The organism is Caulobacter sp. SRI_014 (assembly GCF_057586315.1).
The window spans coordinates 164175-217665 of the sequence record NZ_JBYCZQ010000004.1; the positions used below are offsets into that span (position 1 = coordinate 164175).

Here is a 53491-nt window from a genome sequence, read left to right on the forward strand (position 1 = left end):
GGCCGAGGTCCGTTCGGACCTCTGATGGCCACCGGCAGACCCCTTCGGGTCCGCCTTCGCAAGCTCGCGGCCGGGACCTTCGTCCCTGCGCGCTTCGCTTTTTTGATGGTGCGGCTAGAGGGACTCGAACCCCCACGGTCACCCGTCTGGACCTAAACCAGGTGCGTCTACCAATTCCGCCATAGCCGCTTACACATGAATCATAGCGGGCCGGAGTCCCTGCGCCAAGGGACATGGCTAGCCGGCAGTCTGCGCCTGGGTTTTGGAAGATTCGTTGGCGGGCTTGGCTTTGGTTGTGCCGCCTGATCGGGGTTTGGCCGGTCGTTTGAGCGCCTTCGGCCGCTCGACATTGATCGCGGCGGCGTCCAAGCGGTCCTTGATATGGGCCGCATAAAACTGCTCGATCATCTCGACGCTGGTTCTGCAGTTGTTGGCGACTTGATAGATATTCGCGCCTTCCATGAGGCGCATCGAGATGTAGGTGTGCCGCAGGCTGTAGGCCGTGCGGCGCTGGCCGTCGCGGTCGAACTTCAAGCCTTCTTCCGCAAGGATGGTGTTGAATAGGTCGCGGTCGAACCTGCGGAACACGGTCGCGGTGGGCTGAAGCTCAACCCTCGACTCGGTCGCCTCTGACTCGCGGCGTGCTTTCAGGCGCTGGAAGGGCAGGACGGCTCCCGGCATGCTCTTGCAAAAGCCCACGCCGGTTTTGCCGCGCACATCGATCACGAGGATGGTCGTGCGAGTGGCGGCATCGTCTTCAACGCTCACATCGCGAAGCTGGAGGCGCAGCGCTTCGTCGGGCCGGAGGCCCGTGTTCGCCATGAACAGCACGAAGTCGTGCATGTCTTCATAGTGCGACTTCCAGCCAGGGCGTGCGCCCTTATCGATACGGCGACGGGTCGCTTCATAAAGCTGCTTGTACTCGGCCGGGGAGAACCAAGCCCTGCGACCGCGCTTGCCTTGAGTCATGTAGGCGGTCGACAGGCTCGGAACGTGGCTGATCAAGCCCATGCCCTCGGCGTGCTTGAGCACCTGCCGGATGATGACGATCTCTTGCAGCATGGTGCTGCGAGCCGGCGGCTTGCCGGGCACGGCCGGCGACGTATCGGTGGCTGGCCTCTCGGTGCGCTTGATCGTCTCTTCGGCTCGCTGGACCCGATAGGATTGAACCAGGCCCCGGTTCACGGCCGTCAGCTGCTTGTCGCCGAAGTAGGGGAGGACGTGCCTGTTCAGGCGCAGTTCCATGAACTCGATGTATTTGGGGCTGCGCGTCGTGGCCGCCAGGACACGAGCCTCCTTCAAATAGGAGGCGGCAGCCTCGGCGAAGGTCGGGCCGGCCTTGACGATCTCGCCGCGGCGAAGTTTACCGCGCAGTTCGAGATACCAATCCTCGGCAATATCCTTCGCCCGTTCGACACTTTCCTCCTTTGTGGAGGAACGGTGGCGTTCACCACCAACCCGCGCGGCACACTGCCAATAACGGCTGTTGTCGCGCTTATAGACCTGCAAGCGGCCATCAAACATCGAGTGCGTCTGCATCCAACCCCTCCCGGTCGAAAGTGTGTCCAGGGTGTGTCCAGCCTACTGTAGATTGTCGAAAAAACTAACTTGTTGTTTTAACTCAGACTATTGTATGTTGAACAGCGAGAAGAGAGGATATCACTGGATTCAGGTTCCAGCGCCGCAAGGCGTGGAGGTTCGAGTCCTCTCATCCGCACCAACGATTGCGCCCTGACGGGCGGGGGATGCTTTAGTCATGTCGCTTATCGGTCTGGCCGCCGCCGCCGCGCTCGCTTTTCAACAGGCCCCCGCGCCGGCCGAGAAGCCGGCTGAAGACGCCACGGTCTCGGGCATCCAGATCACCGCCCCGCCGCTGGACGAAAAGAAGGCCATCGAGTCATTCGTCGAGAACGTCGCCGCCGACAGCGGCAACGGCCGTATCGCCCGCTGGGACCGCAAGGTCTGTCCGGGCGTGGCCGGGGTGAAGCCGGAATACGCCCAGGTGGTCGCCGACCACATCGCGGCGGTGGCGCTGAAGGTCGGGCTGGAGCCCGGCGCGCCGGGCTGCAACGTCAATGTGCTGGTGGTGTTCACCGCCGACGCCGATGGCTTCGTGAAGCGCTCGCTGAAGAACCACCCCTACGCCTATTCGCGCTATGACCTGGAGATGACTTCGGGCCGCAAGGCGCTGCGCATGTTCCAGGGCTCGGATGCGCCGGTGCGCTGGTGGCATGTCACCCATCGGGTGACCGAGGACGGCACCAAGTACAATTCTGGCGACCAGGTTCAGGTCTATTCGACCGGCCGCATTTCCAGCCGTACGCGCGATGACTTCGACCGCGCCATCGTGGTGGTCGACGTGACCAAGGTGGGGCAGGTGCGGTTCGCCGCCCTGGCCGACTACCTGGCCTTCGTCTCGCTGGCGCAGATCGATCCGCAGGCCGAGCCGAAGACCGGCAGCTCGATCCTCAACCTGTTTGCCGACAAGGCGGCGGGCATCGAGCCGCAGGAGGCGCTGACCAGCTGGGACGTCGCCTATCTGACCGGCGTCTATGAGGCGCGCCGCGACACCCGTAACTCCGACGGCCAGAAGCGGGACATCACCCGCTCGATGGGCAAGGACCTGAAAGAGGGCGAAGAGGGCGGGGATAAGCCCAAGGAATAGGCGCGCGCGCCTGCCTTTGGGGTTGGCCCATGGCCCCCTGCGTGACATAAGGCCCGCTTCGCGCCGGGCCGGGCCTTCGAAAGGCCAAACTCAGCGCGCCCGATCCACCCCGACGCGGGACGATCCGCTCACTCTCGAGCGGCGAACCGCCAGATGAAGACGAACCATGCAGATTGTTGAAAAGTCCGGTGAAGGCCTGAGCAAGGTCTACGGTGTGACCGTCCCGGCCGGTGAACTGGCCGAGCGCCTCGAAAAGCGGATCGAAGAGATCCGGCCCCAGATGAACATCAAGGGCTTCCGCCCCGGCAAGGTGCCGGCCGCGCACGTCAAGCGCGTCTACGGCAAGGGTCTGATGGGCGAGGTGGTCGACGCCGCGCTGAACGAGACCACCCAGAAGATCATCGACGACAACAAGCTGCGTCCCGCCGCCCAGCCGGACCTGAAGCCGACCGTCGACATGAACGACGTCATGGATGGCAAGGCCGACCTGGCTTACGACCTGTCCGTCGAGCTGATGCCCGACTTCGAGCCGATCGACGTCTCCAAGCTGAAGCTGACCAAGCCGGTCTATGAGCCGACCGACAAGGAAGTCGACGAGGCCCTCAAGGACCTGGCCAAGCAGGCCCGTTCCTACGAGCCGCGCACCGGCAAGACCGTCAAGGCCAAGAAGGACGACCAGCTGCTGATCGACTTCGTGGGTTCGATCGACGGCGTCGAGTTCGACGGCGGCAAGGCCGAGGGCGCCGAGCTGGTCATCGGTTCGGGCCAGTTCATCCCGGGTTTCGAAGATCAACTGACCGGCGCCAAGCCGGGCGACGACGTCACCGTCAACGTGACCTTCCCCGAGAACTACCAAGCCGCCAATCTGGCCGGCAAGGACGCGGTCTTCGCGGTGAAGGTGCATGAAGTGCGCGCCCCGAAGGACTCGGAAGTCAACGACGAGCTGGCCACGCGCCTCGGCCTGTCGGACCTGGCCGCCCTGCGCGACATTCTCTCGAAGAACCTGGCCGACCAGTACGGCCGCGCCAGCCGCTTCAAGCTGAAGCGCGCCCTGCTCGACGAGCTGGACAAGGGCCACGACTTCCCGCTGCCCCCCGGCATGGTCCAGGCCGAGTTCGACGGCATTTGGCAACAGGTCGAGGCCGACAAGACGGCGAACAACCTGCCCGAGGAAGACGCCGGCAAGTCCGACGACGACCTGAAGGTCGAGTACCGCAAGATCGCCGAGCGCCGCGTGCGCCTGGGTCTGGTGCTGGCCGAGATCGGCCGCATCAACAACGTGACGATCAGCGACCAGGAACTGAGCACGGCCATCCAGCGCGAAGCCATGGCCATGGCCCAGCAGTACGGCCTGCAGCCGCAACAGGCCTTCGACCTGCTGCGCCAGAACCCGCAGGCCCAGGCCCAGATCCGCGCCCCCCTCTATGAGGATAAGGTCGTCGAACTGATCTTCGACAAGGCGACCATCAAGGACAAGAAGGTCTCCAAGGCCGAACTGGAAGCCGAAGACGACATGCCGGAAGGCTACTGATCCCTCCAGGGATCGGAACTGAACGAGGGCCCCGGAGCGATCCGGGGCCCTTTTTCTTGCGGGCAGCAGTCGGCCTGGCGAAATGGCTTCGGTGATCGTGATAGGATTCCAAGATGCGACCGATCACCGAATGGGATGTCTCTGACCTACAGGCGCTGATTGACAACGGCGTGCCTGAAAGCTTGAGCTTGGACTACAAGCAGTCAAAGGCGCTCAAGAACGATAGCGCATGCCGTACTGAACTCAGCAAAGATGTTTCGGCGTTCGCCAATTCCGATGGGGGATTGATCGTCTTTGGAATTGAGGAAGAGGGTCATCTTCCGCGTCGCTTGGATGATGGAACTGATCCCGCGAAGATTTCTCGAGAGTGGATTGAGCAGGTCATCAACTCCACCATCAAGCCTCGAGTGCAGGGGATCAAGATCAAGCAGATAGAGCTTCCCGGCGGAAATTCGGCCTATGTTCTTGAGGTCCCTCGTGCGGCCGCGATGGCTCCCCACCAGGCCAACGATCACCGGTACTATAAGCGCTTCAATTTCGTGTCCTGCCCTATGGAGGACTATGAAGTTAGAGACGTCCAACGCCGGGCTTCCAAGCCCAGCCTCTACCTTGATTTTGAACCCGACGAGCACAAGCTGGCCAACACGCAAGCTCGCCCGGCATTTCGCATCCGGATCGGGAATCACGCACCAGAGCCCGCCCTGTACAGCACTGTTCACGTGTTCATCGAGGTCGGCCTAAACGCCAAGCTGGACGGTGATTTTAAGAATTCGAGCGGTGCTACGTTTTCCGGGGTTGAGATCCAAGCGTTCTATAAAAACTTGATGGTCCCGCATCACCAGCCGGTCTATCGCGAGACAACTTTCGTGCTGGGAAAACTCGCGTTTGACGATCTCGAAGAGGGTAGGAAGTGCTTCATCGGCTACCGAATTACTTCGCCGGGGTTCTTCCTGGAACGGCAGGGGGTGCTTTCCAAAGATGGTGGCGGCCTGACCATCGCTTGGTCTGATCCAATTCTATAGTCCACCTGACCATGGGCCCGTGCGGCCAATTTGATTAAGTGATTGGAGGTATGGTCCTGCGCCTGTGGAGACATCCATGCCGCCCTGGATCATGGCCCTGATATTCGGATCGCTGGCCCTCGTCGCCGGCTGGGCCCTCGTGCGCGATGTGCGGAGCGGGCAGTCGGGCGACGACATCTGGCGCTTCAACGCCGACAGCAACCCCGCCGGCTATGCCTCGCTGCTGGCCGGCAAGGTGTTCGTCCTGGCCTATGGGGTCGCCACCGTCACCTGGGCTCTGGGGCTCAACGACAACCCGTTTGTGATGCTGAAAGCCGCGCTGGGGCCGCTTGCGCCTTAGCGCCGCCCTTGCATCCTGTTAACCCCGGACCGATATCCGGGAAGCGGGCGTAGGCGCGGTTCGATTCGCGACATGCCTTCCGGATTTCAAGGAGCACCCATGTACTACGACGACTACGAACGCACCGCCGCCAACCTCGTGCCGATGGTGGTCGAGCAAACCAGCCGCGGCGAGCGGGCCTTCGACATCTTCTCGCGCCTGCTGAAAGAGCGGATCATCTTCCTGACCGGTCCGGTCGAGGACGGCATGAGCAGCCTGATCTGCAGCCAGCTTCTCTTCCTGGAGTCCGAGAACCCCAAGAAGGAGATCCAGATGTACATCAACTCGCCGGGCGGCGTGGTGACGTCCGGCCTCGCGATCTACGACACCATGCAATACATCAAGAGCCCGGTGACGACGCTGTGCATGGGCATGGCCGCCTCGATGGGCAGCCTGCTGCTCTGCGCCGGCGCCGCTGGTCAGCGGATCGCCCTGCCCAACGCCCGGATCATGGTCCACCAGCCGTCGGGCGGTTTCCGCGGCCAGGCCTCGGACATCATGCGCCACGCCGAGGACATCCTGAAGACCAAGCAGCGGCTGAACGAGATCTACGTCAAGCACTGCGGCCGGACCTATGAAGAGGTCGAGACCACCCTTGATCGCGACCACTTCATGAGCGCCGACGAAGCCAAGGCCTGGGGCCTGGTCGATCACGTGCAAAGCTCGCGCGAAGAGACCGAAGCCGGCGCCGGCTAAGCTCGCGTTGATCGAAAAGCAGGCGGCCCGCAGCGATGCGGGCCGTTTTGCGTATCAGGGCCTGCCCTTGAAGACGCGATAGCCGGGCTCGTCGGCGATGGCGAGCATCTCCTTGTCGCCCGAGGTGTCGCCGTAGGCGGCGGTCAGGCGCACATCCTCGCCGTAGAGCTCCTTGATCCGCCGCACCTTCTCCGGGCCACGGCAGTTCTGGCCGGCGAAGACGCCCAGGCACCGGCCCTCCGCGTCGAAGGCCAGCTCCGTGCCGATCAGGCCATCGGCCCCCAGGCCTCGGGCGAACGGGGCGACCACGAAGTCGGGCGAGGCGGTGACGATGATGGTCTTGGCGCCCTTGGTGCGCCAGCGCCGCCAGGTGTCGACGGCGTCGGGCCGCATCAGCCGGCCGGAATTCTTTTCGGCGAAGCGGCGGGCTTCTTCCTGCAGCTGCTCCTGGCGCGCACCCTTGAGGAACTCCCGCACGGCGGCCGCCTTGAGTTTTCCGCGGTTGCGGTCGAACAGGTAGACGAAAATCTGCGGCGTCAGCTTCAGGCAGCCCATGGCATAGCGCACCCCGCCGGCCCGCCACTTCAGGAAGGCGGTGAAGCTATCCTTGGTCGTCATGGTGCCGTCGAAATCGAACGCCACCACGCCAAGCTCGTGCAGGGGATCGGTCATGATCCCTCCGCTGACGTTCAGCCGTCCGAGCATCGTCGCCTTGCGCGCCATGGTCCCCATATAGCCCGAACGTCGGGCCTTTCCCCAATCCAGACGCCGCTTGCATCACGATTCGTCACATTCGAGCGATGCGTCAGCGTCACGGCCGTTGTGCGGCTACAACAGGCACACCATCTAGTTTGTTAACGATGGGGCGGCCATTCGGGTCGCCTCGGAGGCAATGTTCCGGTCCCTGTGGCATCGCGGCGCTTGCCGCGAAGCGGCGGATCGGGGAATGTCAAGGTTTAGACAACCCGCACAGTGTAGTCTGCGAATCCAACTCGCAGGATCGTTCCGCGGGGAGGGGGCGTTAGAGCCGCAAGGTTCGAGGCGTCCCGGAGTGTGAGAAGCGAAATGACCAAGGCCGCCAGTGGCGACTCGAAAAGCACCCTGTACTGCTCCTTCTGCGGAAAGAGCCAACATGAGGTGCGCAAGCTGATCGCCGGCCCGACGGTGTTCATCTGTGATGAATGCGTCGAGCTCTGCATGGATATCATCCGCGAGGAGCACAAGATTGCTTTCGTGAAGTCGAAGGACGGCGTCCCGACTCCGAAGGAAATCCGCGAGGTCCTCGACGACTACGTGATCGGCCAGGAGCACGCCAAGAAGGTGCTCTCGGTGGCGGTGCACAACCACTACAAGCGCCTCAACCACGCGACCAAGAACTCCGACGTCGAGCTGGCCAAGTCGAACATCCTGCTGGTCGGTCCGACCGGCACCGGCAAGACCCTGCTGGCCCAGACCCTGGCCCGCATCATCGACGTGCCCTTCACGATGGCCGACGCCACCACCCTGACCGAAGCCGGTTACGTGGGTGAAGACGTCGAGAACATCATCCTCAAGCTGCTCCAGGCCGCCGACTACAACGTCGAGCGGGCCCAGCGCGGCATCGTCTACATCGACGAAATCGACAAGATTAGCCGCAAGTCGGACAACCCCTCGATCACCCGCGACGTGTCGGGCGAGGGCGTCCAGCAGGCGCTGCTGAAGATCATGGAAGGCACCGTCGCTTCAGTGCCTCCGCAGGGCGGCCGCAAGCATCCCCAGCAGGAGTTCCTGCAGGTCGACACGGCCAACATCCTGTTCATCTGCGGCGGCGCCTTCGCCGGCCTCGAGAAGATCATCTCCAGCCGCGGCGTCGGCACCTCGATCGGCTTCGGGGCCAAGGTCACCGATCCGGACGAGCGCCGCACCGGCCAGATCCTGCGCGGCGTCGAGCCCGACGACCTGCAGCGCTTCGGCCTGATCCCCGAATTCATCGGCCGTCTGCCGGTCATCGCCACCCTCGAGGACCTCGACGAGGCGGCGCTGATGACCATCCTGACCGAGCCGAAGAACGCGCTGATCAAGCAGTACGGTCGCCTGTTCGAGATGGAGAACGTCGGCCTGAAGTTCACCGACGACGCCCTGATGGCCGTGGCCCGCAAGGCCATCCTGCGCCGCACCGGCGCGCGCGGCCTGCGCTCGATCATGGAAGGCATTTTGCTGGACACGATGTTCGACCTGCCGTCGTACGAAGGTGTCGAAGAGGTGGTGGTCAACGCCGAGGTCGTCGAAGGCCGCGCTCAGCCGCTGGTCATCTACGCCGAGAAGAAGGGCGGGGCGGGCGCGGCTTAACGCTGCTTCCACCGCTGGAATTGCGAAGGCCCGCTGAGTGATCAGCGGGCCTTTTGCTTTGTCAGAACGCCGCTTCGAGCGGAACGCCGGCCATCGTCACGCGGTGCATCAGGCGGTAGTGGCCGTGGTAGTCGTTCTTGGCGAAGTGCCAGGTGGCGCGGTTGTCCCAGATGGCGACCGAGCCCGGTTCCCACTGGAAGGCGTAGGTGCGCGACTTGTCGATGGCGTGGGGAAGCAGCTGGTAGAGCAGTTCCTGGCCCTCTTCCTTTGACAGACCAACAAAGCCGGTCGTGAAGGCCGGGTTGACGTAGAGGACCGGCTTGCCGCTGCCGGGGTGCTTGATCACAACCGGATGAATGGTTTCGGGCAGGTCGCGGCTGCCGGACAAGGCGTCCTGGTCCGACTGCGCATAGGCGCCGCCTTCGCCAAAGACATGGGCGGTCGAGTGGATGGCCTGCATGTGGCGTACCCGATCCTGCATTTCGGCCGGCAGGCTGTCCCAGGCGGCGTACATGTCGGCGAACAGGGTGTCGCCGCCGCTGGGGGGCAGGTCGCGGGCGACCAGAATGGAGCCAAGGGCCGGTTCGGCGTCGTAGGAATGGTCGGTGTGCCAGCCGCCGCCGATGTTGCTGGTCTGCTCCCTGGTCTTCTCGACCTTGGCGATCTCGGGCCAGTCGGCGTCAGCCGGGAAGAAGCGGTTGACGTCGATCGGAGCGAAGGCGCGCGCCAGATCGAGGTGCTGTTGCCGCGAGAGGGTCTGGCCGCGGAAGAAGAGGACGCCATGCTCGAACAGGGCCTCGCGCAGGATGTCGGCAATATTGGCGTCGATGCGGGAGAGATCGACGTCGTGGACCATGGCGCCGCAGCCGGGCAGCTTTTCGATGGTCAGGGCTTCCTGGATCATGGCGTCCTCCGATGCTTGAGGCATCAAGCCACGGGTGAAGACAAGAGATTGTCACCAAGGTAACAGTTTTGCATGGACCCGCAGATCGCCGCTCATCGCGAACTATTCGACCGTTCCGGCTGGCTGGCCGAGCACCCGCCGGGCTTGCGCGAGGCGCTGCTGGCGGCGGCGCGGACGCGATGGCTGGCCGAAGGGGAGTGGGCGCATGGCGAAGGGGACGAGGCGGCCGGGGTGCTGATGGTGCTGGAGGGGCGGATGCGGCTGTTCGCCAAGGCGCCGGGCGACCGCGAGGCGCTGATAGGAATGATGGGACCTGGCGCGGCGATCGGGCAGAGCCCGGTGTTCGGCGGCGGGCCGCGGCTGGTGACTGCGGTCAGCGTGGGCAAGAGCCTGGTGCTGGTGCTGACCGACGCGGCGCTGCGGCGGGTAGCGGCGGACTGGCCGGGCGTGTGGCAGGTGATTTCGCAGCTCATCTATCGCCAGCTGCAGTTCAACGTGCAGGTGGCGGCGGAGCGGGTGGCGCTGCCGCCCCGGGCCCAGCTGGCTTCGCGGCTGATGATGCTGGCGCTGGGTGGGGATGTCGTTGCGGCCAACCAGACGGACATGGCCGAGATGCTCGGGTTCAGCCGCAAGGCGGTGAACGGCTGGCTGGGCGAGCTGGCCGCGGCGGGGGCGGTCAAGCTGGGATACGGGCGTATCGAGATCCTCAGCCGGCGGCTGCTGGAGCGGGCGATGGCGGAGGGGGCCTGACTCATGCCATCAGTCCGGCCATGAATCTGCTCTACGACACGCTCACCGGCGTTGGCGCGGCCGATGCGCCGTTCCTGGAAAGGTCGGATGGCTCTGTCATCACCTATGGCGCGCTGGATGCCCTGACAGCCCGATGGGCCAATGCCCTGGTGAAGAAGGGGGTGCGGCCGGGGGACAGGGTGGCTGTGCAGGTCGAGAAAAGTCCGGAGAACCTGATCCTCTATCTGGCCACGGTGCGCGCGGGGGCGGTCTTCCTGCCGCTGAACACGGCCTACACCCTGTCGGAGCTGTTCTATTTCGTCACGGACGCCGAGCCGGCTCTGATCGTCTGTGACCCCACGGTTGCGCCTCGCGTCGTCGAGTTCGGCATGACCGCGACCCTGGATGCGAACGGACGGGGGAGCCTGGCCGACCTGGCGGCGGCGAGCCCGGACGTGTTCGAGACCGTCGAGCGCGGCCCCGAGGACCTGGCGGCCATCTGCTACACTTCGGGCACAACGGGGCGGTCGAAGGGGGCGATGCTGACGCATGGCAACCTCACGGCCAATGCGCTGACCCTGGTGAAGCTGTGGTCGTTTACGCCCGCCGATGTGCTGATCCACGCCCTGCCGATCTACCACGTGCACGGGCTGTTCGTGGCGACCAACGTCATCATGGCGGCCGGGGCGTCGATGATCTTCCGGGCGAAGTTCGATGCGGCCGAAGTGCTCGGGCTTATGCGCCGGGCCAGCAGCCTGATGGGCGTGCCGACCTTCTACACCCGGCTGCTAGCCCAGCCCGGGTTGACGCCTCAGGCGACGGCAGGGATGCGGCTGTTCATTTCGGGCTCCGCGCCCCTGCTGGCCGAGACGCACCGGGAATTCGAGGCGCGGACGGGGCATCTGGTCCTTGAACGGTACGGCATGACCGAGACGGGGATGAACACCTCCAATCCCTATGACGGCCAGCGGGTGGCCGGGACGGTCGGGCCGCCGCTGCCGGACGTCAGCTTGCGGATCAGCGATCCGGAGACGGGCGCGCCGATGCCGGCCGGCGAGATCGGCATGATCGAGGTGCGTGGGCCCAACGTGTTCGCCGGCTACTGGCGGATGCCGGAGAAGACGGCGGCGGAGTTCAAGCCGGGCGGCTGGTTCATCACCGGCGATCTGGGGAAGATCGACGAGGCCGGCTACGTCCACATCGTCGGGCGGGGCAAGGACCTGATCATCACGGGCGGGCTGAACGTCTATCCCAAGGAGGTCGAGGCCGAGATCGATGCGCTGCCGGGCGTGGTCGAGAGCGCGGTGATCGGGCTGGCCCATGCTGATTTCGGCGAGGCGGTGACGGCGGTGATCGCCACGGGCGGCAAGCCGGGCCTGACCGAAGAGACAGTGCTGGCGGCGCTTTCGGAGCGGCTGGCGAAGTTCAAGCAGCCCAAGCGGGTGCTGTTCGTCGACGACCTGCCGCGCAACGCCATGGGCAAGGTGCAGAAGGCCCTGTTGCGCGAAACCCATGCCGGGCTCTACAGGGGCTGAATGAGCGACATCATCATCATCGGCGGCGGTCACAACGGTCTGACCTGCGCCTTCTATCTCGCCAGCGCCGGCCTGAAGGTCACCGTGCTGGAGAAGCGCACCGTGGTTGGCGGGGCGGCGGTCACCGAGGAATTCCACCCGGGCTTCCGCAACAGCGTGGCGGCCTACACCGTCAGCCTGCTCAATCCCAAGGTCATCCGCGATCTCGACCTGCCGCGGCACGGGCTGAAGGTGGTGGAGCGCAAGGCGGCCAACTTCCTCCCCGTGAGCGACAGCGACAGCCTGGTCACCGGCGAGGGGCGGACCCATGCCGAGGTGGCGCGGTTCTCGCAGAAGGACGCCGACAATCTCGACGCCTACAACGACCGCCTGGACCGGATTGCAGACGTGCTGCGCGACATCGTCCTGCAGACCCCGCCGGACATGGTCGAGGGCGGCTGGCTGCAGGCGTTGCCGGAGCTGATCAAGAGCGCCTCGCTGGGCAAGCTTGTCTCTAGCTTGGACACAACGGCCAAGCGCGACCTGCTGGCTCTGTTCTCGCAGTCGGCGGGCGACTGGCTGGACGGCTGGTTCGAAAGCGATCCGATCAAGGCGGTGCTGGGTTTCGACGGCGTCGTCGGCAACTACGCCAGCCCCTACACGCCCGGCTCTGCCTATGTGCTGCTGCACCATGTGTTCGGCGAGGTGAACGGCAAGAAGGGCGCCTGGGGCCACGCCGTTGGGGGCATGGGGGCGATCAGCCAGGCGATTGCGTCGGCGGCGCGGGAGAAAGGCGTCGAGATCCGCACCGGCGTCGGGGTGGCCGAGGTGCTGGTCGAGAACGGCCGGGCCGTTGGCGTCGTCACCGACAGCGGTGAGACCCTGCGGGCGCGGGCGGTGGTGTCGAACATCCACCCCAAGCTGCTGTACCAGCGGCTGCTTGATCCGGCGCTTCTGCCGGGCGACTTCAACGAGCGGATCGAGCGGTATCGGTCGGGGTCGGGCACGTTCAGGATGAACGTCGCGCTGAGCGAACTGCCCAGGTTTACCTGTCGGCCGGACAACGGCGACCACATGACCGCCGGCATCATCATGGCCCCGAGCATGGCCTACATGGAGCAGGCCTATATCGAGGCGCGCCAGACCGGCTGGTCGAAGAACCCCATCGTCGAGATGCTGATCCCCTCGACGCTGGACGACAGCCTGGCCCCCGCCGGCCAGCATGTCGCCAGCCTGTTCTGCCAGCATGTGCAGCCGGAGCTGTCGGGCGGCCGGTCGTGGGACGACCACCGCGAGGAAGTCGCCGACGTGATGATCGCCACGGTCGACAAGTGGGCGCCGGGCTTCAAGGCCTCGGTGCTTGGCCGGCAGATCAAGAGCCCGCTCGATCTGGAGCGCGACTTCGGCCTGGTCGGCGGCGACATCTTCCATGGGACGCTGGGCCTGGACCAGCTGTTCTCGGCGCGGCCGGTGCTGGGGCACGGGGCGCATCGGGGGCCGCTCAAGGGACTCTACATGTGCGGCGCGGGCACCCACCCGGGCGGCGGTGTCACCGGCGCGCCGGGGCACAATGCCGCGCGCGAAATCCTCAAGGATGCGGGCAAGCGGGCGTTCTAGGGGTTTGCAAGGCCGGGCGATCACGCTAGCGTTCGGACCATGAAGACCGGCGCCCACCGCTACGTATGAAGCTCCTGCACTGACAGGCTCGACGCCGCGCGTGCGGCAGATGGGCGGCAGAGGCCGCCAGACTTCATCCGGACTGCCTTCCCATGACCTCAACCACTCCTGCCAACACGCCTGATTGGGCCAAGCGTTTCAGCGACCGCATGGCCCGCGTGCGCGCCAGCGAAATCCGCGAGCTGCTCAAGCTGCTCGACCAGCCGGACATCATCTCCTTCGCCGGCGGCATTCCCGACCCGGCCCTGTTTCCGCTCGAGCGGATCGAGGCCGGCTATCAGGCGGTGCTGGCCGATCCGGTGCTGGCGAGGCAGGCGCTGCAGTATTCGGTCAGCGAGGGCTATCTGCCCCTGCGCCAGTGGATTGCCGAGCGGATGACGCGGGACGGCATGCCGTGCGGGCCGGACAACATCATGCTGACCGCCGGGTCGCAGCAGGGGCTGGACCTGCTGGGCAAACTGCTGCTCAGCGGCGGCGACACGGTGATGACCGCGCGGCCGACCTATCTGGGCGCGCTGCAGGCGTTCAACGGCTACCAGCCGACCTACATGGACCTGCCCGAGGGCGCACTGGCCGGCCACGCCAACGAGATTCTGGAAGCGCGATGCCCCGGGTCGGTCGGTTACTTCGTGCCCGACTTCGCCAACCCGACCGGGCGCAGCCTGACCCTGGACGAGCGGGAGGCGCTGCTGGACCTGGCCGGGCGGCTCGACATGACGCTGATCGAGGACGCCGCCTATCGCGAACTGCGCTTCGCGGGTGAGCCGGCGCCGACCCTGCTGGCGCTCGACATCGCTCGCAGCGGGTCCATCGAGGCGGCGCGGACCCTCTATTGCGGCACCTTCTCCAAGACCCTGTCACCGGCCCTGCGCATCGGCTGGATCGCCGGCCCGGCCGTGGTCATCGAAAAGCTGGTCCTGCTCAAGCAGGGCGCCGACCTGCATGTCTCGACGATCAATCAGATGGTCGCCGAGCGGGTGATCTCCGAGGGCTATGACCAGCATCTGGGCCGGCTACGCGCCGCCTATGCCGGCAAGCGTCAGGCTCTGCTGGCGGCGCTGGACCGGCACATGCCGCCGGGGGTGAGCTGGACGCGGCCGGAGGGCGGCATGTTCGTCTGGCTGACCCTGCCCGAAGGCATGGACGGCAAGTCGCTGCTGGAACAGGCGCTGGCCGAGGAGCGGGTCGCCTTCGTGCCCGGGGCGCCGTTCTTCGCCGAGGTGGCTTCGGACAACTGCCTCCGGCTGAGCTACTCCCTTCCGAACGATGCGGACCTCGAAGAGGGTGTGCGGCGGTTGGGGCGGCTGGTCGGGCGGCGCCAAGAATCCGCCCAGCCTTCCGCCACGACAGTCTTTTCCTGACGGCGCCTTCCAGTATCGTCGCCCGCAAGCCGCCAAGACGGCCGTGAGGGAGAGATCGATATGCGCGCCGTCGTTCGCCGTTCGGGACAGCTTGTCTGCGACGAGATCAGCCAGCCGACGCCGGGACCGGGTCAGACCCTGGTCAAGACGCTGCTGTGCGGCATCTGCGGGTCGGACCTGCATGCGCTGCACTATCTCGACCACATGGTCGAGCTGACCCGCAAGGCGGGCGGGCGCGACAGCATGGATCCCAAGGCCGACATGGTCTTCGGCCATGAGTTCTGCGCCGAGGTGATCGAACATGGCGCCGGTGGCGGGCGGTTCAAGCCGGGCACGCGGGTGGTGTCGATCCCGATGACCTTCGGGCCGGCCGGGTTCGAGGCTGTGGGCTATTCCAACAACTTCCCGGGTGGGTTCGCCGAGTACATGGCCCTGACCGAGGCCATGCTGCTGGAGGTGCCCAACGGGCTGGCCACCGACCTGGCGGCGCTGACCGAGCCGATGGCCGTTGGGGCGCATGCCGTCGAACAGGCCGACCTGCAGCCGGGGAGCGCCAGCCTGGTGCTGGGTTGCGGGCCCGTGGGCCTGGCGGTGATCGCGGCGCTGAAGCTGCGCGGCCATGGGCCGATCATCGCCGCTGACTTCTCGCCCGCCCGGCGGCGGCTGGCCGAAAAGCTGGGGGCCGATGTCGTCGTCGATCCGGCCGAGGGCAGTCCGCACCTGAAGTGGAAGGATTTCGGGGTGCCGTCTTCGCTGATGGAGCATGCCATGGCGCGGATGTCGGGGCAGCTCAAAGGGCGCTCGGTGGTGTTCGAATGCGTCGGCTCGCCCGGCGTGCTGCAGAGCGTGATCGAGGGCTGCCCGCCGGGGTCGCAGATTCTGGTGGCCGGGGTCTGCATGGAGGCCGACAAGATCGAGCCGTCGCTGTGCATCAACAAGCAGCTCGATCTGAAGTTCGTGCTTGGCTACACGCCCGAGGAGTTCGCCGCGACCCTGCATGACATTGCCGAGGGTCGGCTGGATGTGGCGCCGCTGATCACCGGCACGGTGGGGCTGTCGGGCGTGGCCCAGGCCTTCAGCGACCTCAAGGATCCCGAGGCTCATGTGAAGATCCTGGTGAATCCGTCGCTCGTCTGATGACCTATACGACCGGTTGAACCGGGGGCTGTTCACGGGCAGGCTGAAGATCGCGAACCCGGAACGGACGGTCGTGGAGATCGGCGTCTGGCGGGTCGACTGAGGAGGGGCGCATGCTCCCGTTGCTGGTCGCCATGGCCTTGCTGGCCGCGCCCGAGCCTGCGGCCGAGGAGCCGCTCCTGACCTTTCATGGAGCGTTTGAACCGGTCGGAAGCACGCCGCCTGCGGGCCACGACCGGCTACCCAGTCTGGGGCCTGGGCCTCGCTTGCTGGACGTCCGCCGGGAGACGATCACAACGGCCTTGCCGATCTGCTTCACCATCACCCCGGCAAGCGAGACGGTGTTCGGCAAGGAGACCTTCGAACTCACCCTGCAGATCGGAAACGGCGAGTCCGACCCTCTGCTGGCCTGGACCAAGACCCACGTCGGCACGCGACTGGCATTGGTCCTCGATGGCGTGGTCGTATCCGGACCGGTACTTCAATCGCCAATCGGCGGGCGGACAGGAGTCATAGTCGGCGATGCGGACCTCGGCGTCATGGTCCGCAAGCGGATGCCGACGCTTGGTGAATGCTAGGCGGGCGCTGAGGCCGCTACGGCCTCGGCCACCCGGGCGCGGTAGAGAGCGGCGATCAGGTCGGTCTGGGTGACCATGCCGACGACCCTGCGGTCCTGGCCCAGGATCATCACTTCGCGCCATTCGCCGTGGGAGAGGACGGGGAGGAGCTCGTCGATGGCCGTGGTTTCGGCGGCGGTGGGCGGGTTCTTTTCCATGGCCTCGACGACCGGGCCTTCACCGCCGGCCAGCAGGATGGCGCGGGTGATCAGGCCGAGCAGGCGGCCTTCGGTGTCGAGAACCGGGGCGGAGCGGAAGTCGTGGCCGGCCAGCAGGGCGCGGGCGTCGGCCTGGCTCGCATCAGACCCCAGGCTGACGACGTGGCGGGACATGATGTCGGCGCAGGCGATGGCGCCGTGCAGGCGGCGGTGGGCCTGGACCTCGACCTGGCGGAACAGGGCGTCGAGATCCTCGCGCGAGACGTCGAGCAGTTCGCCGTAGTGGCGCAGGGCGGCGTCGATGTCGGCCAGGGTGAAGCCGACGCGCTCGTCGGGCAACGGGTCGGCCGTGCCGTGCGGCGCCGGCGGAAGGGCGTGGGCGACGTGCGGGTAGGAACGGCCAGACAGGTTGTTGAAGATCAGGGCGACGGCCAGCAGCAGCACCGAGTTGAGGGCCACGGGAACCAGCACGAAGCTGTAGCCGGCGGCCAGCACAACGGGGCCGCCGACGGCGGTGGTCAGGGCGACAGCGCCTCCGGGGGGATGCAGGCAGCGGCAGATGCTCATGAGAAAGATCGCGCTGGCCACGGCGGCGGCGGCGGCAAGGGTGGGGTCGGGGATGAACTGGACGCAGGTGACGCCAGCCAGGCCGGAGATGACGTTGCCGCCGATGATCGACCAGGGCTGGGCCAGGGGGCTGGCCGGGACCGCGAACAGCAGGACGGCGCTGGCGCCCATCGGCGCGATCAGCAGCGGCAGGGCGCCGGCGTCGGCGACCGTCAGGTGGGTGACCAGACTTGTAACGGCGATGCCGATCAGGGCGCCCGCGAAGGCCTTGAGGCGTTCGCTGAGCGGCTGGGTCGGGGCCTGCGGCAGGAATCGGCGAAGGTACGCAAACATGGTGCGGGCTTTTTGGGCAGAAATTGCCCGAGTTCCAAGCAGGCATCGGGCCGGCTGCTATCGAAGCGACGGGTCTAATATACCGCGTTTTGAGGAGGGAAGGGCTAGCGGAGGAAAATTTTGTGAAAAATATCAGTGTGTTGGGACCAGCCTGTCGCCCTCCTTGAAGCGGCGGGTTGGTCGGATTCGACCAACGACAACGGCTCAACGCACCACCCGGCAACCACCCCAAGTCCAGCCGGCCTGGTTCGCCTCAGGGTGTGGCGGCTCGCGGCGACCGGAATTGGTGATGAATATGTCTAGACTTATTCATGTTGGGCGCCGAACAGCGCCTCGTGACGGGCTTCGATGGCCGGCCAGAGGCTGGCGGCCTCGGGGAGGTCGAGGTTGAAGTCGGCCTTGAGGGTGGCGACGTAGTCGTCGGCGTCGGTGATCAGCCGGTCGCTGGCCCCCCCGGCCGTGAGGGTGCGCAGGGTGCGCCCCCGCATCATCAGCAGGCGGTCGGGCCGGTGGCGCTGGACCACGGCGTTCTGGACGAAGCCGGAGGCCGGGTCGGATTGCAGCCAGACGCAGCGGTCGGCCATGGCCTGCTCGTCGGCGGGGGCGATCTGGAAATCGAAGCTGGGCGCGCCGCCGGCCGGGTGGTTGTGGAGCCGCCACCAGCCGTCGGCCATTTCCTCCAGGCGATAGGCGAAGAGGCCGCCCTGGATGGGGCCGGCGGCGATGGGCCAGGGATCGACCGGGCCGTCGCCGAAGCCGACGTCGGCCATCCACGGGCCCTCGTCCAGATCGACGCGCAGGATCAGATGGTTGCTGATGGCGATGTCGCCGTCCTGCTCGCGGCGGACGCCGGCCATCATGCGGGTGACCTTGAAGCCGATTTCGGAGAGGGCCCAGCCGAGCACGCCGTTCATCTCGTAGCACCAGCCGCCGCGCCGGCGGGTGACGATCTTGTCGTAGGCGAGGGCCGGGTCGGTGACGACCGGCCGCTTCAGCTGAACGTCGAGGTTCTCGTAGGGAATGGCGAAATGGTGGGCGCGATGGACGGCCCGCAGGGTGGCGAGATCAGGGGCGACCGGGCCGGTGTGGCCGATGCGGTCGAGATAGGCGGCGAGGTTCATCGTCTACCTATAGCGCCATTCTCCCACCAATCCGCTCTTCCCGGCATGCGCCGGGAAGAGCGGAATGGTTGAGCCCTCTAGTCCTTCTTGGCCATGCCCATGGCTTCGAGGATTTCCGGGCGGATGTTGTCCGTGCCCTTTTCCTGGATGTGCTGGGCCACGCGCATGCCGACGGCGGCCATGGCCTCGCCGATGAAGCGCGGGCGGTTCTCCGCGGCCCATTTGAGGGAGGCCTCGCGGTTGTCGTTGAGGCCCTGGAACTTCGGGGCGACGTAGCGGGCGAAGAGTTCGTAGGACTTCTTCTTGTTGTCCCATTCGGCCCAGTTGTGATCCATCATCAGGAAGGCGCCGAAGCCGCCCGACTGTTTGTCCAGCCGCTCGATCTGGGCGATGGCGTCGTCGGGGGTGCCGATCACGGCCATGCCCGAGTTGATCAGGGCGTCGACCGGGTCCGACCCGTCCTGCGGGGCCAGCGGCAGGGCGGCGACCTCGCGGAAGTAGTAGAGCCAGTCTTCCAGGCCGAAGCGGACCTGTTCGCGGGCCTCCTCGCGGGTGGCGGCGATGTGCATGGGGCCGACCAGTCGCCAGCCGTTGCGGTCGACGGTCGTGCCGGCGTCCTTCGCGGCTTCCTCGGCGATGGCCCAGTTGCTGGCCAGGGCGTTGAAGCCGCCCGACTGGGTGGCGCCGATGCTGAGCATGCCGATGCCGTGGCGGCCGCAGGCCTTGGCGCCGGTGGGGGAAACCTGGCTGGCGGCGCAGATCTCGACCGACGGGCGGGAGAAGGGAGTCATCTGCAGGCGGGCTTCGTTGAGCTCGAACCACTCGGTCTTCTTCGTCACCTGCTCGCCGCGCAGCAGGGGGACGAGGACGTCGAGAGCCTCGTCCATGCGGTCGCGCTGGGCCGACACCGGGATGCCCATCATGAAGGCGTCGCTGGGCAGGGCGCCCGGGCCGCAGCCCAGCATCACCCGGCCGCGGGTAATGTGGTCCAGCTGGTTGATGCGGTCGGCCAGCATCAGCGGGTGGTGGTAGGGCAGGGAGGAGACGCCGGTGCCCAGGCGGATGTGTCTGGTGCGCTCGGCGACGGTGGCGATGAACAGCTCGGGGCTGGCGATCAGTTCGTAGCCGGCCGAGTGGTGCTCGCCGATCCAGGCTTCCTCATAGCCGAGGCGGTCCATGTGCTGGACCAGCTCGATGTCGCGCTCGAGGGCGAGGGTCGGGTTTTCCTTCAGCGGATGGAAGGGGGCGATGAACGCGCCAAAGCGCATCTTCGTGCCGGCCATGATGATGTTTCTCCCCGTGTGTTATTGGCGATTACCTTACGCGGGGCGGCGGCGTTGGGAAGGGTGACTTGGCGTCAGGTTTGCTCGGATTCCAGCAGACGGATCACCGCGGTCTCGAAGGCGCGGTCTGATTTGCCGGGCTTGAACGTCAAGGTGCGCGCCTCGAAGGCGCGGGTGACGCCCGGGTGGATGTAGGCCTTGCGGCAAACGGCCGGGGTGTTGCCCAGACGTTTTGCGACGTCCTTCACGCAGGCGGTGATGGTGGCCCTGGTCGCCGTCGTATCGCCCTGGGTGCAGAGGATGCGGGCGGCCTCGACCGTGCCGGCCCAGGTGCGGAAGGTCTTTGCGGTGAAGTCCTCGCCGGTCGCATGGCGCAGATAGTCGTTCACGTCGCCCGAGGTGACCGCGCAGATGGCGCCGTCGTCAGCGCGGTACTGGAACAGGCGCTGGCCCCGCAGGTCCTGGCAGGCCTTGACGATGCGGGCCAGGCGCCGGTCGCTGAAGCGTGTGCAGTGGGTCTTGCCGCTCTTGCCCTTGAACTCGAAGGTCCCGCCGACGCTGCTCAGCTTGGCGTGACGGTCGCGCAGGGTGGTCAGGCCGAAGCTCTTGTTGGTTCTGGCGTACTCGTCGTTGCCGACGCGGATCAGGGTCTGTTCCAGCAGGCTGATGACAGCCGCCACAACCTTGGCCCTGGGCAGGCCCTTTTTGCGCAGGTCCTTCTCGATCTGCTTGCGCAGGCGGGGCAGGGCGCGGCCGAAGGCAGCGATACGGCCGAACTTGGCCTCGTCGCGATGGGCGCTCCAGTCGGCGTGGTAACGGTATTGCTTGCGGCCGCGCTCGTCGCGGCCGGTCGCCTGGATGTGGCAGCCGGGGCGGGGCGCGATCCAGACGTCGGTCCAGGCCGGCGGGATGACCAGTTTCTCGATCCGGTCGAGAGTGGCGGCGGCGTCGATCCTGCGGCCGATCTGGTCGTAGTAGGCAAAACGCTTGCCGAGCTGGCGGCGCGTAAAGCCGGGGCCGTCGTCACCGCAGTAGACGAGGCCTTCGGGCAGTTCGTGGAGGATTTCGCCGTCGCGGGGCATCAGGCGGCTGCCTGAATATGTTTGACCTGAGCGGTGTTTCTGAAAAGACCGGACATCGACCTGGACTCGCCTTTCCACCCGCAACGTGGCCGGGCGGAAGCTTGTTCCGCAGCAAGGGGCCGCCGCCTTGAACTACCGCCACGCCTTCCACGCCGGGAACTTCGCCGATCTGGTGAAGCATGCCGGGCTGACCCTGTTGCTGGACGCGCTGATGGCGGAGCCGTCCGGTCTGGTGATCGTCGACACGCATGCGGGCGCCGGCGGCTATGATCTGGAGGGCGAGTTGTCGCGGCGGACCGGCGAGGCGGCGCAGGGGATCTTCCGGTTGATGGAAGCCGATGCGCCGGCCGCGTTCGACCGGTTGAAGGGCGCGGTGAAGGGGATGAATCCGGCGGGCGGCGTGCGCTTCTATCCTGGCTCGCCGAGCCTGATCGGGGCGTCGCTGCGGCCGCAGGACCGCTACACGGCCTGCGAGGTGCGGGATGACGACAAGGCGCTGCTGGCCCAGACCCTGGCGCCCTATCCCGGTGCGCGGGCGGTGCAGGCCGATGGCTATGAGACGGCGCCCGCCACCGTCCCTGCAAAACCCTCGCGGGCCCTGGTGCTGATCGACCCGCCGTTCGAGCGGCCGGATGATTACCAGCGGATCGCGGCCGCCATGGCGGCGGTCCGGGCGAAGAACCCGAAGGCGGTGGTGGCGGTGTGGTTGCCGCTGAAGGACCTGGAGACGTTCGATGGGTTCCTGCGGTCGATCGAGGACGTAGCGCCGGATGCGCTGGTCGCCGAATGCCGGCTGCGCAGGCTGGACAACCCGATGAAGATGAACGGCTGCGCCCTGGTCATCGCCGGGGCGCCGACCGGGCTTGAGGGGCCGCTGGGCGAGGTCTGCGCCTGGGTGGCCGGGCTGGGCGAGGGCGCGGGGCGCGGCGAGGCCTGGCGGCTCGACGGCTGATCACGAAATCTCGCACTTGCGAAATGAGAAGCGGTGTTATGCTGCGTCGCACAATATGCGGAGCGATGCCATGACCCTTGTCGACGCCCACCTTCCCGAAGCCGAAGAGACCGCCGAAAAGGCCCTGCGCCTGCCGGTGGGGATCACCTCACCCCTGTGGTTCATGATCGGCGGAGCCGCCATGGTCGGCGCGGCCGTGTTCTGGGCCAAGGCCTGGCTGACGCCCTCGACGACCGAGGCCGTTGCGGCTGAGGCGGTGACGCCCGAGCTCAAGGTCCTGCCCAAGCCGGAACCTGAGGTCGAGGCTGCCATCGAGAAGGCGGCCGAGGTTGCGCCAGAGCTCGTTGAGGACGTTGTGGAGGCGGTCGTCGAGGCGCCCGTGGCTGTGGTCGAGGCCATCATCGAAGCCGCGCCGGAACCGGAGATCGTGGTCGAGGCGCCGGCTGTGCCGACGCCGGACGACCTGACCGTGATGACCGGCATCGGGCCCAAGATGGCCGCCATGCTGGCCGAGAAGGGGATCACCCGCTTTGCCCAGATCGCTGCCTGGAGCGAGGATGACATCGCCGGCTTCGACAAGGAGCTCAAGCTGATGGGCCGGGTGACCCGCGAAGCCTGGGTGGCGCAGGCGAAGCGGCTGGCGGGCGCCTAGTTCGGCTTCAAGATCTCATCGAGCGCCCTGCGCGAGGGCGAGTCCGGCTCCAGCGCCTTGTCGGAGTTGCCGCAGACGAAGCCGCTCTCGGTGGTTTTGCAGCGCATCTTGCCTTCGTCCGGCCATGCTCCGGGCGGGGCGTTTGCCTCCTTGCCGGCCTGCTCGGCCCGTTCGATGGCTGCACGATTGGCGGCCTCGCGGGCCTCGGCCTCGGTCATCAGTTTGGGCGGGGCGTGGGAGTCCAGATAGGCGTCGATACCCCAATCCTCCTCGTCATCCTTGCGGACCGGGGGCGGCGAGGCCGACGGCTGGAAGTCCCAGTTTATCGGGGCGGCCTTGGCCGCCGCCTCAGACTGCCGCTGAGCCTCGGCCTTTCGTTTGGCCTCTTCGATGGCCGACGCTGAAGGCTGCGGAACGATCTGGCCTGTGGCGACGGGGCCGTCAGTGGGCTGGGCGGCGAGCAGGGCGAGGGTAAGGGCCAGGCTGAGCATGCGGCCAGCATGACGCCGGCCCCCCAAGGCCCGCTAGATCGGAAAAATGGGGGCTAGTGGGCGGTGGCCGATGGCTCCGGCGTGACGGGGCCCTTGCGGACGATTTCGTCGCTGGCCTGGGCGGCGATCAGGTCGGCTTCGGGGCCGGTGAGGCCGAGGCCGCGCAGGATCAGGGCGCACATCTGCTGGGACAGGGAGACGGCGAAGGGCGCCGTCGGCTCCTGCACCACACGGACCAGGGCCAGCTGGGTGACGCCGAGCACGAACAGGACGCCGGCCTCGACCGTGGCGACGGTGAAGCGGCCGGCGGCCAGGCCGTTCTCGATGTCCTCGACCAGGCCCTTGTTGAGCGGGGCAGACAGGGAGGTGTGGCCGCTGTGTATGCGGACCAGGACGCCGGCCGATTCCGCATGGTCCAGGGCGAAGCGCAGGTAGCCGCAGACGGCGCGGGCCATGCGGCGCGCAGGGTCGCTGACGCCCGCGTTCGCCTGGGTGACGGCGGCCTCGACGCTGGCGCGGATCTCGCTGCTGATGACCCGGACCAGCGCCTCGCGGTCGGCGAAGTGGTTGTAGAAGCTGCCCTTGCCGACAGCGGCGGCCTGGACGATGTCGTCGACCGTCACCGCGTCGATAGGGCGTTCGCGATAGAGCCGGCGGCCGGCGCCGATCAGGGCGGCGCGGGTGCGCATGGCGCGAGGATTGCCGCGGTCGATGGTCATGCGGTCTCCAGGGTCGGTTGGCGGGTCCAGGCGGCCAGCAGTGCGGTGGGCTCGCCGGAGCCAAAGACGCAGCGGTCCGGGCGGACGAGGACGGCTTGCGCGTCCTGCCTGTCCAACCAGGCGGTCAGCATGGCGCGGAAGGGCGCGAGGGCGGGGGTGTCGAGGGTCAGGACGGTGATGCCCTGCGGCGCATCGACCGGCGCCCGGGAGAGCAGCCAGGGGGCATTGCCGACCAGATCATCCAGGCGCAGGTCGCCGACGCGGGGCTGGGGGAAGATCGTGCCGGCGGCGGGGGCGCCGGGCAGGATCGCGCCGGCTTCGAAGGGACGGGGGGCGAGCGGGGGCAGAGGCGGCGCGCCCGAGGCCTTGGCGGCCAGCATGCCGGCGTCGCGCTGGGCGGCGGCGGCGGGGTCGAGCAGGCAGACGACGCGGCCCATGCCGATGGCCAGTTCGATGGCGGCGCGGACGTGGGGTTCGCGTTCGCTCTGGTAGGTGTCGAGCAGGGCCTCGCGGGCCTCGCCGCGCAGGACGGCGGCCAGCTTCCAGGCCAGGTTGGCGGCGTCACGCAGGCCGGCGCACATGCCCTGGCCGGCGAAGGGCGGGGTCTGGTGGGCGGCGTCGCCGGCGATCAGCGCCCGGCCGTCGCGCCAGCGGTTGGCGACCAGGCCGTGGAAACGATAGACGGCCCGCCGCTCGATCTCGACCGGGCCGCAGTTCCAGGGTTCGAGCAATCGGCGCACCGAGGCGTCGTGGCGCATGGCCTCGGCGTCCTCGCCGGGCAGCAGCATGAACTCCCAGCGGTGGCGGCCGGGGCCGCTCATCACACAGGTGGTCGGCCGGGCCGGGTCGCAAAGCTGGATGTTGCGGTCCGGCGTCTCGCAGCCGTCGCCGGCGCGGACGTCGACGACCAGCCAGGGCTCGTCGAACTGGTAGTCGAACAGGCCGCCGCCAATGGCTTCGCGCACCGGGCTGGAGGCGCCGTCGCAGCCGACGAGGTAGCGGGCGGTGACGATTTCGGGGCCCTGGGGGCCGAGGATCCGGGCGGTGACGCCATCGGAGGCTTGGGTGAACTGCTCCAGGCGGACGCCGAGGCGGACCTCGACGGCGGGCAGGTCGGCCAGCCGCTCGCGCAGCACGGCCTCCAGGCCCGGCTGGTGGAACATGTAGCCGCCGCCCCAGCCGGAGGGCGTCTCGCGGGCCGGGGGCAGCATCATCAGGACGTCGCCGGCGGCGTTGCGGAACTCATAGTCCGGCACGTCGCGGGCGTGGGCCAGCACCGACTCGGCGACCCCCAGCTGCTGGAACAGCCGCATGATCTCGTGATCGAAGTGGACGGCGCGGGGCAGGGGGTAGGGACCGGTCTCCTGCTCGACGACGAGGACGCGCACGCCCCGCTGGCCCAGCAGGCCGGCCAGCACCGCGCCGACCGGGCCCAGACCGACGATGAGGACTTCGGTGTCCAAGTCAGACCTCGTCGGCGCAGGGGTTGTCGAGGGCGCCGAGGCCCTCGATCTCGACCCGGACCCTGTCGCCGGCCTTGAGGAAGCGCATCGGCTTCATGGCCGCGCCGATGCCGCCGGGCGTGCCGGTGAAGATCAGGTCGCCGGGCTCCAGGGTCATGGCCTGGCTGAGGTGGGCGATCTGGTCCCAGACGTCGAAGACCAGATGGCTGGTGTTGGACTCCTGGCGGACCTCGCCGTTGACCAGGCAGCGGATGCCGCGGCCGTGCGGGTCAGGAGCTTCGTCGGCGGTGGTGATCCAGGGGCCGAAGGGGGCGTGGCTGTCGAACGACTTTCCCAGCACCCATTGCGGCGTGCGGTGCTGCCAGGCGCGTTCGGTGGCGTCATTGCCGCAGCAATAGCCGAAGATAGCGGCCGGAGCGGCTTCGCGGCCGATGTGGCGGCCTCCCTTGCCGATGACGGCGACCAGCTCGGCCTCGTAGTCGAGGGCCTGGCTGACCTTGGGGACCTGGATGGGGTCGTGAGGGCCGTTCGCGCTGGTCGGGGCCTTGGAGAACCAGACCTGATGTTCGGGCGTACCCAGGTTGCTCTCGGCAATGTGGTCGGCGTAGTTCAGGCCGATGGCCATGATCTTGCCCGGACGGCGGATCGGGGCCAGCAGGCGGACGCTGTCGAGGGCGACCGCGTCGGCGGCGGCGTCAGCGAGGCGGCGGACCTCGCCCTCGACCTGATCCCAGGCGGCGATCAGGCCGATCATCTCGCCGGGGAGGCCGGGGCTTAAGGGAACAATGCGGTCGCCGGTGACGACGCCCAGGCGGGCGCCGGCGCCCTTGTCGAAAGTGGCCAGTTTCATTGGTTGTTCCTCAGCCCATGGTCGAGGGCATCGACGGCCCCCATTGCACGCCCAGCAGGTCCTGCAGGCCCGCGACGTTGGAGCCGTCGTCGGCGGTGAACAGGTCGCCGTCGGTCCAGTGTTCCAGGGTGTGGCCCCAGGGGTCGCGCCAGTAGTCGAAGACCTGGCTGCCGAGGATGTGGCGGCCGACGCCCCATTCGGCGTCGCGGCCGGCTTCCTTCAGGCGCTGGTGGCCGCGCATCAGGTCGTCGAGATCGCTGACCTCGAAGGCGGCGTGATTGAAGCCCGGGCCCTTGGGCGCCTGCAGCAGGAAAAGGGTGTGGTGATCGGTTGGTGTCTCGCCCCGGTCACAGCGCAGGAAGGCGCCGATGGCGAAGCCGGGAGCCGGCTGGATCTCGTCGGAGGTGATGAGGCCGAAGCGGTCCTTGTACCAGCGCTCGGAGGCGCGGAAGTCGGAGACGTTGAGCACCACGTGGCCCAGGCGCACGACCTGGGCCGCGCCGGCGGCGATGCGCCTGGTGGCCCTCAGCCGTTGGCGTTCCGCGGCGCGGTTCCATGGCGCCGTTGAGGTGAGGGGCAGGGGATCGGCGGGGGCCTGGCCGGCGACAACCTCGACGGTGTGGCCGTCCGGATCGGTCAGGGTGACGACCTTGCCGCCGCCCGGCAGGTCGCTGTCGCGGACCTGGACGCCTTCGGCGGCTGCCAGGCGGTCGAGATCGGCGACGCTTTCGGCGCGGAAGGCGATGGCGGCGAAGCCGGGATCGCCGAGGTCGGTGACGTGGGTCGCCGGCGCGGAGCCGGCGCCGCGAGCGACGAGGCGGACCGGCGTTTCCTCGGCGACCGACAGGCCGAAATCATCGAGGAAGGCGCGCATCGCGGCCAGGTCCGGGGCGCGGAAACGGACGTACGCGACGTCCTCGATCTTGATCGTGCTCATGGCGAAGGTCTTAGTTGACGATTTCGTCAGAATGATCGAACTGCTCTGCTCTGGCAAGAGGGCTCGTTCTTGCGCCTCAGGCGGCAAGATTGACGGAAGGGTCAACAGCCATGGCCGAGGATGACGGGGCCGCCGGCGAACGGCCCGGCCTACAGCCCGAACGCCGCCAGAAGCTGGTCGGCGGCCAGGGAGGCGGGGACCTCGCCCGCCAGGACCTGAGCCTCCAGCGCCGGGGCGAGGGCGGCGACCTTCGGATGTTCGCGGAAGGCGCGGCCCAGACGGTCGTTGACCATGGCCCACATCCAACGGCCGTTCTGGCCGGCCCGGCGGGCGGCGCGCATCCCGTTGGCGGTCATCACCTCGCGGTGGCGTTCGATCTGGGCCCAGAGGACGTCGAGGCCGGCGTTGTTGAGGCCGGAGGCGGTGAGGACCGGCGGGGTCCAGTCGGGGTGGGCGGGCGTCAGGATGTGCAGGGCGTTGCGATATTCGCGGGCGCTGCGTTCGGCGCGGGGCGGGTCGGTGTCGGCCTTGTTGATCAGGATCAGGTCGGCGATCTCGATCAGGCCCTTCTTGATGCCTTGCAGTTCGTCGCCGCCGCCGGGAATGAGAACGGCCATGAACAGGTCGACCATGTCGGCGACGACGGTTTCGGACTGGCCGACGCCGACCGTTTCGACGATGACGACATCGAAGCCGGCCGCCTCGCAGAGCAGGATGGCCTCGCGGGTCTTGCGGGCGACGCCGCCCAGTTCGCCGCCGCTGGGGCTGGGGCGGATGAAGGCGCGCTGGTCCATCGCCAGACGTTCCATGCGGGTCTTGTCGCCGAGGATGGAGCCGCCGGTGCGGGTGGAGCTGGGGTCGACGGCGAGGACGGCGACGCGATGGCCGGCCTCTGTGAGATTGCAGCCGAGGGCCTCGATGGTGGTCGACTTGCCGGCCCCGGGAACGCCGGTGATGCCCAGGCGCTGGGCCTTGCCGGTGTGGGGCATGAGGCGTTGCAGCAACTGGCGGGCGGCGGCCTGGTGATCGGTGCGGCGGCTCTCGACCAGGGTGATGGCGCGGGCGAGCGCCGCCCTGGATTCGTGGGGGCGATCTTGCGCGATGAGTCGGCTGGCGAGGGTGTCGAGGTCGGGGAGGCTCACCCCGCGAGCCTTAGATGACGACGGCGGTTCCCGAAACTGAAACCATCAGCATCGAGCCGTCGGGGCCGACGGTGTTGTAGTCGAGATCGACGGCGATGATGGCGTTGGCGCCCATCTTGTCGGCCTGGATCATAAGATCGCCCAGGGCGTCCTGGCGGGCGTGGTCGAGAATGCGTTCATAGGACTTGGACTTGCCGCCGATGAAATCGCGAATGGCGGCCAGCAGGTCCATGACCACGTTCGCACCCATTATCGAGGTGGTGTAGATCGCGCCCTTGTACTCGCGCACCGGATGGCCCTCGATGAACGGGGTGGTGCTGATCAGGACATTGGGCAGCTGTTTCTTCACGGTCATGAGTATTAGGCCTAATCGGCGTAAAGGGCGAGGGTTCCCCTTGCGCGCGAGAAGGCGTGACTTTGCGTCGTCCCTGAAGGCGAATTAACGGCCCGGGGCCTTTCAACAGGCGGCCGGGTTGTTGCAGAGTGGAGTGGGCGGGGGCGTTAACTGTGCCGTTCCCGCACGTGGAGCGCATTGATGATCCTGGCCCGGACCCACCTCGACCTGCACAACGTGCGGGGCAGCATCGAGCGCACCAAGAAGCTGTCGGACAACATCATCGGCATCGGGCCCCTGGGCGTCGGTCTCGACGCCGTGCTCAACGTCGTGCCGGGCGCGGGCGCCCTGTACAGCGGGCTGGCGGGTCTGATGCTGATCTATGACGGCGTGCGGGCGCGGGCTTCGGGCATGGTGCTGGTCCAGATGGGCGGCATCCTGCTGGTCGACACCGTTGCGCCCCTGTCCGGCAAGCTGGGGGCCGTGGCCGACGTGCTGTTCACCGGCCACAAATGGGCGGCCGACATGCTGCTCAAGCACATGGAAGAGACCATCTACTTCGAGGGCGCCCGCGAGGATGCCCTCAACACCGCCGAATACCGCGACCTGATGGCCCGCGTGCGCGCCGGCAAGGAGAAGCGGCGGGTGGTGTTCCTGGGCGGCGCCTGGCGCAAGGCGACGCCGCCGAAGGTTTAACCAAGGTCACTAGCCGGAACCGACACCAGCGTTATACGCTCGGGTCCCATGACCCGTGAACGCGCACACTCCGCCTGGAAGTCCGCCGAGGCGATCAAGACCATCTCCGACCGGGTGATCGGCATCGGCCCTTTCGGGGTCGGGCTCGATGGCCTGCTGACCTGGCTGCCGGGGGCGGGCATCGTCTACAGCGTCGGGGCCAGCCTCTTCCTGCTGTTCGAGGCCTTCCGGGCCGGGGCGTCATTGAGCACCCTGTTGCGGATGTTGAGCTACCTGGGCATCGACGCCCTGACCTCGGAAGTGCCGGTGGTCGGGGACGTCATCGACTTCTTCTGGCAGGGCCACCTGATGGCGGCCACGGCGCTGCAGAAGGACATCGAGGACAAGCACGGCGCGCCCGACGATGTGCCGGTCAAGAAGCGGGCCCGCAAGAAGGGCCCCAGCAAGTTCGCCCACTAGGCATCGCTGCGTCATCAGGCGAGACTGACCCCAACGAAAAGACGGGGAGAGACGGCGCATGGCCGACGAGGAACGCTATGTCCGGCCGCCGAGCGCCGAGTCGGAGGGCCTGGCGCCCGGGCGCGGCCGGCTGAAGGGCCGGCGGGTGCTGGTCGTCGGGGGCGGCCAGCGTGTCGTCGATGCGGACACCGATCCGGTGGGGAACGGGCGGGCGATGAGCCTGCTGTTCGCCCGCGAAGGGGCCCATGTCGCCGTCGCCGACCGCGACGAGGCCAGCGCCGCCGAGACTGTGCGGCAGATCGAGGCCGAAGGCGGCCAGGCCTTCGCCATCGCCGCCGACATTGCCCATGAGAACGACGTGGCCCAGATGGTGGCAAGCGCCGTGCGTGGGCTGGGCGGTCTCGATGGGCTGGCGCTGAACGTCGGCATCGGGCTCGGAGGTCTCGGACTGGCGGCGACCAGGGTTTCGGACTGGGACACGGTGCTGGGGGTCAATCTGCGCGGACCGATGCTGTGCTGCCGCGAGGCGCTGCCGGTGATGGAGCCGGGCGGGTCGGTCGTGTTCATCAGCTCGATCGCCGGCCTGATCGCCGGATCGCGGCTGCCGGCCTACGACAGCTCCAAGGCGGCGCTTGGCGGGCTGATGCGGCATGTGGCGCTCGAAGGCGCGCGCAAGGGTGTGCGGGCCAACATCGTCGCGCCGGGGCTGGTCGATACGCCACTGGGCCGGGCGGCGACGCAGGGGCGGCCGAGCCGTGGTCGGTCGCCGACGCCGTTCGGGCGGCAGGCGACCGGCTGGGAGGTGGCCTATGCGGCGCTGTTCTTCATCGGGGAGGAGAGCGTCTATGTGACGGGCCAGACGCTGGCGGTGGACAGTGGGCTGACGGGGATCAGTTGAAGGCCTCGGCGGGTTTGAAGGCCGGACGATACACGATGCGCCAGACGGCCAGGCCGACCAGCGGCCCAATCACGCTCAAAAGGATCAGCGAGTGCCAGATCGGCTGCATCAGCGGCATCTGCAGAATCACCAGCACGGCCCACTGAATGACCCCCGCGGCGGCCCCGAGCAGGGCGGCTTCCCGCGGACCCCGGCGGCCGGCGGTATGGAGTACGCGCCAACCCGAATAGCCGACGATCAGGCCGGGCGCGCCGACCACGGCGCTGAACAGCGGGAAGACGAAGATGCCGAGCGGAACGATGCTCCAGAGCGAGCCGTAGCCGGATCGGACGAACTCCCCGATCATCATGCCGGTCGGAACCATGTAACTGGGCAGCAGCCAGGCGGCGAAGACGCCGAAGACGACGCGGGTGCGGGTGGTGTCGTAGCGCGGGCTCATGCGGCCTCCGCCTGGCGGCGATAGGCGACCCACCAGACCGCCAGGCCGGTGACCGCGCCGATGACCGGCCCGGCGAAGATCCACTGGGCTTCTCCGCCCCTGTCGCCCAGCGCGATGCCAGCCGCCGCGCCGCAAAGCAGGCCGACCCCGGCCGCGACCTTGGGCGTCGCCAGCCGCCAGTGGTGCAGCAGGCCCCAGGCCGCGAAGGCCATCAGCAGGAAGGGCCAGCCCATCAGCAGACCCATGACCGGTCCCGCCAGCCAGGCGGTGACGGCGGCGCTGATCATGTCGGCGTCCGGTCCGGTCGAGGTAAAGGCGTCACCGACCATGATCAGGTTGGCGAGGATCAGCGAGGGCAACAGCCAGGCGGTGATGGCGGCGCCAATCAAGCGTTCCGGGGTGATGCGGTTGGCGACAAGGCGGGGGGCGGGCATGGCGGCTCCTGTGCTGGAGCCGTTGTGCGCGCCGCCTGCCTCGCGGGTGAGGGAGGCCAGGTGCAGGAGCCGTGAAGTTGCGGGCTTCAGGCCGCGCAGAGACCTATGCAGCTGGTCTGGGAGAAGGTGACGCGCAGCTGGGCCAGGCGGGGGCGCATGTCGGCTGGAGCATTCTTGCCGACGGTGTCGATGGCAGTGATGACCTCCCGGCGTTGCGACAGGGTCATCACCGGCATGAAGGCCGGCGCATTGCGGATCAGGCTGCTGAGCATCTGTTCCTTGTTCTGCAGGCTGTAGGCGGTTTCACTCAGGGTGGTGATGCCGCCTTGGTAGACCTGGCTGGACCCGTTTCGGATGCGGACGACGCCTTCCCGGCGGGCGGCCTTGGTCGGGGCGTCGAGCGAATCCCAGAACTTCGCGAGGGGGCCCATCAACCGCGCGAAACAATCGACCATGAAGGAGGCCGATAGGGTCAGCTCGTCGTGATAAAAGGCCGCGTTCTTCGCGATCTGGGCCGCCTGTTCGGCTGTCGGCGAGGCGATGGCGGCGTCCGGGTTGGCGATGCCGGCGGCGACATAGGCCTGGGTCGCGGTGGCCGGCACCACGCAGGTCTGGAAACTGCCGCCGATGTCGGAAAAGTCGATGAGGGACAGGGCGCGATTGTCCATCGCCGTGCGCATGGTCGGGCCCGTCGCCGGGTCGGCAAGCCGCGGGTAGCTGGCGCGGCCGGCCTGCGCCTCGGCAAGGCGGCTGGTGAAGCTGGTCTGGGCCGCCTGGAACTGCTCCAGGGTCGGTGCGGCGGTCTGGCTCCAGGCCATCGGCGCGGCGATGAAGGCGGCGACGGTGGCGAGCGCGGCGAGGCGGTGCACGGGCGACATGATGCGAATTCCCCCAGGGTTCCGAGGGGCAGTCTAGGCTGTTCGGCGCTGCCGTGGCTACGGGTCGTCGCTCCCGAAGCCGTAGGCGACACCCCAGATGACGACACTGGTCGCCACTAGCCGGCCAGCGCCTGTTCGTAGCCGAGTTGCCGGTTGAGCTTCTCCAGTAGGTCGATGGCGGCCTCGGCGATGACCGTTCCCGGCGGGAAGATGGCGGCGACGCCGGCCGCTTCCAAGGCGGGCCAGTCCTGGGGCGGGATGACGCCGCCGATCACCGTCATGATGTCGGGGCGGCCCTGCTTGGCCAGTTCGTCCTTGAGCTCGGGGGCGAGGGTCAGATGGCCGGCGGCCAAGGAGCTGGCGCCGACGACGTGGACGTCGTTCTCGACGGCCTGGCGGGCGGCCTCGGCGGGCGTCTGAAACAGGGGGCCGATGTCGACGTCGAAGCCGAGGTCGGCGAAGGCGGTGGCGATCACCTTCTGGCCGCGGTCGTGACCGTCCTGGCCCATCTTGGCGATCAGGATTCGGGGGCGGCGGCCGTCGGCCTGTTCGAAGGCCTCGACCATGGCCTTGGCGCGGGCCACGGCGGGGTTGGAACCGGCTTCCTTCATGTAGACGCCCGTGATGGATTTGATTTCGGCCCGGTGACGGCCGAAGACCTTTTCCAGAGCATAGCTGATTTCGCCGAGCGTCGCCTTGGCGCGGCCGGCGTCGACGGCGAGGGCCAGCAGGTTGCCAGTGCCGCGCGCGCCGTCTTCGAGGGCCTGGAGGGCGGCCTGGGTCTCAGCTTCGTTGCGCATCGCCTTGAGGCGCTTGAGCTTTTCCAGCTGGGCGGCGCGGACGGCGGCGTTGTCGACCTTGAGCACCGGGATGTTGTCGGCGACTTCCGGGCGGTAGCGGTTGACGCCGACCACGCTCTGTCGATTGGCGTCGATGCGGGCCTGGGTGCGGGCGGCGGCTTCCTCGATGCGCAGTTTCGGCAGGCCCTGCTCGATGGCCTTGGCCATGCCGCCGAGGGCTTCGACCTCCTCGATGTGTTCCAGCGCGCGGGCGGCGAGGTCGTGGGTCAGGCGCTCGACGTAGTAGCTGCCGCCCCAAGGGTCGGCGACCCGGGTCGTACCGCTTTCCAGCTGCAGGAAGAGCTGGGTGTTACGGCTGATGCGGGCCGAGAAATCCGTCGGCAAAGCAAGGGCTTCATCGAGGGAGTTGGTGTGCAGGGATTGGGTCTGGCCGTTGACGGCGGCCATGGCTTCGACGGCGGTGCGCGAGACGTTGTTGAAGACGTCCTGGGCGGCCAGCGACCACCCGGAAGTCTGGCTGTGGGTGCGAAGGGAGAGCGAACGGCTGTCCTTGGGATTGAACTCGCGCTTCATCAGGCGGGCCCAGAGCAGGCGCGCGGCCCGCATCTTGGCCACTTCCATGAAGTAGTTCATGCCGATGGCCCAGAAGAAGCTGAGGCGCGGGGCGAAGACGTCGATGTCCATGCCCGCCGCCACGCCGGCGCGGGCGTACTCGATGCCGTCGGCAAGCGTGTAGGCCAGTTCCAGGTCCGCCGTCGCCCCGGCTTCCTGCATGTGATAGCCGGAAATCGAGATCGAGTTAAACTTCGGCATATGCGTCGAAGTATATGAAAAGATGTCCGAAATGATCCGCATGCTGGGGGCGGGCGGATAGATGTAGGTGTTGCGGACCATGAACTCCTTGAGGATGTCGTTCTGGATGGTCCCGGACAGCTTCTCGGGGGATACGCCCTGTTCCTCGGCGGCGACGATGTAGAGGGCCAGGATCGGCAGGACGGCGCCGTTCATGGTCATCGAGACGCTCATCTTGTCGAGCGGAATGCCGTCGAACAGGGTGCGCATGTCGAGGATGCTGTCGATGGCGACGCCGGCCATGCCGACATCTCCCTTAACCCGCTCATGGTCCGAATCGTAGCCGCGGTGGGTGGCCAGGTCGAAGGCCACCGACAGGCCCATCTGACCGGCGGCCAGATTGCGGCGGTAGAAGGCGTTGCTGTCCTCGGCGGTCGAGAAGCCGGCGTACTGGCGCACCGTCCAGGGGTTAGTGACGTACATCGTCGGATAGGGGCCGCGCAGGAAGGGCGCGACGCCCGGGTAGCCGCTAAGGAAGTCGAGGTCGGCGGTGTCTTCGGGGCCGTAGGACGGGGCGACCGAGACGCCCTCCGGGGTCTCCCAGGTCTCGCCCTTGGTGGGGGCGGCGACCGTCAGGTCGGTGTCGAAGGCGAGGTCGGCGAAGTTGGGGAACTGGGAAGAGTTTGCCATTGGGGATCAGGCCTCCTCGAGAGCGGCGGCGAGGCGGACGGGGGTAAGCGGCGGGCAGCTGGCCGAGGGGCCGGGGATGCGCAGCTCCGGAACGGGCAGGGAGAACGCCGCCGCGTCGGGGGTCTCGACTTCGGCCGGGGTTTCGGCGGCGTTGGGGAAGGCATTGACGCCGAGAATCTTGCGCGGCGCGGCGAGCCAGGCATCGCGAGTGGCAAAGACAGCCTTGGCCACCATGCCCTTGCTCAAGGCGTCGATCAGGCCGCCCTCGGCCTCGATGGCCTGGAAGCCGCCCCAGGCGGCGCGGGCGATCTGGTCGGTGAGGGTCTCGAGGTAAGCGGCGCCGCCGGCCGGATCGGCGACGCGGCCGAGGTTGGCCTCCTCCATCAGCACCAGCTGGGTATTGCGGCTTTGACGGCGGGCGAAAGTCGTGGGCAGTCCGAGAGCGTCGGTGTAGGCGCCCATCACGATGGCGTCCGCCCCGCCGACCGCGCCAGCGAACCCGGCGGCGGTGAGGCGCAACAGGTTGGTCCAGGGATCCTTCTTCGTCAGCATGCGGCGGGAGGTGCGGACCTCCACCGCCGGCGCGACGCTGACGCCGCAGGCGGCGGTGATGCGGGCCCACAGCACCTTTGCTGCGCGCAGCTTGGCGACGCCGGTGAAGTATTCGCCGTCGAGCGAGACGCCCAGGGTGATGGCCCCGAAGGCCTGTTCCATCGTCAACCCGGCGTGAACCAGCGAGCGGGCGTAGGCGACGGCCGCGGCGGTCATCACCGCCAGCTCCTCGGCCTCGCCGCCGCCGGCTTCATGCACCACCGTGCCGCTGGCCAGCATCAGGCTGGCCTTGGGATGGACGCCCAGCAGGCGGGCGCCGACCGTGGCGGCCGACACCAGGTGGCTCTCCATCGGGCCCGGCGAGGCGCCGGTGCGGGCAAAGGCGCTCAAGGGATCCATGTGGAAGGCGAGGGGCGCATTGGGCGCGGCCTTGGCGAGGCCGGCCAGCCAATCAGCTGCCTTGGGGCCCAGGAAGCCGGCGTCGACGGCGACCGGGGCGAGATCCAGCAGCACGCCGTCGAGGACCCGGGCCAGGCCCTGGGCGTCGGCCACGGCGACACCGTTCTGACCGGTTGGATCGAGCTTGATCAGGACCGAGGCGGCGCCCTGTTCGAGGTCCTTCAGGATGTCGGCGTTGGCGCGGGCCGGGTCGGGATGGGCCACGACGGCGCGCAGGTCCCAGGGGCGGGCGGCGTCGCGGGCGCGCAGGTCGCGGGCGTTCCGCGGACCCTCGGTATAGAGCGGCTGGATGGCAATGCCGTTGACCGTGCGGCTGACCAGGGCGTCCTCGAAGGACTGGCCTTTCAGGGTCTTTTCGACCAGCGACAGCCATTCGGCTTTCGGCGCGGCGGGGAAGTCGTCAGCGAGGGACAGAACAGGTCCGGACAAATTGGCGGCTCCAGCAGTGCGATGCAGCAGTTGACGCGGGCGTCATGCGCCTGTGACGTAAGGAGCGTCAAGCACCGGAAAATGCCGCTTTCAGTCGGGTACCCGACGGTCTAGGGGTGACTTCGCCAGGCCCAGTTGGGCTCACGGGAAGGGAGCGGCCGATTGACATTGAGCGAGGCGACCCGGAGCGAGGCGATCGCCTTCATCGAGGCGAACCTCCCGCTCGTCGAATCTCCCGAACTGCCCGGCGTTGAACTACATTTGGCCGGTCCGCGAACGGGGCTTTCCCGTTTGCAGCGACTCAACCCCGATTTCAGCATGCCCTACTGGGCCCATCTATGGGGCGGGGGCCGGGCCCTGGTCCCCTTCCTGGCGCAGCAGCCGGAAGCGGTCGCCGGCCGGCGGGTGCTTGATGTCGGCAGCGGTTCGGGCGTGGTGTCGATCGCCGCCGGGCGGGCCGGGGCGGCTGAAGTCTTCGCCATCGATGTTGACCCCTATGCGGTGGCGGCCACGGAACTGAACACCCGCCGCAACGGCGTTGCGGCCCACTGCTTGCTCGGCGATGTCACAACCACGCCGCTGCCTGAGGTCGACGTCCTGCTCGTCGGCGATGTCTTCTATGACTACGGACTGGCCGAGCGGATGACCGCCTTTCTGGATGAGAGCCTGGTGGCGGGCAGGGAGGTTCTGGTCGGCGATCCCCTACGCGAGTTCCTGCCGCTGGAGCGCCTGGCGCAGTTGGCAACCTACGAGGCACGGGACTTCGGGTCGTCGGCGCCGGGGCCGGCGGCGGTGTTTCGCTTTATTGCCGCGGGGTGACCCAAGGACACGGTTGCGCGCCTCAAACGGTTGTTATATTTACAGCGTATATCAACCGTGCCCCCAGACCTTTCCGAGGTGATATCCCATGGCTCTGCCGCCCGTTCTCCGTGACCGTCTCCGCCTGCCGGTCATCGGCTCGCCGCTGTTCATCATCTCGGGGCCCGAGCTGGTCATTGCCCAGTGCAAGGCCGGCGTGGTCGGCAGTTTCCCGTCGCTGAACGCCCGCCCGATCAGCCAGCTCGACGAATGGCTGGCCCAGATCACCGAGGAGCTTGCCGCCTGGGACCGGGCCAATCCCGATACGCCGTCGGCGCCCTTCGCCGTCAACCAGATCGTCCACAAGACCAACAACCGGCTCGAGGAAGACGTCGAGCTGTGCGGCAAGTACAAGGTCCCGGTGATGATCACCTCGCTGGGCGCCCGCGAGGACCTCAACAACGCCGTGCATGGCTGGGGCGGCATCACCCTGCATGATGTCATCGACAATCGCTTCGCCCGCAAGGCCATCGAGAAGGGGGCCGACGGCCTGATCCCCGTCGCCGCCGGGGCCGGTGGCCACGCGGGCGGCCTGTCGCCCTTCGCCCTGATCCAGGAAATCCGCGAGTGGTTCGACGGGCCGATCGCCCTGTCGGGCGCCATCGCCAACGGCAAGTCGATCCTGGCCGCCCAGGCCATGGGCGCCGACCTCGGCTACATCGGTTCCGCCTTCATCGCCACCCAGGAAGCCCGCGCCATGCAGGGCTACAAGGACATGATCGTCGAGAGCTCGGCCAGCGACATCGTCTATTCCAACCTGTTCACCGGCGTGCACGGCAACTACCTGCGCCCGTCGATCGTGGCCGCCGGCCTGGACCCCGACAACCTGCCGGTCAGCGACCCGTCGAAGATGAACTTCGGCTCGGGCGGCAATCAGGAAGCCAAGGCCTGGCGGGACATCTGGGGCTGCGGCCAGGGCATCGGCGCGGTCAAGGAAATCCCCACGGTCGCCCAGATGGTGGCCCGCCTGTCGGCCGAGTACGAGACCGCCAAGGCCGAGCTGGCGGCCAAGACGGCCCTGACCTCGGGCGCTGCCATGGCGCTGGCTGCCGAGTAGCCCTTGGCCCAGTAGCCCTTGGCGAAGGCTCCCGCCGCGCTAGCTTGAGCGCGGAGGGAGTCTGCCATGCTGAAACTGATCGTCGCCTATGTCGCCGCCGCCGTGGTCTTCGTGGCGGTGGATTTCGTGTGGCTCGCCTTCATCGCCCAGAAGCTCTACCAGCGGGAGATCGGCCCGCTGCTGCTGGAAAAGCCGCTGATGAGTGCGGCCGTGCCCTTCTACCTGCTGTACCTGGTCGGCGCCGTCTGGTTCGGGACGCGGCCGGGCCTGGAGGCCGGCAACTGGACCGTCGCCCTGATGAACGGGGCGTTGTTCGGCCTGATCGCCTACGCCACCTACGATCTGACCAACATGGCCACCCTCAAGGGCTTCAGCTGGACCGTGGTCGCCGCGGACCTTTGCTGGGGCGTCTTCGTGACCGCCACGATCGCCACGGCGGGCTATTTCGCGGCGGGATTCGTAAAGGGCTAGGCTGACGCGGCGTCCGGGCGGCATGCTGCCGTCCGGAGGATCCGATGATCAAGATCACCTTCTGCCTGACCCGCCTGCCGCACCTGACGCGCGAGGAATTCCAGACCTACTGGCGCGAGAACCACGCGCCGCTGGTTGCTGAGCGGGCCGAACTCCTCAAGATTCGCCGTTACGTCCAGAGCCACAGCCTGCCCGACGAGGCCTTCGCCGCCCTGGCGGCCAGCCGCGCCGGTCCCCCGGCCTATGATGGAGTGGCCGAACTCTGGTGGGACCGGATCGAGGACCTGGGCAGCGACGACCCGGCCGTGCGCAAGGCCGGGCTCGAGCTGCTGGAGGACGAGCGCAGGTTCATCGATCTGGAAAAGTCGCCGATTTTCCTCGTCGAGGAGCGCGAGATCGTAAACCGCTAATCCAGGATGTGCAGTTCCGCCGTCTCGGCCTGTTCGGGCGTCAGGATGCGGTTGTTGACGGCGTCGGTGATTACCGCCTCTTCCCAGTTGGCCACATGACCTTCGCTGTCTGCCATCCTGGTCGGCAGGGTGGCCATGAGCTTTCCGTCGCAGAACACTTCAACCCGCATGGTCAGGGCGCTCCTTCTTGCGTCTCGATGGCTGGACAACGCCTGACGCGGGATTCGGGCTCCGCCCGGCTTGCCGAAGAGGCGGATCGAGGTGCTACAAGGGGCACGGCTCGCGGACGTTTCCCGCCTGTCGAGGGGGAATATTCCGATGATCGAACTTCTTCTGGCCGCGCCCGTCGTGGCCTGCGTCGCCGCCGCGCCGGCAGTCCCTGCAGCCCAGACGCCCGACGCCATCGCCGAGAGGTTCCTGAATGACCTGACGGGCGGCGAGTCTGAGGCGGCCTACGACCGGCTGTTCGCCGGATCGGCGATGAGCCGCAAGCAGACCGAGGTCGAACAGTTGGCCGTCCAGACCAACGGTTATCTCAAGTACTACGGCAAGATTCTGGGGCGAGAGAAGCTGGCCGAGGCCGAGCGCGGACCCTACCTGATGAAGCAGACCTGGATGACGCGGCACGACAACGGGCCGCTGATCTGGACATTCTATTTCTTCAAGAAACCCACGGGCTGGTCGGTCCACGCGGTGTTCCTCAACGACCAGGTGGCCAACTGGTTCGAGTGATCCGCCGGGGGCGAGACGGCAGGGTTCGGCGTGGCGATGCGATGAAATGCTGCAAAGCCGATTTTTCCCTTTGCCTTCCCGGCGACTTTCGCTACTAGGCGCGCCTCACCTGTTTAGCCGCCGTAGCTCAGTGGTAGAGCGCATCCTTGGTAAGGCTGAGGTCGGCAGTTCAATCCTGCCCGGCGGCACCAGGTTTCCTTCGGGAAACCGCCCCATAGACAGGTGAGAGGCCATGGCCAAACCGCCCTCCGGATCGACTGAAGATAAGGCCGAGAAAGAGGCGCGGCTGGCGGCCGCTCTGCGGGCCAACCTGCGCCGGCGCAAGGCCGCCAAGCGAGCCTCTGCACCGGAAAAGCAAAACGACCCCGAAAAGCCCTGACAGGGTCGTGACAGTCTTCCAAGTGGCGCGCGGGGCTCGCGGCCGCTAATAGCCAATCTTTGCGCCGCCTTGCCCCGGCGCGGATATCCGAGGGACTGGATGGACAGCATCGCCATCACCGGCGGCACGACGCTGAACGGAGAAATTCCGATCAGCGGGGCCAAGAATTCCGCCATCAAGCTGATGGTCGCCAGCCTGCTGACCGACGAGCCCCTGCGCCTGACCAACATGCCGCGCCTGCGCGACACCCGGTTCCTTGGCAAGCTGCTGCAGCACCTGGGCACCAGCATCGTCGAGAGCGAGGGGCCCGACGGCCCCGAGTCGGTGCTGCACACCCGTATGGTTCACAGCCATTTCGCGCCCTACGACCTGGTGCGCCAGATGCGGGCCAGCTTCAACGTGCTGGGGCCGCTGGTGGCGCGCAATGGCCAGGCCAAGGTCTCGCTGCCGGGCGGTTGCGCCATCGGCGGGCGGCCGGTGGACCTGCACCTCAAGGCCATCGAAGCCCTGGGCGTGACCATCGATCTGCATGAGGGTTACGTCTACGCCCAGGCGCCGCGCGGCCTGAAGGGGGCCGACATCGAGTTTCCGATCGTCTCGGTCGGGGCCACGGAGCACGCCATGCTGGCCGCTGTGCTGGCCAAGGGCGTCACCCGGCTGATCAATGCCGCCTGCGAGCCGGAGATCGTCGACCTGGCCGACTGCCTGAACGCCATGGGCGCCAGGGTGGAGGGAGCGGGGACTTCGGTCATCACCATCACGGGCGTGAAGAAGCTGCACGGCGCGACCCACGCGGTGATCACCGACCGGATCGAGGCCGGCACTTATGCCGTGGCCGCCGCCATGGCCGGCGGCGAGGTTCGCCTGACCAACACCCGCGCCGACCTGATGGAAGCCCTGTTGGTCAAGCTGGAGGAGGCCGGCGTCGGCGTCACCCGGCTGAACGACGGGGTGATCATCAAGCGCAACGGCGCGCGGCTCAAGGCGGTCGATATCGACACCGCGCCGTATCCGGGCTTCGCCACCGACCTGCAGGCCCAGTTCATGACCCTGATGGCTCTGGCCGACGGCGAGAGCGTCATCCGCGAGACCATCTTCGAGAACCGCTTCATGCATGTGGCCGAACTGGCCCGGCTGGGCGCCGACATCACCGTCTCGGGCAGCGAGGCGCGGGTGCGCGGGGTCGAGCGGCTGGACGGCGCACCGGTCATGGCGACAGACCTGCGGGCCTCGGTCGGCCTGGTCATCGCCGGCCTGGTGGCCAGCGGCGAGACCACGGTCAGCCGGGTCTATCACCTGGACCGCGGATTTGAGCGGCTGGAAGACAAGCTCAACAACTGCGGCGCCCAGGTGCGCCGCATCCACGGGGACGGCGTCGACGAATGAGCGAGCCCGCCCCGCTGCGCCTGATCGCCGAGGACGGCGAGGACCTGGCCGTCATCTCGGCGGCCCTGCAGGATGCTGTCGGCAAGATCGGCGACATCCGCTTCGAGGCTGCCTCGCGGACCCTGACCATCGGCCTCAACCGCTTCCGCTGGGAGGCCAAGGGCAAGGACGGGACGCGCATCCGCAGCGGCCTGCAGATCGCCAGCGTGCTGCAGGTGCAGAGCCGCCGGCTGCGGCGCGAGGCCCGCGACGCCGTGCTGTCGCTGCTCGGCGTGGCGTTCGAGCCCGGTGACGCCCCGGGTGGGACCATCGTTCTGACCTTCGCCGGCGGTGGTGAGTTGCGGGTCGTGGTCGAGTGCGTCGACGCCGCCCTGGCCGACGTTTCGGCCGCCTGGCCGACACCGCGCCGGCCCACGCACGAGGACTGAGCGGCTTTTCGCTTGATCTGGCGGCCAAAGGCGCCAAGTGGAACGCCATGCGCCTGTTCCGCTTCACCGACCCCGATTTCCAGACCGCCTTCGCCGCCTTCCTGAATGAGCGGAGGGGGCAGCCCGAAGATGTCGATGCGGCCGCCGCCGAGGTGATCGCCGGGGTCAAGGCGCGCGGCCTGGAGGCCGTGCTCGACTACACCGCCCGTTTCGACCGCGTGACCCTGACGGAAGAGACCATCCGGGTTTCCGCCGAGGAGATCGCCGAGGGCGTCGCCGCCTGCGACCCGAAGGTCCGTGAAGCCATCGCCTTCGCCGCCCGGCGCATCCGTGAATATCACGAGCGCCAGCGGCCGGCCGACCAGCGCTGGACCGACGAGGCCGGCGTCGAGCTGGGCTGGCGCTGGGGGGCTCTGGAGAGCGTTGGCGTTTATGTGCCCGGTGGGCGCGCCGCCTATCCCTCGACGGTGCTGATGAACTGCGTGCCGGCCAGCGTCGCCGGTGTTGACCGCATCGCCATGGTCACCCCGCCCGGCAAGCTGCAGCCTGCCGTGCTGGCCGCCGCCGCCGAGGCCGGCGTCACCGAGATCTGGCGCATCGGCGGGGCCCAGGCCATCGCGGCCCTGGCCTACGGCGCCGGCCCCATCCAGCCGGTCGACAAGATCGTCGGGCCGGGCAACGCCTACGTCACGGCGGCCAAGCGGAGACTGTACGGCGTGGTCGGCATCGACGCCCTGGCCGGGCCGTCCGAAATCGTCGTGGTGGCGGACGCCGACAACGATCCCGAATGGATCGCCGGTGATCTGTTGTCCCAGGCCGAGCATGACCCAGCCGCGCAATCGATCCTGATCACCGACGACGAGGCGCTGGCCGAAGCGGTCGAGGCGGCCATGCAGGCCCGTCTGAAGACCCTGGCGACAGGCGAGGACGCCGCCGCCAGCTGGCGCGACCACGGGGCGGTGATCATCGCTCCGCTGTCGCGAAGCCCGGCCCTGGTTGACGCCATCGCGCCGGAGCACGTCGAGTTCTGCACTCACGATCCCGACTCGCTGGCCGACCAGGTGCGGCACGCCGGGGCCATCTTCCTGGGCAAGTACACGCCCGAGGCGCTCGGTGACTACGTGGCCGGCTCCAACCACGTGCTGCCGACCAGCCGGGCGGCACGCTTCCAGTCGGGCCTTTCGCTGTTCGACTTCCTCAAGCGCACCTCGGTGATCAACGCCGGCAAGGCGGGTTTCGACATTCTCGGCCCGCACACCGTGGCCCTGGCGGAGGCGGAGGGCCTGCCCGCCCACGCCCTGTCGGCGGCCCTGCGGTTGCCCAAGCGGTGAAGCCGGGTATCCTGCGCCGCAACCCATGACCGACAAAGCCGCCCACCGCCTGCAGAGCATCGAGCTCGACGAGGAATCCCTGTCGTCGGCCTCCCGCGACCAGGAGCAGGAGCGGCAGGTCGCCATCTTCGACCTGTTGGAAGAGAATTATTTCGAGCCCGCCGGCGCCGAGGCCGGTCCCTATGACGTCAAGATCGCCCTGATCGAGAACCGCCTGGTCATGGCCATTTCCGGTCCAGGCTACGCCCAGACCCACATGCTGTCGTTGTCGCCGTTCCGGACGGTGATCAAGGACTACTTTATGATCTGCGAGAGCTACTACGCGGCCATCCGCAATGCGACGCCGACGCAGATCGAAGCCATCGACATGGGCCGGCGCGGCCTGCACAACGAGGGCAGCACGCTGTTGCAGGCCAGGCTCGAGGGCAAGGTGAAGACCGACCTCGACACCGCCCGGCGGCTGTTCACCCTCATCTGCGCGCTGCATTGGCGGGGATGAGCCCCTTCGACGCCACCCCCGGGGCGGTGCTGTTCACCTGCAACTTCAACCGGGTGCGCTCGCCCATGGCCGAGGCCCTGATGAAGCTGGCCTACGGCACGGCCATCTTCGTCGACAGCTGCGGGCTGAAGGCCGATCCCACCGACCCCGGCATGGACCCCTTCGCCGCCGTGGTCCTGGAGGAGCTGGGCATCGAGGCCCAGGGCCATATGCCCAAGACCTTCGACATGCTGGAGGATGACAGCTTCGACGTCGTCATATCCCTGACCGCCGAGGCCCAGCACCGGGCTGTCGAGCTGTCACGGGGCAGGGCAGTCGATATCGAATACTGGCCGACCTATGACCCGACCTTGGCCACCGGCTCACGCGAGCAGGTGCTGGACGCCTATCGCCAGGTCCGCGACGAACTCTACGGCCGCATCCGGCGGCGCTTCGGGCGGGTTGTGACGGCGGGTGGATAGCCCCCTCAGTCCGCGTTGGCGGACTGTTCAGTCATTGTATCGACCTTTGCCCATGTCTTGCGTTATAAGGCCCGCCACCGAGCGACGGCTCGCGCTCCGAATCGGGTGCGCGGGCCGTGTTGCTTTGCGGAAAGACCTAACTGAGAGGCCGAATGGCTAAGGAAGAACTGCTCGAGTTTCCGGGCACCGTCAGCGAATTGCTGCCCAACGCGACGTTCCGCGTGACGCTCGAGAACAACCACGAAATCATCGCCCACACCGCGGGCAAGATGCGCAAGAACCGTATCCGCGTGCTGGCCGGCGACAAGGTCCTGGTCGAAATGACGCCCTACGACCTGACCAAGGGCCGCATCACCTACCGCTTCAAGTAAGTGCGATGACCAGCCGCCTGGTGCTGGGCAGCGCCAGCCCCCGCCGCCTGCAGCTCCTGGCTCAGGTCGGCGTGACGCCGGATCTGGTCGACCCCGCCGACATCGATGAGACCGTCCTCAGGGACGAGACGCCCCGGATGCTGGTCAAGCGGCTGGCCCTGGGAAAGGCGTCGGCCGTGGCGGCGCGCCATCCGGACGCCTTCGTGCTCGGCGCCGACACCATCGTGGCGGTCGGCACGCGGGTGTTGGGCAAGCCGGTAGATGAGGCGGACGCGCGGCGGATGCTGAAACTGCTGTCGGGACGCAGTCACAAGGTGCTGACCGGCGTCGCCGTCGTCGCGCCGGACGGACGCAGCGCGAGCCGCATCGTCGAGAGCCGCATCATCTTCAAACGGCTTACGGAGGCCGAGGCCGACGGCTTCATCGCCTCGCGTGACTGGGATGACGCGGCCGGCGGCTACAAGATCCACCAGCGGGCCGGGGCTTTCGTCACCGGCCTGCAGGGCAGCTTTACCGGCGTTGTCGGCCTTCCCCTCTATGAAACCCTGGCGCTGTTGACCGGCCTGGGCTGGAAGCAGCCGTGAGCCGGCGCGAAGCCTTTCTCGATCGCGGCGTCGGCGAGATGCGCGGCGTTATCCTTCTGGACGGGCGGCCCGAGCGGCTGCTGATCCAGCGCGACGGCGATCCGCCGGCCCTGATGGTCGGGGCCAGGAGCCTGGCCCGGGTGCGCAGCGTCGAGGCGGCGTTCAATTCGGTCTTTCTGGATATGCCGGACGGCGCCGAGGCCATTGCCCCGCTGCGGACCGATGCGCCCAAGCCGGTGCGCGGCGCGTCGATGGAGGTGGAGATTCGCGGTGAGGCCCGTCGCGGCAAGCTGGCCAACGCCTGGCTGCTGGCCGAAGGGCAGGGCGATCCCCGCCTGCTCAGCGCCGCGCCCTCGCTTGAGGACGAACTTCGCCAGCTTTCCAAGGCCGACATGATCACCATGGGCCAGGAGGCCCGCGAGGTCGCCGACGAGGCCGAGGCCGAGGCCCTGGCGGTCGTGCACGTCCTGCCGGGCGGTGGCAGCCTGGCCATCGAGCCGACCCGGGCCCTGACGGCCATCGACGTCGATACCGGCGAGCGGGCCGGCGGTGATTCCAAGCGGGTGGCGCGCGCCGCCAACCTGGCCGCCATCACCCAGGCCGCCCGTCTGCTGCGGCTCAAGGGGCTGGGCGGGCTGGTGGTCATCGACCTGGCGGGCAGGGGGCATGACGGCAATGCGATTCTCGCCGCCGTGCGCGCCGCCTTCTCGGCCGATAACCCGGGTGTGGCGATTGGTCCCGTCAGCCGCTTCGGTACGCTGGAGCTGACCATTCCCCGCCGTCGTCAGCCGGTGCTGGAGCGCCTGCTCGACGAAGCCGGCGCCCTGAGCCCCCTCGGCGCGGCCCTGAGGCTGGCGCGGATGCTCGAACGGGAGGGCAGGGCGGATCCCGGCGGACGGCTCGTCGCGCGCTGTGGGCCGGCCGTGGCTGATTCCTTCAAGGACCTGCAGCCGGCGCTCACCGAGCGTCTGGGCGGCCGATTCACCCTTGAGCCCCAGGCCGGCTGGGGAACCGACCGGCTGGAAGTGAGCAGTTCATGAGCAACGCCTGCCCGATCTGCGCCAAGCCGGTCTCGCCCGACTTCCGGCCCTTCTGTTCCAAGCGTTGCGCCGATGTCGACCTGCATCGCTGGCTGTCTGGAAGCTATGTCATTCCGGGCCTGGAGGATGAGCTTGGCGCGGAAGACGGTGACGACGAGGAATAATCTCTCAAAACCCGTCTGGACTTGCGCGAGTCCCTCTTTTATAGACCCGTCTCCCGCGAGGCGGGGCCTTTCCAGGGCATAGGCCTGAGTAGCTCAGTTGGTAGAGCAGCGGATTGAAAATCCGCGTGTCGGTGGTTCGAATCCGCCCTCAGGCACCATTCCTCCCCCGCCCTTCGCTTCTGACGCGAAACGTCCAAAAATCCATTCAATCGACAAACGTCGTTCCGTCGAATTGTTGCGCTGCAGCATGTCGTTTCCCCCGAAAAGGGAAATTTCTTCGAAGCCGCAGCCATTCCACGTGCTGCAGCGCAACATAAGCCCATGGAACAATGGGTGTCGCAGAACATTCATGTTGCGAAGGACCCTTGACGACACAGAAAGGGGTTGCCAAAGGGCCACTGCGCCAAGTCTAACTTGGTGCAGATTGTGTGGGGTTTCGACCCCGCCCAATCTGTGCGCCTTCGAAATGCCTCAGCTGGTTTGCACAAACAGCGAAAGGCGTGGCGGGTCGGGCGCAGCGAAAGCGTCTCGTTCGCGGTCCTTTCCGGATCGCGCGCAGACAACAATTAGTCTAGGGTAGAGACGCTTCCGCGCGACGACCCTTCGGTCCAATAAGTGCTAGACCAAGCAGGAACTGGCGAAAGATGCTCGAGAACAAACGAAACCCCCTCATCGCTATGATCGGCGCCGTGGCGCTGCTGGCGAGCGCCCCCGCTTTCGCTCAGGAAGCCGCGGCTCCGACCACCCCGCCGGCCGCTGAAGCCGCCGCTGCTCCGGCCGCTCCGGCCGCCGAAGCTCCGGCCGCCGAGGAAGGCAAGGCTCCCCCGGTCATCGACAGCCATGGCGGCAAGCTCACCCCGGTGACCATGTTCATGGACGCCGAGCTGATCGTTAAGGTCGTCATGATCGGTCTGATCCTGGCCTCGATCTTCAGCTGGGTTCTGCTGATCACCAAGCTCATCGAGTTTGGCTCGCTGAACCGCAAGTCGGACCGCTTCGTCGAAGCTTTCCGTGGCGCCAAGTCGATCAACGACATGGGCCGCATCGCCATCTCGGAAGAGTTCGAAGGTAACCCGCTGGCCGACATGGCCGCCGCGGCCGCCTCCGAAGTCGAGCTGTCCCGCCAAGCGGGCCTGCAAGTGACCGGCGAGCACCGCGAGTCCACCATCGCCCGCGCCCAAACGGCCGTTGGCGCTGTCCAGTCCACCCTCTCCAAGCGCCTTTCGGGCGGCATGACCTTCCTGGCCTCGGTCGGTTCGTCGGGTCCGTTCATCGGTCTGTTCGGTACGGTGTACGGGATCATGAACTCCTTCATCGGTATCGCGAACACCAACACGACCAACCTGGCCGTCGTCGCGCCCGGTATCGCCGAGGCCCTGCTGGCCACCGGTATCGGTCTGTTCGCCGCCATCCCCGCGGTTATCTTCTACAACTACTTCCAGACCCGTATCTCGGGCTTTGGGGTCCGCACCGATGGTTTCACCGCTGAACTGATGAACGCCATTTCCCGGCAGCTCGACAAGGGGGCCTAAACCAGATGGCCGCCAAACTCGCAGGCTCCGGCGGCGGCAACAGGTACCAGGTCGAACAGAACAGCGAGATCAACGTTACGCCCTTCGTGGACGTCATGCTGGTCCTTCTGATCATCTTCATGGTGGCTGCGCCTCTCGCCAGCGTGTCGGTCGAGCTGAAGCTGCCCAAAGCGGTGGCGAAGCCCAGGCCGAACCCGCCTAAGCCGGTCTACATCTCGATCCAGAAAGGTGGGTCCCTGTACATCGGGGACTTCCCCACCGACCTGGCTTCCATCGGTGACGACCTCAAGAAGCAGATCGGTACGCGGGACCCCTCGAAAGAGCGGATCTTCATCCGGGCTGACAAAGAGGTTCGCTACGGGACGTTCATGACCGTTCTCAACGCGCTGCAGGACAACTACTTCTACAGCGTCGCGTTGATCGGTCAGGACGACAGCCGAGCCGAGGGTCAGTAACGACATGACAGATCAGACCGTCGATATCACCCACCCGCTCCACAACCCGTTTGATGCTCCCAAGCAGAAGACGAGTCCGGTAGCGTGGATCGTCGCTCTCGGCTTTGTGCTGCTGATCCATGCGATCATCGGCTACTACCTCTACACGATGCGCTTCACCATCAAGGAGCGGATCTTCGAGGACGAGAAGCTGGACACCCAGCTGATCAAGCCGCCGCCGCCGCCTCCGCCGCCGCCGCCGCCGCCGCCTCCGACGGATAAGCCTCCGCCGCCGGCCAAGCTGCAGCCGCGTCCGCCGGTCGCCGTGCCGGATAACATTCCGCCGCCGCCGATCCTTCAGGCTCCGCCTGTGGAAAAGCGGGAAGTCCAGCCGCCGGCTCCGCCGATCCTGGCTCCGCCGGCCCCGCCGGCGCCGCCCCGGAACCCGGTCATCACCAAGCCGGACTGGGTGCGTAAACCGAGCGGTGAAGCCGTGAACCGGGCCTACCCGGATCGGGCTCTTCGCCAGAGCATCAGTGGCCGGGTGACCCTGTCCTGCACCGTCAATGCCGACGGTACGGTCAGCGGCTGCTCGGTGGTCTCGGAAAACCCGGCCGATTACGGCTTCGGTGACGCCGCGATCCGCCTCAGCAAGCAGTTCAAGATGCGGCCTCAAACCGCTGACGGACAGCCTGTTGGCGGCGCCAGTGTCCGGATCCCGCTGTCGTTCTCGGCTCCGTCCGAATAACGATCGCTGGTCCGACCAGACAAGCGAAGGCCCCGGAGGAAACTCCGGGGCCTTTTGCTATGCGGCGACGATTCCCTGTCAGATGCGGGGCCTCGTCGGATCAGGGCCTGGTCAGATCAGGGCGAGGCCCTTGGCGCGCAGCCAGGTCTCCAACCGTTCGTTGACCGCCTCCGGTGCTTCCTGCTGCACCCAGTGGGAAACACCGGGCAGGCGATTGAGGGTCAGGTCGCTGACCAGGCCGCCGTAGCCTTCGGTGAGCTCCAGACCGAGGGCGGCATCCTCTTCGCCCCAGACCATCAGGGTCGGGGTCTCGATGGTCGGGACGGTGGCGCGGATCCAACGGTCAAGCTCGCCGGTGTTGGCCCGGTAGTAGTTGACCATGGCGGTCATGGCGCCGGGCTTGAGGGCGTTGGCGCGGTAGTGGGCCAGGACATCCTCGGGGAAGCGGCTCTTGTCGACGGCCATGCCGACGAAGGCCTCACCGGTGGCCTTGGCGCCGTTGCGGGTCATCGCCCATTCCGGCAGCCAGGGCAGCTGGAAGAAGACGGCGTACCAGGACTTCTTCCGCTGGGCGGCGCTGGTCCGGTAGACCTCCTGGAAGACCACCGGATGCGGCACGTTCATGATCACCAGCCCCTCGAGGGCGCTGCGCTGCTCGATCGCGAAGGCCCAGGCAATCAGCGCGCCCCAGTCATGCGCCACCAGCAGCCGCTTCTTTGCGCCGAGCGCGTCGTAGAGCGCCGAGACGTCGTCGAGCAGCTTTGGCAGGCGGTAGGCGTCCTTGCCCTTGGGCCGGCTCGAGTCGCCGTAGCCGCGCAGGTCCGGGGCCACGACCCGCCAGCCGAGCCTGGCCAGCAACGGCAGCTGATAGCGCCAGGAGAAACGGCTTTCCGGGAACCCGTGCAGGCACAGGGCGACATTGTCGCCCTCGCCGCACTCATCGATGGTGAAGGTCAGGCCGTTGGCCTCGATCTGCCGGGTCCGGATGTCGTTCATGGGCCCAGCCTGCGGGGGGAACAGGGATCGCGCAAGTGTGCCTTGATCGGCGCGCCCGAAGCGACTAAACGGACGCCTCTCCGATGGTATGCCGCCTTAGCTCAGTTGGTTAGAGCGCTAGATTGTGGCTCTAGAGGTCCTCAGTTCGAACCTGAGAGGTGGTACCATCGGAGATTAGCCGCCGCCTCGGTGCTGGCCGTTCTCCACCGGCTGTGTGTCGGCTTCGAGGGGATCGCCGTGTCGGAGTGGCGCAACCAAGTCTTCTGTTGGACGGTCCCGTGACCCTGCCGGTGGTCGATGCCGAGCTGGTCCAGCGGTTGATTGCCGCCCAGTTCCCCCAATGGCGCGACCTGAAGGTCCGCCCGCTGGCCGAGAGCGGCTGGAATAATCACATGCTGCGTCTGGGTGACGACCTGCTGGTCCGGCTGCCCCGCGCCGAAGCCTACGCGCCGCAGGTCGAGACCGAACAGCGCTGGCTGCCCGTGCTGAGCCCGCAGCTGTCGCTGGCCATCTCCCGGCCGGTCGCCAGGGGCGAACCCGGCGAGGGTTATCCCTGGCCCTGGACCGTGGCGCGCTGGATTGAGGGGGAGACGGCGATCGCCACCGCGGCGGCGACCGATCCCGCCTTCGGCGCGGACCTGGCGGCATTCCTGTCAGCCCTGCAGGCCCTGGACACGTCGGACGGGCCGGTTGCGGGCCAGCGCAACTTCCATCGCGGCGGATCGCTGGCGATCTACGACGAGCAGACCCGGACAGCCATCGCCCGTCTGGACGGCTGCTTCGACCCCGCGGCGGCCACGGCGATCTGGGACGCGGCGCTGGCGACCGGGTTCGAAGGGCCGCCGGTCTGGGTGCACGGCGACGTGGCGCCCGGCAATCTGCTGCTGCGAGACGGGCGGCTCTGCGCGGTCATCGATTTCGGCTGCATGGCGGTCGGCGATCCGGCCTGCGACCTGGCCATTGCCTGGGCCTATCTCGAAGACGAAGCCCGGCAGGCGTTCCGCACCGGCCTGCGGCTGGATGCGGGGACCTGGGCGCGCGGGCGTGGCTGGGCGCTCTGGAAGGCGCTGATCCTGTTCACGGGCGTGTCGAAAGGCGCGGCGCGGGATGTCGAGCGGGCTGAGGCGGTGCTGGCTGCCGTTCTTGCAGACCCGCTCAGCTGACCGTTGTCACCGTCAGATTGTCGGGGCAGCGGGTCGCCGACGCCACGACCAATCCCTCCCGCACCCGCTCAAACACCAGGTCCACCTCACAGTCGCCGACCGCCAGGTTCGGCAGGCTCAGGCGGTTCACACCTGCCGGTAGACGGGGCCTGGTGATGCGGACTTCACCGGCGAAGGCATCGACCTCGATTCCCAACAGGCTCTGCAGGATCAGGAAGACCGAGCCGGCCGCCCAGGCCTGGGGTGAGCAGCTTACCGGATAGGGGACCGGAGGCTCGCCGGGGCGGCGGGGGAAGCCGCAGAACAGCTCGGGCAGCCGCATACCCATCTCGGAGGCGGTGTCGAACAGGCCGCGCAGCAGGCGGCCCAGGTGATGGCGCTCGCCATAGCGGCCCATGCCGGCGGCGCAGAGGCTGTTGTCGTGCGGCCAGATCGAGCCATTGTGGTAGCTCATCGGGTTGTAGCGGCTCTCGCCCCTGGCCAGGGTGCGAATGCCCCAGCCGGTGTTGAAGGCCGCGCCCGACAGGGTCTCGATGACCCGCCTTGCGCGGTCCTCGGCCGGCAAGCCGACGAACAGCAGATGGCCTGCGTTGGAGGTCAGGGGGCGGCACAGCTGGCCACCGCCATCGATGGCGATGCCATAGGCGCCGACGTCATCCATCCAGAAGCGGTCCTCGACGGCCACGCGCATCGCCTCGGCGCGGGCGGTCCAGGCGTCGACTCCGGGTTCGCCCAGACGGTGCGCCAGCTGGGCCATGGCCTGCCAGGCCGCGAAGGCGTAGCCCTGCACCTCGACCAGGGCGACCGGGCCCTTGGGAAAGCGGCCGTCGCCGTGGAAGACGCTGTCGTAGCTGTCCTTCCAGCCCTGGTTGGAGAGACCGGTCTCGGCGGCGCGGGCGTAGTCGATCAGACCGTCGCCGTTGGAATCACCTTCTGTTTCAAGCCACTCCACGGCCTTTTTCAATGCCGGCCAGATCTGACGGATCAGAACCATGTCGCCCGTCCGCCGGGCATAGGCGCCGGCCAGGGCGATGAACAGGGGGGTGGTGTCGACGCCTCCGTAATAGAGGCCGAACGGCACCTCGCCGAGGGCCGACATCTCGCCCGACCGCGTCTCGTGCATGATCTTGCCGGGGGCGGAGTCGCGAAAGGCGTTGGTTTCGGTCGACTGGCGGGACGCCAGGTAGCTGAGGACGCCTCGGGCCAGGCCCGGATCGAACAGCAGCATCTGCCAGGCGGTGATGATGCCGTCGCGCCCAAAGGGGGTCGAGAACCAGGGGATGCCGGCATAGGGGTAGCGGCCGGTCGGCAACTCTGTCGTCAGCAGGGCCAGGTCGACGCGGCTCTGGGTGGTCCAGCGGTTGAAGGCAGGGCTGTCGCTGCGCGGGGTGACGCCGAGGCGGGCGCGGGTGCGCATGGCCTTGCGGGCGGCGGAAGCGGCTATGCGGAAGCGGCGTTCGTCCGGGATGTCCTCGAAATCGGCCCCGACCTCGAGAAACAGTTCGTACGACGTGCGGGGCTGGAAGCTGGCCAGGAAGTCGGCGCGGTCGGCGTAGAGGCGGGCCGGCGGTTCGGAGAAGGCGATGACGCTGGTGCGGACGACGCCGTCGAGCCCTTCGTAGCGGAAGTTGACCTGGCGACCGTTGACCACCGGGCGCTCGAGGTGGCCCCGCTTGCGGCGGGTCTGGCCCCGGACCTCGAAGATGTCGCGGAAGTCGGCGGCGAACTCGATGGAGACCGGCGCCAGGACCTCGTCGAGGCCGTGGTTGGTCAGTTTGATGCGCTCGAACAGGCGGTCGGCGTGGACGATGCGCTGGCGTTCGACGTGGAGGACGCCCGGCGGAACCTGACGGCCGCCGGCCGGCGGCAGGGGCCGGTTGGCGCCATGGAAGGTGAAGACGACATTGTCGGTCGAGACCCCGGAACTGAGCAGGGTCGGACCGGCGCCGCCGATCAGCAGTTTCAGGCGTGAGAGGATGCGGGTGTCGGCGTCGAACAGGCCGTCGGAGCCGCCGAGGATGTCCCCGTGACCATCGGCCACCAGGAAGCAGTCGCCGGCCTTCAACGCCAGCATGCGCAAGGGACCTTCGTTGCGCTGTTCGTCCAGGACGGGGGCGATGACGGCGATGTCGTTCATTCGGCCTCCGACCGGTCAGGCGATACGGGCGAGATTCGGTCCCTCTCTATCGGTCAACGGCGAATCAGCAGGATCGGTTTCGCCATAGGGCAGGCTGGCGAGGCGATCACCGTAGAGCTTGACGTAGCGCCGGGCCATGG

The 53491-nt window shown here is 67.5% G+C and carries 59 protein-coding genes and 5 tRNA genes (1 of these 64 running past the window's edge); 40 read left to right on the top strand and 24 right to left on the bottom strand.

Features of this window, described 5'->3' with window-relative positions:
- Positions 1-106: 106 nt before the first annotated feature.
- Together AC2YG9_RS11695 and AC2YG9_RS11700 are read right to left on the bottom strand one after the other, a co-directional pair.
- Positions 107-189, bottom strand: a tRNA-Leu gene (locus tag AC2YG9_RS11695).
- Between the two features lie 48 nt (positions 190-237).
- The gene (locus tag AC2YG9_RS11700; protein WP_487298151.1) at positions 238-1539 is read right to left on the bottom strand and encodes a tyrosine-type recombinase/integrase; all 1302 of its coding nucleotides are present in this window, start codon (positions 1537-1539) and stop codon (positions 238-240) included.
- A 104-nt stretch (positions 1540-1643) separates the two neighbouring features.
- Here AC2YG9_RS11700 and AC2YG9_RS11705 point away from each other — a divergent pair.
- The 6 genes from AC2YG9_RS11705 (at position 1644) to AC2YG9_RS11730 (ending at position 6293) form a co-directional block, all read left to right on the top strand.
- A tRNA-Leu gene (locus tag AC2YG9_RS11705) sits at positions 1644-1720 on the top strand.
- Positions 1721-1756: 36 nt separating this feature from the next.
- A complete protein-coding gene (locus AC2YG9_RS11710) occupies positions 1757-2665 on the top strand; it encodes a hypothetical protein (protein ID WP_487298152.1) in 909 nt (302 codons plus the stop codon).
- A gap of 166 nt (positions 2666-2831) precedes the next feature.
- Positions 2832-4196 (top strand): trigger factor, encoded by a 1365-nt coding sequence (gene tig, locus AC2YG9_RS11715; protein WP_487298153.1) that lies wholly within the window; start codon positions 2832-2834, stop codon positions 4194-4196.
- 113 nt (positions 4197-4309) lie between these two features.
- Entirely contained in the window at positions 4310-5218 is a 909-nt protein-coding gene (locus tag AC2YG9_RS11720; RefSeq protein ID WP_487298154.1) for an AlbA family DNA-binding domain-containing protein, read from the top strand.
- 76 nt (positions 5219-5294) lie between these two features.
- Positions 5295-5558 carry a hypothetical protein gene (locus AC2YG9_RS11725; RefSeq protein ID WP_487298155.1) on the top strand — a complete coding sequence of 88 codons (264 nt, stop codon included), beginning with the start codon at positions 5295-5297 and terminating at the stop codon, positions 5556-5558.
- Between the two features lie 99 nt (positions 5559-5657).
- Entirely contained in the window at positions 5658-6293 is a 636-nt protein-coding gene (locus tag AC2YG9_RS11730; RefSeq protein WP_487298156.1) for an ATP-dependent Clp protease proteolytic subunit, read from the top strand.
- Between the two features lie 54 nt (positions 6294-6347).
- Here AC2YG9_RS11730 and AC2YG9_RS11735 read toward each other — a convergent pair whose 3' ends face one another.
- A complete protein-coding gene (locus tag AC2YG9_RS11735) occupies positions 6348-7016 on the bottom strand; it encodes an HAD-IB family hydrolase (protein WP_487298157.1) in 669 nt (222 codons plus the stop codon).
- 342 nt (positions 7017-7358) lie between these two features.
- On the opposite strand from AC2YG9_RS11735, the gene clpX reads away from it, so the two are divergent.
- Positions 7359-8621, top strand: coding sequence for an ATP-dependent Clp protease ATP-binding subunit ClpX (gene clpX / locus AC2YG9_RS11740; RefSeq protein ID WP_487298158.1), 1263 nt, complete (start codon positions 7359-7361; stop codon positions 8619-8621).
- A gap of 61 nt (positions 8622-8682) precedes the next feature.
- Here clpX and AC2YG9_RS11745 read toward each other — a convergent pair whose 3' ends face one another.
- Complete coding sequence (locus AC2YG9_RS11745; RefSeq protein ID WP_487298159.1) at positions 8683-9525, bottom strand: TauD/TfdA dioxygenase family protein; 843 nt, start codon at positions 9523-9525, stop codon at positions 8683-8685.
- Between the two features lie 72 nt (positions 9526-9597).
- Here AC2YG9_RS11745 and AC2YG9_RS11750 point away from each other — a divergent pair, with 72 nt between their 5' ends.
- The 6 genes from AC2YG9_RS11750 to AC2YG9_RS11775 all read left to right on the top strand — a co-directional run bounded on the left by AC2YG9_RS11750 (position 9598) and on the right by AC2YG9_RS11775 (position 16521).
- The gene (locus AC2YG9_RS11750; RefSeq protein WP_487298160.1) at positions 9598-10275 is read left to right on the top strand and encodes a Crp/Fnr family transcriptional regulator; all 678 of its coding nucleotides are present in this window, start codon (positions 9598-9600) and stop codon (positions 10273-10275) included.
- Between the two features lie 20 nt (positions 10276-10295).
- Entirely contained in the window at positions 10296-11789 is a 1494-nt protein-coding gene (locus AC2YG9_RS11755; RefSeq protein ID WP_487298161.1) for a malonate--CoA ligase, read from the top strand.
- Positions 11790-13385: a phytoene desaturase family protein gene (locus AC2YG9_RS11760; protein ID WP_487298162.1), complete on the top strand. Its 1596-nt coding sequence runs from the start codon at positions 11790-11792 to the stop codon at positions 13383-13385.
- A gap of 152 nt (positions 13386-13537) precedes the next feature.
- Positions 13538-14806, top strand: a complete 1269-nt coding sequence (locus AC2YG9_RS11765; protein WP_487298163.1) for an aminotransferase-like domain-containing protein — start codon at positions 13538-13540, stop codon at positions 14804-14806.
- A 60-nt stretch (positions 14807-14866) separates the two neighbouring features.
- Positions 14867-15943 (top strand): zinc-binding dehydrogenase, encoded by a 1077-nt coding sequence (locus AC2YG9_RS11770; RefSeq protein WP_487298164.1) that lies wholly within the window; start codon positions 14867-14869, stop codon positions 15941-15943.
- Between the two features lie 113 nt (positions 15944-16056).
- A complete protein-coding gene (locus tag AC2YG9_RS11775; RefSeq protein ID WP_487298165.1) occupies positions 16057-16521 on the top strand; it encodes a SecDF P1 head subdomain-containing protein in 465 nt (154 codons plus the stop codon).
- Here the strand turns inward: AC2YG9_RS11775 and AC2YG9_RS11780 are convergent.
- The 4 genes from AC2YG9_RS11780 to AC2YG9_RS11795 all read right to left on the bottom strand — a co-directional run bounded on the left by AC2YG9_RS11780 (position 16518) and on the right by AC2YG9_RS11795 (position 21104).
- The gene (locus AC2YG9_RS11780) at positions 16518-17618 is read right to left on the bottom strand and encodes an HPP family protein (RefSeq protein WP_487298166.1); all 1101 of its coding nucleotides are present in this window, start codon (positions 17616-17618) and stop codon (positions 16518-16520) included. The genes AC2YG9_RS11775 and AC2YG9_RS11780 overlap by 4 nt on opposite strands.
- A 305-nt stretch (positions 17619-17923) precedes the next feature.
- Positions 17924-18739 carry an arylamine N-acetyltransferase family protein gene (locus AC2YG9_RS11785; RefSeq protein WP_487298167.1) on the bottom strand — a complete coding sequence of 272 codons (816 nt, stop codon included), beginning with the start codon at positions 18737-18739 and terminating at the stop codon, positions 17924-17926.
- 77 nt (positions 18740-18816) lie between these two features.
- Complete coding sequence (locus AC2YG9_RS11790; RefSeq protein ID WP_487298168.1) at positions 18817-20022, bottom strand: LLM class flavin-dependent oxidoreductase; 1206 nt, start codon at positions 20020-20022, stop codon at positions 18817-18819.
- A 74-nt stretch (positions 20023-20096) separates the two neighbouring features.
- Complete coding sequence (locus AC2YG9_RS11795; RefSeq protein WP_487298169.1) at positions 20097-21104, bottom strand: DNA topoisomerase IB; 1008 nt, start codon at positions 21102-21104, stop codon at positions 20097-20099.
- Between the two features lie 127 nt (positions 21105-21231).
- On the opposite strand from AC2YG9_RS11795, the gene rlmJ reads away from it, so the two are divergent.
- Together rlmJ and AC2YG9_RS11805 are read left to right on the top strand one after the other, a co-directional pair.
- Entirely contained in the window at positions 21232-22056 is an 825-nt protein-coding gene (gene rlmJ, locus AC2YG9_RS11800; RefSeq protein WP_487298170.1) for a 23S rRNA (adenine(2030)-N(6))-methyltransferase RlmJ, read from the top strand.
- Positions 22057-22126: 70 nt separating this feature from the next.
- Positions 22127-22708: a hypothetical protein gene (locus tag AC2YG9_RS11805; protein ID WP_487298171.1), complete on the top strand. Its 582-nt coding sequence runs from the start codon at positions 22127-22129 to the stop codon at positions 22706-22708.
- On the opposite strand, the gene AC2YG9_RS11810 is transcribed toward AC2YG9_RS11805, so the two are convergent.
- The 7 genes from AC2YG9_RS11810 to AC2YG9_RS11840 all read right to left on the bottom strand — a co-directional run bounded on the left by AC2YG9_RS11810 (position 22705) and on the right by AC2YG9_RS11840 (position 28665).
- A complete protein-coding gene (locus AC2YG9_RS11810; RefSeq protein ID WP_487298172.1) occupies positions 22705-23199 on the bottom strand; it encodes a hypothetical protein in 495 nt (164 codons plus the stop codon). The two genes, AC2YG9_RS11805 and AC2YG9_RS11810, sit on opposite strands and share 4 nt — an antisense overlap.
- Before the next feature lie 53 nt (positions 23200-23252).
- Positions 23253-23918 carry a TetR/AcrR family transcriptional regulator gene (locus tag AC2YG9_RS11815; protein ID WP_487298173.1) on the bottom strand — a complete coding sequence of 222 codons (666 nt, stop codon included), beginning with the start codon at positions 23916-23918 and terminating at the stop codon, positions 23253-23255.
- On the bottom strand, positions 23915-25381 hold the full coding sequence (mhpA, locus tag AC2YG9_RS11820; RefSeq protein ID WP_487298174.1) for a bifunctional 3-(3-hydroxy-phenyl)propionate/3-hydroxycinnamic acid hydroxylase MhpA: 1467 nt from the start codon (positions 25379-25381) through the stop codon (positions 23915-23917). The genes AC2YG9_RS11815 and mhpA overlap by 4 nt, the downstream gene beginning before the upstream one ends.
- Before the next feature lies 1 nt (position 25382).
- Positions 25383-26231 carry a fumarylacetoacetate hydrolase family protein gene (locus AC2YG9_RS11825; protein WP_487298175.1) on the bottom strand — a complete coding sequence of 283 codons (849 nt, stop codon included), beginning with the start codon at positions 26229-26231 and terminating at the stop codon, positions 25383-25385.
- Positions 26232-26241: 10 nt separating this feature from the next.
- The gene (locus AC2YG9_RS11830; RefSeq protein ID WP_487298176.1) at positions 26242-27168 is read right to left on the bottom strand and encodes a VOC family protein; all 927 of its coding nucleotides are present in this window, start codon (positions 27166-27168) and stop codon (positions 26242-26244) included.
- A gap of 149 nt (positions 27169-27317) precedes the next feature.
- A complete protein-coding gene (gene meaB / locus AC2YG9_RS11835) occupies positions 27318-28310 on the bottom strand; it encodes a methylmalonyl Co-A mutase-associated GTPase MeaB (protein WP_487298177.1) in 993 nt (330 codons plus the stop codon).
- A gap of 10 nt (positions 28311-28320) precedes the next feature.
- Positions 28321-28665, bottom strand: a complete 345-nt coding sequence (locus AC2YG9_RS11840; RefSeq protein ID WP_487298178.1) for a heavy metal-binding domain-containing protein — start codon at positions 28663-28665, stop codon at positions 28321-28323.
- A gap of 180 nt (positions 28666-28845) precedes the next feature.
- Between AC2YG9_RS11840 and AC2YG9_RS11845 the strand changes: the two genes are divergently transcribed.
- The 3 genes from AC2YG9_RS11845 to AC2YG9_RS11855 are packed head-to-tail and all read left to right on the top strand — an operon-like array spanning position 28846 to position 30697.
- The gene (locus tag AC2YG9_RS11845) at positions 28846-29340 is read left to right on the top strand and encodes a DUF4112 domain-containing protein (protein WP_487298179.1); all 495 of its coding nucleotides are present in this window, start codon (positions 28846-28848) and stop codon (positions 29338-29340) included.
- A gap of 48 nt (positions 29341-29388) precedes the next feature.
- Positions 29389-29799: a DUF4112 domain-containing protein gene (locus AC2YG9_RS11850; protein WP_487298180.1), complete on the top strand. Its 411-nt coding sequence runs from the start codon at positions 29389-29391 to the stop codon at positions 29797-29799.
- A 58-nt stretch (positions 29800-29857) separates the two neighbouring features.
- Complete coding sequence (locus AC2YG9_RS11855; RefSeq protein WP_487298181.1) at positions 29858-30697, top strand: SDR family NAD(P)-dependent oxidoreductase; 840 nt, start codon at positions 29858-29860, stop codon at positions 30695-30697.
- Here AC2YG9_RS11855 and AC2YG9_RS11860 read toward each other — a convergent pair.
- The 5 genes from AC2YG9_RS11860 to AC2YG9_RS11880 all read right to left on the bottom strand — a co-directional run bounded on the left by AC2YG9_RS11860 (position 30690) and on the right by AC2YG9_RS11880 (position 36170).
- Positions 30690-31136 (bottom strand): hypothetical protein, encoded by a 447-nt coding sequence (locus tag AC2YG9_RS11860; protein ID WP_487298182.1) that lies wholly within the window; start codon positions 31134-31136, stop codon positions 30690-30692. The two genes, AC2YG9_RS11855 and AC2YG9_RS11860, sit on opposite strands and share 8 nt — an antisense overlap.
- Positions 31133-31570 carry a hypothetical protein gene (locus tag AC2YG9_RS11865; RefSeq protein ID WP_487298183.1) on the bottom strand — a complete coding sequence of 146 codons (438 nt, stop codon included), beginning with the start codon at positions 31568-31570 and terminating at the stop codon, positions 31133-31135. Before AC2YG9_RS11865 ends, AC2YG9_RS11860 begins: the two co-directional genes overlap by 4 nt.
- 86 nt (positions 31571-31656) lie before the next feature.
- Entirely contained in the window at positions 31657-32448 is a 792-nt protein-coding gene (locus tag AC2YG9_RS11870) for a hypothetical protein (protein WP_487298184.1), read from the bottom strand.
- A gap of 116 nt (positions 32449-32564) precedes the next feature.
- On the bottom strand, positions 32565-34730 hold the full coding sequence (scpA, locus tag AC2YG9_RS11875; RefSeq protein WP_487298185.1) for a methylmalonyl-CoA mutase: 2166 nt from the start codon (positions 34728-34730) through the stop codon (positions 32565-32567).
- 6 nt (positions 34731-34736) lie between these two features.
- Complete coding sequence (locus tag AC2YG9_RS11880; RefSeq protein ID WP_487298186.1) at positions 34737-36170, bottom strand: methylmalonyl-CoA mutase family protein; 1434 nt, start codon at positions 36168-36170, stop codon at positions 34737-34739.
- A 168-nt stretch (positions 36171-36338) separates the two neighbouring features.
- Between AC2YG9_RS11880 and AC2YG9_RS11885 the strand changes: the two genes are divergently transcribed.
- The 4 genes from AC2YG9_RS11885 (at position 36339) to AC2YG9_RS11900 (ending at position 38966) form a co-directional block, all read left to right on the top strand.
- Entirely contained in the window at positions 36339-36989 is a 651-nt protein-coding gene (locus AC2YG9_RS11885; protein ID WP_487298187.1) for a class I SAM-dependent methyltransferase, read from the top strand.
- Positions 36990-37077: 88 nt separating this feature from the next.
- Positions 37078-38085, top strand: a complete 1008-nt coding sequence (locus AC2YG9_RS11890; RefSeq protein ID WP_487298188.1) for an NAD(P)H-dependent flavin oxidoreductase — start codon at positions 37078-37080, stop codon at positions 38083-38085.
- Positions 38086-38151: 66 nt separating this feature from the next.
- Positions 38152-38556, top strand: coding sequence for a DUF2177 family protein (locus AC2YG9_RS11895; protein ID WP_487298189.1), 405 nt, complete (start codon positions 38152-38154; stop codon positions 38554-38556).
- 44 nt (positions 38557-38600) lie between these two features.
- Positions 38601-38966: an EthD domain-containing protein gene (locus AC2YG9_RS11900; protein WP_487298190.1), complete on the top strand. Its 366-nt coding sequence runs from the start codon at positions 38601-38603 to the stop codon at positions 38964-38966.
- On the opposite strand, the gene AC2YG9_RS11905 is transcribed toward AC2YG9_RS11900, so the two are convergent.
- Positions 38963-39136: a hypothetical protein gene (locus tag AC2YG9_RS11905; protein WP_487298191.1), complete on the bottom strand. Its 174-nt coding sequence runs from the start codon at positions 39134-39136 to the stop codon at positions 38963-38965. The genes AC2YG9_RS11900 and AC2YG9_RS11905 overlap by 4 nt on opposite strands.
- Positions 39137-39284: 148 nt before the next feature.
- On the opposite strand from AC2YG9_RS11905, the gene AC2YG9_RS11910 reads away from it, so the two are divergent.
- The 16 genes from AC2YG9_RS11910 (at position 39285) to AC2YG9_RS11985 (ending at position 49055) form a co-directional block, all read left to right on the top strand.
- Positions 39285-39698 carry a hypothetical protein gene (locus AC2YG9_RS11910; protein ID WP_487298192.1) on the top strand — a complete coding sequence of 138 codons (414 nt, stop codon included), beginning with the start codon at positions 39285-39287 and terminating at the stop codon, positions 39696-39698.
- 116 nt (positions 39699-39814) lie between these two features.
- Positions 39815-39889: transfer RNA gene (locus AC2YG9_RS11915), tRNA-Thr, on the top strand.
- Between the two features lie 41 nt (positions 39890-39930).
- Positions 39931-40077 (top strand): hypothetical protein, encoded by a 147-nt coding sequence (locus AC2YG9_RS11920; RefSeq protein WP_487298193.1) that lies wholly within the window; start codon positions 39931-39933, stop codon positions 40075-40077.
- Positions 40078-40176: 99 nt separating this feature from the next.
- Positions 40177-41463: a UDP-N-acetylglucosamine 1-carboxyvinyltransferase gene (murA, locus tag AC2YG9_RS11925; protein ID WP_487298194.1), complete on the top strand. Its 1287-nt coding sequence runs from the start codon at positions 40177-40179 to the stop codon at positions 41461-41463.
- Entirely contained in the window at positions 41460-41891 is a 432-nt protein-coding gene (locus tag AC2YG9_RS11930) for a DUF2948 family protein (RefSeq protein WP_487298195.1), read from the top strand. Before murA ends, AC2YG9_RS11930 begins: the two co-directional genes overlap by 4 nt.
- Before the next feature lie 47 nt (positions 41892-41938).
- A complete protein-coding gene (gene hisD / locus AC2YG9_RS11935) occupies positions 41939-43222 on the top strand; it encodes a histidinol dehydrogenase (RefSeq protein WP_487298335.1) in 1284 nt (427 codons plus the stop codon).
- 25 nt (positions 43223-43247) lie between these two features.
- A complete protein-coding gene (locus tag AC2YG9_RS11940) occupies positions 43248-43721 on the top strand; it encodes a UPF0262 family protein (protein ID WP_487298196.1) in 474 nt (157 codons plus the stop codon).
- Positions 43718-44182, top strand: coding sequence for an arsenate-mycothiol transferase ArsC (locus tag AC2YG9_RS11945; protein ID WP_487298197.1), 465 nt, complete (start codon positions 43718-43720; stop codon positions 44180-44182). The genes AC2YG9_RS11940 and AC2YG9_RS11945 overlap by 4 nt, the downstream gene beginning before the upstream one ends.
- 152 nt (positions 44183-44334) lie before the next feature.
- Entirely contained in the window at positions 44335-44553 is a 219-nt protein-coding gene (infA, locus tag AC2YG9_RS11950) for a translation initiation factor IF-1 (RefSeq protein ID WP_166573809.1), read from the top strand.
- A 5-nt stretch (positions 44554-44558) separates the two neighbouring features.
- A complete protein-coding gene (locus AC2YG9_RS11955; RefSeq protein ID WP_487298198.1) occupies positions 44559-45137 on the top strand; it encodes a Maf family protein in 579 nt (192 codons plus the stop codon).
- Positions 45134-46177 carry a ribonuclease E/G gene (locus AC2YG9_RS11960; RefSeq protein WP_487298199.1) on the top strand — a complete coding sequence of 348 codons (1044 nt, stop codon included), beginning with the start codon at positions 45134-45136 and terminating at the stop codon, positions 46175-46177. The genes AC2YG9_RS11955 and AC2YG9_RS11960 overlap by 4 nt, the downstream gene beginning before the upstream one ends.
- The gene (locus tag AC2YG9_RS11965) at positions 46174-46341 is read left to right on the top strand and encodes a DNA gyrase inhibitor YacG (RefSeq protein WP_487298200.1); all 168 of its coding nucleotides are present in this window, start codon (positions 46174-46176) and stop codon (positions 46339-46341) included. Before AC2YG9_RS11960 ends, AC2YG9_RS11965 begins: the two co-directional genes overlap by 4 nt.
- Before the next feature lie 82 nt (positions 46342-46423).
- Positions 46424-46499, top strand: a tRNA-Phe gene (locus AC2YG9_RS11970).
- A gap of 486 nt (positions 46500-46985) precedes the next feature.
- Positions 46986-47873, top strand: a complete 888-nt coding sequence (locus AC2YG9_RS11975) for a MotA/TolQ/ExbB proton channel family protein (RefSeq protein ID WP_487298201.1) — start codon at positions 46986-46988, stop codon at positions 47871-47873.
- Positions 47874-47878: 5 nt separating this feature from the next.
- Positions 47879-48328, top strand: coding sequence for a biopolymer transporter ExbD (locus AC2YG9_RS11980; protein WP_487298202.1), 450 nt, complete (start codon positions 47879-47881; stop codon positions 48326-48328).
- Between the two features lie 4 nt (positions 48329-48332).
- Positions 48333-49055: an energy transducer TonB gene (locus tag AC2YG9_RS11985; RefSeq protein ID WP_487298203.1), complete on the top strand. Its 723-nt coding sequence runs from the start codon at positions 48333-48335 to the stop codon at positions 49053-49055.
- A gap of 111 nt (positions 49056-49166) precedes the next feature.
- On the opposite strand, the gene AC2YG9_RS11990 is transcribed toward AC2YG9_RS11985, so the two are convergent.
- Positions 49167-50051 carry an alpha/beta fold hydrolase gene (locus tag AC2YG9_RS11990; protein ID WP_487298204.1) on the bottom strand — a complete coding sequence of 295 codons (885 nt, stop codon included), beginning with the start codon at positions 50049-50051 and terminating at the stop codon, positions 49167-49169.
- Between the two features lie 90 nt (positions 50052-50141).
- Here AC2YG9_RS11990 and AC2YG9_RS11995 point away from each other — a divergent pair.
- Both AC2YG9_RS11995 and AC2YG9_RS12000 read left to right on the top strand, forming a co-directional pair.
- A tRNA-His gene (locus tag AC2YG9_RS11995) sits at positions 50142-50218 on the top strand.
- Positions 50219-50329: 111 nt separating this feature from the next.
- Positions 50330-51214, top strand: coding sequence for an aminoglycoside phosphotransferase family protein (locus AC2YG9_RS12000; RefSeq protein WP_487298205.1), 885 nt, complete (start codon positions 50330-50332; stop codon positions 51212-51214).
- Here AC2YG9_RS12000 and AC2YG9_RS12005 read toward each other — a convergent pair.
- Both AC2YG9_RS12005 and AC2YG9_RS12010 read right to left on the bottom strand, forming a co-directional pair.
- Positions 51207-53351, bottom strand: coding sequence for an amylo-alpha-1,6-glucosidase (locus AC2YG9_RS12005; RefSeq protein ID WP_487298206.1), 2145 nt, complete (start codon positions 53349-53351; stop codon positions 51207-51209). The genes AC2YG9_RS12000 and AC2YG9_RS12005 overlap by 8 nt on opposite strands.
- A 15-nt stretch (positions 53352-53366) precedes the next feature.
- Positions 53367-53491, bottom strand: the 3' portion of a protein-coding gene (locus AC2YG9_RS12010) for a glycosyltransferase family 4 protein (protein ID WP_487298207.1). 982 nt of this gene lie beyond the right edge of the window; only the last 125 of its 1107 coding nucleotides appear in the window; its start codon lies beyond the right edge, outside the window; it ends in the stop codon at positions 53367-53369.

Bases quoted from the DNA above. Each gene is read 5' to 3' on its own strand.
- AC2YG9_RS11700 (WP_487298151.1), bottom strand. From the start codon at position 1,539: ATGCAGACGCACTCGATGTTTGATGGCCGCTTGCAGGTCTATAAGCGC.
- AC2YG9_RS11710 (WP_487298152.1), top strand. From the start codon at position 1,757: ATGTCGCTTATCGGTCTGGCCGCCGCCGCCGCGCTCGCTTTTCAACAG.
- tig (WP_487298153.1), top strand. From the start codon at position 2,832: ATGCAGATTGTTGAAAAGTCCGGTGAAGGCCTGAGCAAGGTCTACGGT.
- AC2YG9_RS11720 (WP_487298154.1), top strand. From the start codon at position 4,310: ATGCGACCGATCACCGAATGGGATGTCTCTGACCTACAGGCGCTGATT.
- AC2YG9_RS11725 (WP_487298155.1), top strand. From the start codon at position 5,295: ATGCCGCCCTGGATCATGGCCCTGATATTCGGATCGCTGGCCCTCGTC.
- AC2YG9_RS11730 (WP_487298156.1), top strand. From the start codon at position 5,658: ATGTACTACGACGACTACGAACGCACCGCCGCCAACCTCGTGCCGATG.
- AC2YG9_RS11735 (WP_487298157.1), bottom strand. From the start codon at position 7,016: ATGGCGCGCAAGGCGACGATGCTCGGACGGCTGAACGTCAGCGGAGGG.
- clpX (WP_487298158.1), top strand. From the start codon at position 7,359: ATGACCAAGGCCGCCAGTGGCGACTCGAAAAGCACCCTGTACTGCTCC.
- AC2YG9_RS11745 (WP_487298159.1), bottom strand. From the start codon at position 9,525: ATGATCCAGGAAGCCCTGACCATCGAAAAGCTGCCCGGCTGCGGCGCC.
- AC2YG9_RS11750 (WP_487298160.1), top strand. From the start codon at position 9,598: ATGGACCCGCAGATCGCCGCTCATCGCGAACTATTCGACCGTTCCGGC.
- AC2YG9_RS11755 (WP_487298161.1), top strand. From the start codon at position 10,296: ATGAATCTGCTCTACGACACGCTCACCGGCGTTGGCGCGGCCGATGCG.
- AC2YG9_RS11760 (WP_487298162.1), top strand. From the start codon at position 11,790: ATGAGCGACATCATCATCATCGGCGGCGGTCACAACGGTCTGACCTGC.
- AC2YG9_RS11765 (WP_487298163.1), top strand. From the start codon at position 13,538: ATGACCTCAACCACTCCTGCCAACACGCCTGATTGGGCCAAGCGTTTC.
- AC2YG9_RS11770 (WP_487298164.1), top strand. From the start codon at position 14,867: ATGCGCGCCGTCGTTCGCCGTTCGGGACAGCTTGTCTGCGACGAGATC.
- AC2YG9_RS11775 (WP_487298165.1), top strand. From the start codon at position 16,057: ATGCTCCCGTTGCTGGTCGCCATGGCCTTGCTGGCCGCGCCCGAGCCT.
- AC2YG9_RS11780 (WP_487298166.1), bottom strand. From the start codon at position 17,618: ATGTTTGCGTACCTTCGCCGATTCCTGCCGCAGGCCCCGACCCAGCCG.
- AC2YG9_RS11785 (WP_487298167.1), bottom strand. From the start codon at position 18,739: ATGAACCTCGCCGCCTATCTCGACCGCATCGGCCACACCGGCCCGGTC.
- AC2YG9_RS11790 (WP_487298168.1), bottom strand. From the start codon at position 20,022: ATGGCCGGCACGAAGATGCGCTTTGGCGCGTTCATCGCCCCCTTCCAT.
- AC2YG9_RS11795 (WP_487298169.1), bottom strand. From the start codon at position 21,104: ATGCCCCGCGACGGCGAAATCCTCCACGAACTGCCCGAAGGCCTCGTC.
- AC2YG9_RS11805 (WP_487298171.1), top strand. From the start codon at position 22,127: ATGACCCTTGTCGACGCCCACCTTCCCGAAGCCGAAGAGACCGCCGAA.
- AC2YG9_RS11810 (WP_487298172.1), bottom strand. From the start codon at position 23,199: ATGCTCAGCCTGGCCCTTACCCTCGCCCTGCTCGCCGCCCAGCCCACT.
- AC2YG9_RS11815 (WP_487298173.1), bottom strand. From the start codon at position 23,918: ATGACCATCGACCGCGGCAATCCTCGCGCCATGCGCACCCGCGCCGCC.
- AC2YG9_RS11825 (WP_487298175.1), bottom strand. From the start codon at position 26,231: ATGAAACTGGCCACTTTCGACAAGGGCGCCGGCGCCCGCCTGGGCGTC.
- AC2YG9_RS11830 (WP_487298176.1), bottom strand. From the start codon at position 27,168: ATGAGCACGATCAAGATCGAGGACGTCGCGTACGTCCGTTTCCGCGCC.
- AC2YG9_RS11840 (WP_487298178.1), bottom strand. From the start codon at position 28,665: ATGACCGTGAAGAAACAGCTGCCCAATGTCCTGATCAGCACCACCCCG.
- AC2YG9_RS11845 (WP_487298179.1), top strand. From the start codon at position 28,846: ATGATCCTGGCCCGGACCCACCTCGACCTGCACAACGTGCGGGGCAGC.
- AC2YG9_RS11850 (WP_487298180.1), top strand. From the start codon at position 29,389: ATGACCCGTGAACGCGCACACTCCGCCTGGAAGTCCGCCGAGGCGATC.
- AC2YG9_RS11855 (WP_487298181.1), top strand. From the start codon at position 29,858: ATGGCCGACGAGGAACGCTATGTCCGGCCGCCGAGCGCCGAGTCGGAG.
- AC2YG9_RS11860 (WP_487298182.1), bottom strand. From the start codon at position 31,136: ATGAGCCCGCGCTACGACACCACCCGCACCCGCGTCGTCTTCGGCGTC.
- AC2YG9_RS11865 (WP_487298183.1), bottom strand. From the start codon at position 31,570: ATGCCCGCCCCCCGCCTTGTCGCCAACCGCATCACCCCGGAACGCTTG.
- AC2YG9_RS11870 (WP_487298184.1), bottom strand. From the start codon at position 32,448: ATGTCGCCCGTGCACCGCCTCGCCGCGCTCGCCACCGTCGCCGCCTTC.
- scpA (WP_487298185.1), bottom strand. From the start codon at position 34,730: ATGGCAAACTCTTCCCAGTTCCCCAACTTCGCCGACCTCGCCTTCGAC.
- AC2YG9_RS11890 (WP_487298188.1), top strand. From the start codon at position 37,078: ATGGCTCTGCCGCCCGTTCTCCGTGACCGTCTCCGCCTGCCGGTCATC.
- AC2YG9_RS11895 (WP_487298189.1), top strand. From the start codon at position 38,152: ATGCTGAAACTGATCGTCGCCTATGTCGCCGCCGCCGTGGTCTTCGTG.
- AC2YG9_RS11900 (WP_487298190.1), top strand. From the start codon at position 38,601: ATGATCAAGATCACCTTCTGCCTGACCCGCCTGCCGCACCTGACGCGC.
- AC2YG9_RS11905 (WP_487298191.1), bottom strand. From the start codon at position 39,136: ATGCGGGTTGAAGTGTTCTGCGACGGAAAGCTCATGGCCACCCTGCCG.
- AC2YG9_RS11910 (WP_487298192.1), top strand. From the start codon at position 39,285: ATGATCGAACTTCTTCTGGCCGCGCCCGTCGTGGCCTGCGTCGCCGCC.
- AC2YG9_RS11920 (WP_487298193.1), top strand. From the start codon at position 39,931: ATGGCCAAACCGCCCTCCGGATCGACTGAAGATAAGGCCGAGAAAGAG.
- murA (WP_487298194.1), top strand. From the start codon at position 40,177: ATGGACAGCATCGCCATCACCGGCGGCACGACGCTGAACGGAGAAATT.
- AC2YG9_RS11930 (WP_487298195.1), top strand. From the start codon at position 41,460: ATGAGCGAGCCCGCCCCGCTGCGCCTGATCGCCGAGGACGGCGAGGAC.
- hisD (WP_487298335.1), top strand. From the start codon at position 41,939: ATGCGCCTGTTCCGCTTCACCGACCCCGATTTCCAGACCGCCTTCGCC.
- AC2YG9_RS11940 (WP_487298196.1), top strand. From the start codon at position 43,248: ATGACCGACAAAGCCGCCCACCGCCTGCAGAGCATCGAGCTCGACGAG.
- AC2YG9_RS11945 (WP_487298197.1), top strand. From the start codon at position 43,718: ATGAGCCCCTTCGACGCCACCCCCGGGGCGGTGCTGTTCACCTGCAAC.
- infA (WP_166573809.1), top strand. From the start codon at position 44,335: ATGGCTAAGGAAGAACTGCTCGAGTTTCCGGGCACCGTCAGCGAATTG.
- AC2YG9_RS11955 (WP_487298198.1), top strand. From the start codon at position 44,559: ATGACCAGCCGCCTGGTGCTGGGCAGCGCCAGCCCCCGCCGCCTGCAG.
- AC2YG9_RS11965 (WP_487298200.1), top strand. From the start codon at position 46,174: ATGAGCAACGCCTGCCCGATCTGCGCCAAGCCGGTCTCGCCCGACTTC.
- AC2YG9_RS11975 (WP_487298201.1), top strand. From the start codon at position 46,986: ATGCTCGAGAACAAACGAAACCCCCTCATCGCTATGATCGGCGCCGTG.
- AC2YG9_RS11980 (WP_487298202.1), top strand. From the start codon at position 47,879: ATGGCCGCCAAACTCGCAGGCTCCGGCGGCGGCAACAGGTACCAGGTC.
- AC2YG9_RS11985 (WP_487298203.1), top strand. From the start codon at position 48,333: ATGACAGATCAGACCGTCGATATCACCCACCCGCTCCACAACCCGTTT.
- AC2YG9_RS11990 (WP_487298204.1), bottom strand. From the start codon at position 50,051: ATGAACGACATCCGGACCCGGCAGATCGAGGCCAACGGCCTGACCTTC.
- AC2YG9_RS12005 (WP_487298206.1), bottom strand. From the start codon at position 53,351: ATGAACGACATCGCCGTCATCGCCCCCGTCCTGGACGAACAGCGCAAC.